This window comes from Nonomuraea sp. NPDC059007, from assembly GCF_042740555.1.
In the GTDB taxonomy this organism is placed as follows: Bacteria; Actinomycetota; Actinomycetes; order Streptosporangiales; family Streptosporangiaceae; genus Nonomuraea.
Genome location: NZ_JBHYJD010000063.1, coordinates 1 through 56837 on the forward strand (window position 1 = coordinate 1; position 56837 = coordinate 56837).

Sequence of the window (56837 nt, forward strand, 5' to 3'; positions counted from 1 at the left end):
GTGCGGCCACGTGAAGGGGGCGCCAGTCCGCGTACTCCCGCGCAGCTCCAGCACCTGGTGAGCGAGTCGCGGCGGCTGGGTCTCATCGAGGATGATGACCACGGCGTTCTCACCCGTGCCCTAGATGCGCCCACCGCATCCATCGAAGCGCTCGTCGTCGAGACCGACGACATCGTGGGCGTCCCCGCTGACGCCAGCCCACAGGACGTGATTGACGTGTCGGCTCATACCGGCCACACCCGCCTGCTCGTCTGGGATGAGGAGAATCCGCGCGGCGTCCTGCACGTTCGCGACGCCTACCTCGCCAGGTCGCGGGGCGCCGCCACCACCGCACGTCGCCTGGCTCATCCCGTGCCCACCGTCTCGCCAGACACGGTGATCTCCGAGGCGGTTACGGCGATGCGTACCGCACACAGCCAGATCGCCCTGGTCAGAAACAGCAACGGCGCCTTGCGCGGGCTGGTGACCCTGGATGACCTGCTCGCGAAACTTCTGGTGCAGGCGTAGCCGGTGCGGGGTCTCCGCCCTCCCTCTATGCGCGGAGACCCCGCCTCAGATCCCTACCTCATCACGCCGGTTCTCACCAGTCCTCGTCGCCTCCGCCTTCGTCGTCATCGAAGACCTCATCGACGATCTCGGCGGCGACGAAGCCACCGACCACGCCCGCGGCACCCGCCGCGACCACGGCGCCCATGCCCGGCCCTTCCCGGTGATGTTGGTGCTGATCGCCATGGCCGTGGCTGTAGCCACCATGCTCATACCCGCCGTGACCGTGTTCGCCGTGATGGTAGCCCTGGTGCCCGTATTGAGACAGGCTGTTCATCCAGCGGTCGATCTCGCTGGCCCAGTCGGTGTGCAGGGCCTGCTCGTGCGTGACGGTGAACCGCCCGACGGCATCCCCACCGCCGAACCGGCCGCTGCGCTTGTCGGCCTCGAGAATCACCTCCAGACCGCCCGGGTCGGCCACGAACGTCAGCTCGATCTCGCTGACCACGCCCGCGTGCTGTCCCGGCGGATAGAACTCGATCTCCTGATAGAACGGCAGCTCCTGCTGCACGCCGTGCAGGTGACCGACCTCCAGATCCGCCGACCGGAAGTGGAAACCGAGCTGCACGAGAGCCTGCAGAATCCGCGCCTGCGACGGCAGCGGCTCGACTGACACCGGGTCGAGGTCGCCCTTGTCCACTGCCTTGGCAATGGCCAGCTCAGTCCGCACACCGACCGCCATACCGGTCAGCCGTTGTCCGGCGATCTCGCTGATCGGTAGCTCCCACGGCAGGCTCACCTGAAAGCCGAGCGCCCGCTCTTCTCCCTGCCGCAGGGTGAAGGGCCCGGACACCGAAGTGCGGAAGAACTCACCCAGCCCCTCGCCCTCTCCCTCACTGTGCTCGAGCTCGACCCTGGCGACCAAGCCCAGGGTGATGTGCTCGATCTCGGCGTCAAAGTCGCCGCCCTTGAGCCGTACCTCACCGGTCAGCAGCCCACCCGGCTGCACCCTGGGCGTAGCCAGGACCGTATCCACGGTAGGGCCGCCGATGCCGAAGGCGCCGAGCATGCGTTTGAAGACCACGGTTTCCTCTCTCGGATCGTGTGACGGGGATGTCGTACCGCCCGTCAAACGATCGCCGACAGACCCCGGTTCCGCTCAGGTGACACGGCGCGGGAACTCCGGCGGCGTTTCATCCGTTGTCGCCCTGAACCTGAGCGATTCATGCGTTGGAGAACTGGAGCCGCGAGCCTCATGGAGGCCTGCAGTACCAAGCCGGGCCCGAGCCCGGCCATCTACTGCTTCGACTGCCGTCCCCGCACGGGCGGCCATCGCCACGCGCTGTCTCACGCTGCCGCAACCCGCTCGTCTCGTTCTCCTCAAGAAGACCCACTCCGTGGACGGCTATTGGTGGCAACTCGGCCTCGTCCTCGTCCTGATCGTGCTCAACGCCGCCTTCGCCGGTAGCGAGCTCGCCCTCATTTCTCTTCGCGAAGGCCAGCTACGCCGGCTGGAGCAGCAGAGCAACGGCGGACGCCTCCTCGCGCGGCTGGCACGCAACCCCAACCAGTTCCTGGCCACGATCCAGATCGGCATCACTCTGGCCGGATTCCTCGCCTCGGCCACCGCCGCGGTCGCTCTGGCCGAACCGCTGGTGCCGCTGCTCGGCTTCCTGGGCGGCGCCGCGGGACCAGTCTCGATCGTGCTGGTCACCCTGGTGCTGACCTTCCTGACCCTCGTCCTGGGGGAGCTGGCGCCCAAACGAGTCGCGATGCAACGAGCCGAGACCTGGGCCCTGCTCGTAGCCCGCCCCCTCAGCATCCTCGCCACTATCTCCCGGCCCGCGGTCTGGGCACTCGGCAAGTCAACCGATATGGTCGTCCGCCTTGCGGGCGCCGACCCCGACCTCCACCGCGAGGAGATGGGCCCCGAAGAGATCCGCGACCTCGTCACCAACCACCAGGGCTTCACACCGGAACAGCGGATGATCATCTCCGGCGCGGTCGAGATCACCGAACGCGTGCTCCGGGAGGTGATACTCCCCCGCCGCGAAGTCTTCACCCTCAAAGCCGACACCCCAGCCCGTGAGGCCAGCCGCCTGCTGGCGACCTCCGGCCACTCCCGCGCTCCGGTGATCAGAAACAACACGCTGGACGACACCGTGGGCATCGTCAACCACCGCGACCTCCTCGCCGACAACACCACCGCCGCCGACGTGGCACGCCCCGCCCTGCTGCTACCCGACAGCCTTCGCGTCTCCGACGCACTGCGCCGATTCAAGACCGAACGCGAGCAGTTCGCCCTCGTCATCGACGAGCACGGTGTCGCCGACGGCATCGTCACCCTGGAAGACCTCCTTGAAGAGATCGTGGGCGAGATCTACGACGAGACCGACCAAGACATCCAAGACGTCCGCCACGAGCCCGATGGCACCATGCTGCTACCGGGCAGCTTCCCCCTGCACGACCTCTCCGATCTCAACGTCCACTTGGAGCGACGTGCCGACGGCGACTTCACGACCGTTGCCGGCCTCCTCCTGGCAGAGCTCGGTCGCGTCCCCGAGGCGCCGGGCGCATCGGTGATGCTGGAAGGCTGGCACCTGGAGATCACCGCCATGGACCGCCACGCAATCACAGAAGTCCGCATCAGCGCAGGCCCCCACCTGTCGGTACCCGGCCTGACCCCGTAACCCCTCCTGTTGCTCCTTCAGGATCAGGTTCACCTGGAGCAAGACAGCGGCTGGCTCGGCTTTCAGTTCGACCAGGTGCTGCAACCTCGTCGCCGAGGCTGTCCACCACGATCAGATGCAGGTGCTCGCGGCTGACGCTGAGAGCAGCAAGAACGCCTGAGCGAAGCCCCGGCCACCACGACGCGCCGTCGCCTTCAACCGCTAGATATCCACGGCCGCCCTCGACAAATCCAGATAGTCGAGAGCGGCCGTATGCTTTTTGCCCTGTGACGAGCACGCGACGCGCCACGATCCTCCCCCAGGCTCACCGCGCGCACGTCTCAACATCGAGTGTGAGTGACGTCGGTGGTTGTCGCGGGCTGACCGCCATGAGTGCTGTCGCCCGGGGTCAACGACGGCCACGGCCCGAATCGCAGGCCGGGGCCGCAAGTACCGACTTTCAGCGCGGACGGGCGCTGCTCAGAATTTGCCGAATGACCAAGTCGCGGGACTGTAGGGCTTATGGTCGGCGAAGAACTCCAGCGCGGTGATCTGCGCCGCCTCGACAGGGATCGGGGCAGCCGGTCTCTGGTCGAGCTGGCGGAGCGCCTGCTTGTCGGCTCCGAGCGCCTGCAGGACGGTCCGGTACTCCTGGGCAGTGAGCTTGCCGTCGCCGTCCCTGTCGGCGGCGGAGACGAGCGCCCGTATCCAGGGCTGGGCCGCCCGCTGGAAGCAGGCGACGGCCTCGAAGAACTCTTCCTGACGGATCTCGCCGTCGCGGTCGCCGTCGGCGTCTGCGGCCACCTGGCTCCAGAACGTGCCAGCCGCGTCGCTGAGGGCCTTGCCCTGAGCTGAGGTCGCCGCCACCCCAAAGGCGCCCAGCGCACGGCCGGTCACCATGTCGACGTCGGCGCGGGTGATCACACCGTCTTTGTCGTGGTCGAAGCTGGCGAGTCGTGACTGTACCTTGCGCTGGAAGAATTCCTTGTCCATGACGGGCCTTTCTGAGCTGCTTGGATGTTGCGCTACCGGGCCTGCCCGCCGCGGGGTAAAGCAACGCCCCTACTCAGGAACAGGGCCTACTTGCGGAGATGAGCCCGTGCTTGAGGCCTTTCAGGGTGGTCAAGGAGGGGTGCAACCCGGGCGCATGGCGAGAGGAACATCGCAACACTCATCGGCAAGCACACGCCGAACCGGCAACCGCCATTCTCTGCTCGCCGAACGTGCGACCCGAGGTTCTCCTCAGCACCAGATCTGGGGCAGGCCGGATCTCAATCTGCCGTCGCCCGCCCGGCAGGCAGGCGAGCCCCCGGCCCCCGCGCCCGTCTCAAGCGTCACGCGTACGCACTACAGGCGACTTGGTGATGGCCAGCCGTTCAAGCAGGCCTACCGCGAGGGCGGGGCTGTCATGGCGGGCGAAGTCGGCCTGTACCCGGGCGGCGTTCGTCCGGTAGACCGGATCGGCGAGCACCGACGTCACCGCGCTCCGGAGCTGCGCAGGGTCCGGCGGTACGGTGTCCAGGACGATGCCCACCTTCGCCCAGGCGATCCGGGCACATACCTCCGGCTTGTCCTGGGTACGGCCGGAGGCCACCATCGGCACACCGTAGGCCAGCGCGGTGGACACGGCGCCGAAGCCGGCGTTGGTCACGAAGACATCCACTTCGGGCAGCAGCACCTCGTGCGGCAGCCATCGCGCCACGCGGACGTTGTCTGGCAGGGGCCCGAGCAGTGAGGGGTCGGGCGTGGTCACGACGAGCAGGACGTCGGTACCCCCGAGGGCGTGGATCGCCGGCTCGACGAGTTGCTCGGTATCGGTGGTGATCGTGCCTTGGCTGACGTGCACCACCCGGTCCGTCGCCGACAGCTCGGGCCACCACAACGGCGGCGTGAAGTCTTTGGGCGGGGGCGGTACCAGAGGACCGATCAGGTGAATCTGCGGTGGTAGCGACCGTCGCGGGTATTCGAAGGCGTGCGTGGTCCTGGCCAGCTGCAGGTAGGGCGAGATGGGAAGGTCGAGCACCGTCTTGCCGCGAGGTAGCGGCCGTAGCCCGAGCTGGGAACGGACCTGGTTGAAAGCCGCCGTCAGGGGGCGGAGCAGGAGGTGCTTGGCGAACCCGTTCAGGGAGCGGTCACGTAGCCGTCCGATCGTCGTCGTGGCCGGCGGTCGGCCCGCGCCCCAGGGAGGGTCGTCCGGACAGACCATGCTGAGCGGGGTGTGGCCGGTGCCGTTCGCCCAGACCGGACCGCCCAGTTCGTGCATGAGCAGGGCGCCGAGGCTGCACGCGTCCACGACCAGCACGTCCGCCGGGCACGTGTCGAGAATTGCCTGGTAGTCCCGGACCTGGCCCATGGCCCGATCCACCAGGAAGCGCCGTAGCTGGCCGTTGACCGCGGCCAGCCAGCGCTCGCCACCGGGCGGCTCGGGCGGTAGTTCCTCCAGGGTCGGGGTGTGGACGAACGGTGTGAAGCGCGCACCCGACGCCTCCACCAGATCCTTGCGCTCTTTGCTCGTGTGCCACCAGACCTCGTGCCCACGGTCGACGAGCCTGGCCGCGACCGGCAGCAGCGGACGAAGGTGCCCCATTGAGGGCATCGTGCTGAGCAGGAAACACGCCATGGGAACTCCTCGTTGCCCGGAAGGGATTCCAGTTGCTCCCCGGCTCTTCGAGGATCGGTGGTCGATCTATCAAGCGAGCCTTGACTTTGGGTTGATAGCTTCAGTTGCATCTTGGCTGATACGTCTGCGCAGTCACCATGTGACGGGCAGCTGCACCAGGCGACGCGCAGCCGGTCCGGTCTTCCAGGCGAGCTCCTTCCACGGAACGGCCAGCTCGAGACGGGGAAGCCGCCGGGCCAGGGAGCCGAGAGCAACCTGGAGTTCCACACGAGCGAGGGGTGCGCCGAGACAATGATGGGCGCCGTAGCCGAAGGCCATGTGCGGATTGGCCGCACGCGTGAGGACCACGTGGTGAGGCTGGTCGAACGTCGCGGGATCGTGGTTGGCGGCAGGGATCGCCGCGATGACGGCCTCTCCCTTGCGAATGGTGACGCCCGCGAGGGTCGTGTCCCCTACCGCGACACGCAGCTGGCTGCCGGTGAGGCCGAAAGGGTTGAAGCGGAGCAGTTCCTCGACGGCCGGCGTGATCGCGTCGGGCCGCGTGCTGAGGAAGCCGATCCCGTTCGGGTGACACAGGAGAACGAGGATCGCGCTGGCCAGCGATCCCGCCGTACTCTCATGACCCACTGCTATGAGGATGCAACCGAGGCTCAGGAGTTCTTCTTCCGAGAGCTTGTCCGCCTCGTCCCTCGCCGCTACGAGGGCGCTGAGCAGGTCGTCGTCCGGCTGGCGGCGCTTTCGCGCGATGAGCGCGGCCATGTAGGCGACCAGCTCGCTTCGCGCCAAGGCCACTTCGTCCCTGCTATGCGCGGTCAGGCTGAACATGACGTCGGTCCATCCGTGAACCATGTCGCCGTCCTCACGTGGCACGCCGAGAAGCTCGAAGATGACGCTGATCGGGAGCTGCAGCGTGAATCCCGAGATCAGATCGGCCGGAGGTCCGGCGTCGAGCAGCCGGGTAAGAAGGTCTTCGACGATCTCGTGGACCCGCGGACGCAGGCGCTCCACTTGACGGACCGTGAAGGCCTTGGACACCAGCCTGCGCAGCCGGGTGTGCCCGGGAGGATCCATGCCCAGGATCGTGTCGGCGCCAGGGGTGGTGTTGCCCATGCGCGGCGCGTCCGGCGTCTCGGCCGCCGCCCGGCTGAACCGCGGATCCCCAAGCACGGCGCGCACGTCGTCGTATCGCGTGACCAGCCACGCCTTGTCGCCGGTGGGCAGAGTCACCTGAGCCACCGGCTCCTCCTGCCTCAGGTGGCTGAATTCAGCGGGCAGCCCGAGTCCCTCCGAGGGCGTGGAGAAGGGGAAGTAGAGCTCCGTTCGCTGATCCGACATGGCACGCTCCTTGCCGCATTGGCGGACTAAACCGATGGATACCCTTCAACCATCCGATCGGTGATACATCGCGAAATTCTGGTCAACCTCTAGATTCTAGGGAGAATGATCAGACAACCATCGAAAAAGGGAAAACCGACGGTCAGGAGCATCCGCCCTTTTCAGTGCCCCACGAGGATGCGGGCTCGCGATCGGCGGCGGCGTTGGCCATGACCTGCTGCTTGGTCATGCCCATGAAGTGCATGATGGTCTCGTGGTTCGTGGAGCGCACCGCGCTGTCGGACCCGGTCCGGTAGTAGAGGTCGAGGAGCATGCCCTTCGGCTCCAGCTCCGGCTGCTCGCCGGCGCGGAGCCGGGCGATGATCTCCGGGACGTCGTACGCGAGGTACACGCCCTCCCTCACGTAGTACTCCTCGCCCCGTACCTCCACCACCGGCAGGTCGTCGGGCAGCGCGCCGTCCGGTCCGAGGCAGACGGGCTGGGTCAGCAGGTCGAAGCCGAAGACCTCGTCCAGCACGGGCGTGACCGGCTCGTCGAGTAAGGGCCGGACGGACTCCCGCCACCAGCGTCCCAGCATGCGCTTGGACTCGGGCTCGGCGTAGAAGTGGGTGATCGCGCCGACCAGGTCACCGGTACCGGCGATGGCGCTTTGCATCGCGGTGCGGAGCGGCTCGGCCGCGGGGTCGGCGGTGCGCTCGATCCAGACTCCGAGGTTGCGTAGCGCCTGGGATTGCGTGACACCGGCGAGTTCGCGGAGACCGGCCCAGGTGAAGCGCAGGACCGCCATTTCCGCCACCACACGGGCCCAGAACAGAAAGCGTTGCATCTGCTGGTTCTCCAGCAGGGTGACGGTGTTGTTGCTGAGGACGTACTCGAAGTCGTCGGTGTCGCCGCGGACGGAGATGATCCCGTAGTCGGCCCGTTTGTCGGTGTAGTCCGTGTTGGGAAGCAGCAGCATGGGGTAGCAGGCGATCCTTGACACTCGCCTGGCCAGCTTGTCGTAGCCGTCCATGAACGACTGGACCGTTTCTCCGGGCGCTCCCCAGATGAGCTCCGCGTAGCAGTCGAGGCCCTCCTTCGTGAGCCACTCGGAGAGGTCTTCCCACTCGTTTACCTTCATGTTCCGGCGATTCATCAATCCCAGGGTCTCGCCGTCCAGTGTCTGCAGGGCCAGGGTGAACGAGCTGCGCATCCCGACCTGCTTCATCTTCCTGACGATGCTGTAGAAGGTCTTTGACTTGTTCTTGGCCCACGAGGTCTCCAGCGCGCGGGGGAACCCGTACTGCTCACGCACCTCGATGAGGTCGTCGACGAAGTCGACGTCACCGGGAAGCAGTCCGAAGTTCGCATCGCACAGCACGATCGTGTGTACCTGGAGCTTGCCGAAGAACTCTAGTTCGGCCCGCAACCGGTCCCTGGAGAAGGCGCGGACCTTCTGCCCGACCGCGCCGCCCCAATAGCAGAAGGCGCACTTGTACGGGCACCCACGATTGGTTTCCATCAGGGCCACGTCATAGCGGAAGTTGCCCTGGTCATCGAGCATCTCGATGGCCCCGGTGAGGAAGGGCGAGGGAATCTCGTCCAGGTTCTCGATGCGGGGCCGGGCGGGGGTGGTGTGGACGATCCCGTCGTTTCCCCGGAAGGACAGGCCGGGGATGTGTCCGAGATCATGACGTGAGAAGCCGTCGAGGTGGGCGTGGAGGATGTCACGAAAGGTGAACTCCCCTTCCCCGTTGACGACCACGTCGACCTCCGGGTACAGGCGGAAGGCACGTTCGCTCTGCTCGGCGACGTGCGTCCCCCCGAAGACCACCCACCCATCGGGGTTGAGCTGCTTGAACGTCTCAGCGAGTGCGCCGAAGGCCCGATAGTTCCAGCCCAGGACAGAGAATCCCATGACATCCGGGATCAGCCCCTCGAAGAGCCGGTTGGCCATGGCGGACAGTCCAGTGCCGCCGCGGAAGTTGTGGATGTCGACCTGCGCCGCGCGGCGCACGCGTTCATCGGCCAGCGCGGTCGCCTTGATGTAGCCGGACGCCAGCGGCATCGACTCCAGAGGCATGTCCCAGATGCCCTGTTGCACGAGGTGCACCAGACACTTGTCGTCGCGCGCCATCGCCGCCCCCTCTCCATGAAGGCCGTGTTCGGGGAGCGTGTGGGGTGTGCCTTGAGTTCCGGTGGGACGTCGCTCGATTACGCGACGACGGTCGTCGATCGGGCTCGACCCGGCTTCCACTCCACGTTGAGACGGGATCGGCACCCCTTTAGAAGCCCGCCAACAATCTACTTTCCGGACAATTTGAGGAAAAAACATGACATAGAGCGGCTTTACGGTGCCTCCATTAACAACCTCCCCGGGTCATTTCTCCGGGCAATCTCCGGGACATCCCCGATATGAGGCGTGAGGACAACAAGCGAGGGTAGACGATGGCATTGACAACCTCGGGAAAGTGCAGAAATGAGCGACTTGACAGCACGGAAAGGAAACACCCCCTCCCGTGTGACGGGGAAACGATCCCGTCAGGTGCGGGGCCTGCTCATCTTCTACGCGGGATTCAGCGCCGCCGCCTTCGCCGCGCCGCCGATCTTCCCGCCAACCTTCCCTCAGTGGAAGGACCCGATGTGGGTCCTTACGGGCCTGCTGTGCCTCATCCTCCTGGCGGCGCAAACCCGGTGGTTCAGCCTGTCGCGCCCGATCACCATCGCGATCGGATGGGTCCTCACCTGCGTCGCCGTCATCCAGGCCTTCGTGATCGGCGACATCCTCGGCATGCTCGCGGCGATGATCGCGGTCGCCATACTCGCGCTCCTGACCGGGCAGGTGAAACCCCCGTCGCGCAAGGCTCTGCTGGTCACGCATGATGCCATCTCAGGAAGCTGGCTGGGGATCGGCCTGGTCATGCTGACGCTCGCGCTGATCGGCGCCAATACCAACGACGCCGCCGTCGCGATGGTCGTCTACGACCTTCTCAAGCTCTTCGACACCACGATCCTGCCCTGGGCCAGCATCGGGACGATCATCTCAGGGATCGGAGTCAGCCTGACCACGAAATGGGCGCTCTTCCAGTATCACTGGGTTGTGACGAAGCTAATCCTCGCCCTGGCCGTCCTCTTCGCCGCGTTCTCCTTCATCCACAACGCCGTGGTCTCCGCCGCCGAAGCTGCCGGGGCGGTCGTCAAGGCAGGAGGCGGCACCGTGGACGTTGGTGCCGCCAGCGGGATGATGATCGGCGGCTTCGGCTTCGGCGTCGTGTGCATCACCATCGCCACCGTGCTCTCGGTCTACAAGCCGTGGGGACGCAACAGATGGGGCGAGGCCGCGCGGCTGCGGTCACCAGAGGACCGGCAGGCGCGCCGGAGGACGCCCGTCGGCTGAGCCCAGCCACTCCGCGGGTACGGCAAGCCGGGGCGCACCTGGCAGCCCCTTCGACAGGGTCTCCAATGCCACCTCGACGTGCAGGCGGACCAGCGGCTCCGAGAAGGACTCGGCCAGCGAGACTATCGCCGCGGGGTCCGCGCCGAGCTCCGGCCAGCGCTCCGGCTGGCGTACCAGGGAGAACAGGACGCCGGCCAGCGCCGTGGCAATGCGGGACGTGGCGGTGACCAGGGTGATCGCCACGTCCCCCTGAGTCGGGACCAGTCCCGCGGCCTCCGCGGTGCGGCCGGTGACGGCCAGGGCATAGAGCCGGTCGGCGTCCTCCGGCGGCACGCCGAGCACCGCGAAGGCCGTGTGCACCGGTAACGGAAGCGCGAAGCAGGACACCAGGTCCACCGGTCTCGGCGCGACGCTCACCAGGTGCAACAGGTCCCCCGCCAGTTGTGTGACCCGGGGCCGCAGTTCCTCCGGGCGCAGCGCCGTCGAGATCGCGTTCATGAGTCCCCCTTCCTCATCCGGTCGAGCTGCTCCGCAGCGATCTGCAGCGCTTTCAGTTGGTCGCCGAGTGTGCGGGCGAACGCGGAGACGGCCAGGACGGTGGTACCCGCGCGGGCGAACGCCCGCATCCGCTCGGCGACGCGCCCGGGGCTCCCCAGCAGCGAGGTCTCGTCGACGAACTCCAGCGGGACAGCGGACGCGGCGCCCTCGTGATCCCCTGTTCGGTACCGGTCCTGGATCTTCTCGGCCGCCTCGCCGTACCCCATGCGCTCCAAGAGCGAGAAGTAGACGTTCACCTCCCGCTCGCCAAGGCTGACGAACCGGGCCACGTGAGCGGCGATCGGCCGGGCCGCCTCACGCGGATCGTGGTGTACCGACAGCGGCACCGACGGGATGACCTCGAACCGGCCCGACTCGCGGCTCGCCCGGCGCCGGCCAGCGTGCACGTGCGTGAGCGCCTTCGCGATCGCGTCGGGCGTGCAGAAGACGCCGATCCACCCGTCGGCGATCTCGCCCGCGAGTTCGAGATTGCGCGACCCCACCGCCGCCAGGTAGATCGGGATGGACTTGGAGAGTCCCGGCACGAGCAGACGGAACGGCTCGCCGCGTACCGGCCGCAGCGGCAGCCTGAAATGCTCACCGCGATAGGTGACCTGCTCCCGGCTCAGCGCGGCTCGGACGATCTCGACGTACTCCCGGGTTCTCCTCAGCGGCCGGTCGTACGGCAGGCCGTGCCAGCCCTCGGTTACGTAGGCGTTCGACACGCCTAGCCCCAGGTGGAAGCGTCCGTTGGAAAGGCGGTCCAGCGTCGCCGTCGTCATGGCGGTCATCACCGGCGTTCGAGCGGCGATCTGGAAGACACCGGACGCGAGCTTGATCGTCGTGGTTCGCGCGGCAAGATTCCCCAGCACGCTGGCGGCGTCGGAGTTGAAGCCCTCGGGCACCAGCGCCAGTTCATAGCCGAGTTCTTCGGCACGCCGGGCGAGATCGGCGGCGCCCGCCGGACCGAGATTGATGCCGAGTCTCATGTACGCAGGCTGCGGGGCGGCTTTCGAAGCGCACGCCAGTACCGCTGGAGAACCGCTGAACGAGGTGGGCATCGGTCATCCAGAGCCCCTCCAGTCCGGGCGCATACGTTGACGGCCGATATGCCCAGGCCTTCACGGAAAGGGGTTCGACAGTGACGGTGTACGACGAGGACACCCCCGTTCTGATCGTCGGCGGAGCCGTGGTCGGCCTGTCCGCCGCGCTCTTCCTGGCCCACCACGGGGTGTGCGCGCTCCTGGTCGACAAGCATCCGAGCACCCTGCGGCATCCTCGCTGCCGTGCCATCAACCCGCGTACGGTCGAGATCTACCGGCAGGCCGGGCTGGAGGAACGTATTTTCGCCGCTCGCTCCCTGACCTCGGACATGACAACGAAGCTGCTTCTGGCCGCCGAGACAGTGGCAGGCCCGGAGAAGCTGCTGGCCCCCATGACCGATCTCATGCCGGCGCTGCCCGAAAACCTCACGCCGTGCACGTGGTGCTCGATCGACCAGGACAAGCTCGAAGAGGTCATCCGCGCGCGTGCCGAGGAATTGGGCGCGGATCTGAGGTACTCCACCGAGCTCGTCTCGTTCGAGCAGGACCAGGACGGCGTCACAGCGCTTTGCCGTGGCCCGCAGGGCGAGTACCGGATTCGGTCGCGCTACCTGATCGCCGCCGACGGCCACCGCAGCCCGGTCCGCGAAGCGCTCACGGTTGGGCTGAACGGTCCCGGCACGCTCGGGAGCAGCGCCAGCTTCGTCTTCAAGGCGGACCTGGGCGGGCCATTGCGCGGGCGCGACGTGGGGCTGTGCTACCTGGACCGGCCCCGGCCAGGCACGTTCATAACCCCGCTGGATGATTCCCGCTGGGTCTTCTACACCCCGTACAGCCCGCAGGACGGTGAGCGGATCGAGGACTTCGACGACGAACGCTGCCGGGAGACGGTGCGTGAGGCGATCGGCGTTCCCCATCTCGATCTGGAGCTGGAGCCTCAGCTGGTCGACGGCACGAAGGTCCTGGGCTTCGAGGTAGCCGCGCAGGTGGTCGAGCAGATGTCCGTCGGCAGGGTCTTCCTGGCCGGGGACGCCGCGCACGCGATGCCACCGAGTGGCGCGCTGGGCGCCAGCACGGGTGTACAGGACGCGCACAACCTCGCGTGGAAGCTCGCCGCTGTGCTCGACGGCAGCGCGGGTCCGTCACTGCTTGGCACCTACGACCAAGAACGCCGGCCGGTGGCGCAGCTCACTGTCGAGCGTGCCATGGCCGAGTCCAGCCGTCGCAAGGGTCCCAGTTCCGACGACGGCGCGGAGTATTCCCGGGTCGTGATGGGCTATCGCTACGATTCCGCAGCGATCATCGCCGATGAACAGGTGTCCGGTCTCCGGGCGCCGCACGTGCCCCTTGGTGACGGTGGTTCCACCGTCGACCTGCTCGGCTCCCGGATCGTCCTCCTCACCGGCGACCAAGGCGAGTCCTGGACGGAGATCGCCCAGGACGTCGCCAAGCGCCTGGAGGTGAAGATCGAGGTTCAGCGGGTGTCCGGGGTGTCGTGGACCTCGTCCTATCAGGTCGGCCCGCAAGGGGCGGTCCTGGTCCGTCCCGACGGGTTCGTAGCCTGGCGGTGCGCCTCCATGCCCGAAGACGCGGATGGAGCTCTGGAAGGGATCCTTCGGCGGCTGCTCGGCAAAGACGCCGGCTGAAGATCTCAGTGCCCGCCCGAAACGGCCACGACGCTTCCGGTGACGTGGCCGTTGGCGGCGGAGGCGAGAAAGACGACCACGTTCGCGACCTCCTGCGGAGTGGAGTAGCGCTTGGGCGCGTGCGCTTCGTTGAGCACCCTCTTGGCCTCCTCCGGCGACACGCTCGCGACGAGCTTCCTGAGATCCGGCGGCAGTCTGGGCAGCAAGCCCTCTGTGACGGTCGCGCCGGGCGCGACGACGTTCACCAAGACGTGATCGCCGATCAGCTCGGTGGCCAGTGTGCGACCGAGGCCGTGCAGCGCGGCCTTGCTGGCGAGGTAGGCCTCCTCGCCCGGCATGCCCCGATCGACGAGGCGGGCGGACATGAGCACGATCCGACCCCAGTGCCGCCGCTTCATGCCGGGGATCACGGCCTGAGTCAGGTGGAAGGCCCCTTCGACCTCGGTCCGGAGCTGCGCCCGCCACTGCCCCGCCGGGATGTCCTCGAACGGAACGGTCTTCGGCCGCGGCCCGCCGGCGGGTGAGGCACTGGCGACCAGCACGTCCACTCCTCCCCACGTCTCCTCCACGGTACGGACCGCAGCGTGGACGGAGTCGGCTTCCGCGAGGTCGAGGGGCAGGGTGAAAGCCTCTCCCCCACGTCGGCCGATCTCCATCACGACCTTCTCCGCACCCGCCCGGTTACGGTGGAAGGTGAGCGCCACCCGGGCGCCCTCCTCGGCGAAGGTACGCGCCATCGTGCTTCCCAGCGCGCTGCTCCCGCCTGTCACCAGGACGGCCTTGCCGCTCAGCCCGAGTTCCATGAGGCCTCGATCAGGCGAAGCGGCGTGGTGGTCTTCGTGATTCCGCGCAATCGCCAGCCCGCGCGCTCGAACAGCTCGCGGAAATCACCTTCTCCGCGCTCGCGGCCCTCCATGACCAGCAGCATGTGAACGTCCATGAGCCCGTCATAGGGGAATTCGGGTGGATCGGAGATGAGCTGTTCGATCACGATCAGGCGGCTGCCGGGTCCGGCCGCGTCCGCGCAGTTCCGCAGTGCCCGTACGCAGGTGTCGTCGTCCCACATGTGCAGGACCTGGCGGATGAGGTACAGATCCGCGGCGGGCACCGAGCGCATGATGTCACCGGGCACCAGGCGGCAGCGCTCGGCCAGCGGACCGGTCTTCAAGGGCTGGTCGGCTGACTTCAACGTGAGTTCGGTGTCGAAGAGGATTCCGTGCAGCGACGCGTGCCGTTCGAGAAGAGAGCGCATGAGGGTCCCGTGGCCACCGCCGATGTCGGCGACCAGGTCGACGCCGGCGACGTCGATCGCGTCGACGAGAGCGGGGTTCATCGCCTCCACCTGAGCCGCGTATCCGTGCATCAGGTGATATCCGGCCTGCTGATCGTCCTGCGCGCAGTACTCCATCAGGTTCTTGCCGAACTGCGTGCGGAAAGCGGACTGCCCGGTCCTTACGGTCTCGGCGAGCTTGGACCAGACGACCGGCCCCCAGTCGGCGGCGATGAGGATGATGTCCCGAATCTGGATGGGGGCGTCGGAGCGGAGCGCTCTCGATGCCTCGGTGTGCTCGAAGCTCCTCGGGCCGGCGTAACGGAAGATGCCGTAGCCGGCCAGCGCCCGCATCATCCGGAACAGCGCGTCAGGATCGGCGCTGAGGCGCTTGGCGAGTTCGCCGATCTCGACCGGTTCGTCGCCAACGGCCTCGGCCACGTCGAGCCTGGCGGCGGCCTGGACCAGGCTGCTGCCCCACATTCCCCAGGCGAGCTCCATGACCGACTGGGCGGGGGGCGCGCCGAGCACGGGGAAGCCCTGGTTGTTCATGGTCGCACCGCCTCGATCACGCGGGCGGGTACGCGTTCGAATCCCTGCAGCGGTCGCTCGGCGATCCGCGTGTAGCCGGCGTCGGCAAGCAGGGCGATGAGCTCGTCGGTGGTCCGGACGCGGCCACCGCTGAGCACCATGCATTCCACGTCCATGGCGTGGACGAAGGACGGCTCGGAGGTCATGACCCAGTCGACGACCAGCAGGGAACTGCCCGGGGCCGCGGCCTTGTAGCAGTTTTCCAGCAGCCTGGCGGCCCGGTCGTCGTCAAGGTCGAGCAGGATGTGCTTGAGCAGGTAGAGGTCGCAGTCGGCGGGAACCGTGTCCAGGAAGTCCCCGGAGACGAACTCGACTCGCTCTGTGGACTCCATCAGCTCCCGAGCGTGGATGATCGCACCCGGCAGGTCGAGCAGGATTCCCCGTGCCTTCGGGGCCGCACGCAGCGCGCGGGCGAGCAGGGTGCCCGGGCTGCCGCCGATGTCGGCGATGGTGACGAATCTGGAGAAGTCATACGAGGCCGCGATCCCATCGGCCATCTCCACGCTCATCATGTGCAGGCCTTCCGCGTGCGACCTGGCCTCCTCCGGATGCTCCTCGTAGTACTGCCAGTGCTCCAGGCCCCACTTCTCCCGCGAGGTCGGCTCACCGGTCCTGAGCACCGCGGGGACGTCTTCCCAGCAACGGGTCATGCCGGGGCCGTTGACCGCGATCACGAATCCGCGCAGCGAAGGGACATCCGAGCGGAGCAGGTGTCCCACCTCGGTGAGTGCGTAACCGCCGTTGTCCGTCTTCGTGACCAGCCCGTGCATCGCACATAGGCGCAGATAGCGGGCAAGGCTGGACTCGTGGGCGCCGGTGGCCCGAGCCACCTCCGCCACCGTCCGCGGCCCGTCGGCCAGATGGTCTGTGATCTTCATTTCCGCGAGGCCACGCATGATCAGCCCCAGAGACCATTGGTGGGGTCCGAGGCGTGTGAGAGCCTGAAGCGGCGAGAAACCCGACGACATGCCAGTGCACTCCCTCCGGTCGATGCTCAGGGTGAACCACACCTGGCCGGCCTGGAGGTCTGATCGAGGCTCGCTGATCACGTCTCACCAGGCGGACTCCACTGGCGCGTGACAGCGTCGCCCCACAGGCTCATGGGCGCTAGGGAGCAGCCATGAACGATGTCACCAGGGCACAGGCGGCCATCAAGGCCGATGACCTTCACAAACGCTACGGGGACGTGCTCGCGCTCGACGGGCTCAGCCTCGAGGTACCCGCCGGCACCTTGTTCGGCCTCGTGGGACCCAATGGGGCGGGCAAGTCCAGCACGGTCAACATTCTCACCACGCTTTCCCGTCCCGACAGGGGGTCGGCCAGCGTCGCGGGGATCGACGTGCTGCGCCGCCCCGACCAGGTACGCAGGGCGATCGGGTGTGTGACCCAGAAGGTGAGCGTGGATCCGCAGGCCACCGGCAGGGAGAATCTTCGCCTTCACGGCGGCCTGTACGGCATGCCGCGCCGGGACGCGGCCGCCAGAGCGAACGCCCTGCTTGAGCGCTTCGGGCTGGCCGAAGCCGCCGACCGGGTCACCCGCACCTATTCGGGCGGTATGCAGCGCAAGCTGGATGTCGCCATGGGCCTCATGCACCGGCCCCAGGTGCTGTTCCTCGACGAACCGACGACCGGCCTCGATCCGCAGGCGCGCGCAGAGCTGTGGAAGGAGATCTCCCGGCTGGCCGCCGAGGAGGGGATGAGCATCCTGCTGACCACGCACTACCTGGAAGAGGCCGACAAGCTGGCCGCCAGCCTGGCGATCGTCGATCGGGGCAGAGTGATCGCTCAGGGCAGCCCCGACAAGCTCAAGAGCGAGCTGAACGGCGATGCCGTCCAGGTGGAGCTGACCGACCCGTCGCTGGCCGCGCAGGCCGCCGAGGCGGTCAGGCGCGTGGAGGGCACGAGCGAGATCACTCCGGTGGGCCGCAGTCTGCGAGCACGCGTCGAGGACGGGGCGGCCGCCGTTCCACGGATCTTGGCCGCGCTGGAGGCCGAGAGGTTGGAGGCGCTCTCGGTGACGATCTCGCGCCCGTCGCTGGACGACGTCTATCTCAAGCACACGGGCCGGATGTTCGCGCAGGCCGAGGAGGAGGGCACGTCATGACCACGCTCGCCGTCCATTCCGGATATCTCACGATGAGGTCGATCCGCTGGCTGCTGCGCCAACCGTTCTACATCGCCGTCACGCTCGTGCAGCCGCTGGTCTGGCTCCTGCTGTTCGGCCAGCTCTTCGGCCGGGTGGTCGAGCTGCCCGGCTTCACCGGTGGAAACTACGCCGACTTTCTCGTCCCCGGCGTCGTCATCATGACCGCGCTCTTCGCCAGCGGATGGACCGGGGTTCACTTCATCGAGGACATGGAGCGCGGAATCCTCAACCGGATGCTGACCACCCCGGTCCGGCGCGGCGCCATGATCATCGGAACGCTGTCCTACCAGGCCGTGATCACGGTCGTGCAGTCCATCATCATCGTGGGCATCGGGTGGCTGATCGGAGCGCGCTACCCCAACGGCCCGGCGAGCATCCTCGTCACCATCCTCGCCGCACTGATCATGGCCGCCGCGTTCGGCTCCATGTCCATCGCCCTGGCTCTGGTCATACGCACGGTAGAAGCGGTGATCGGAGTCGCCCAGTTCCTGGTGCTCCCCCTGACGTTCCTGTCCTCGGCGATCATCGCGACCGAAGTCGCGCCCGTATGGATCCAGCGCGTGGCCGCGGTCAACCCCGTGGACTGGTCGGTCAGCGCTGCCCGTGAGGCCATGTCGGCCGCCATCCCCGACTGGGGGTACGCCTTCAGCCGCCTGGGATTCCTCTGCCTCGTGGCGCTGGCGCTCGGAGTGCTGGCCACCCTGGCCTTCCGCAGCTATCAGCGCACCGTCTAGCGACCGGCTCCACGCTGACTCGTCCGGTTCGTTCAGCGATCCTCCACCACCGGATGCCAGCGTGCGCCCCATGACCACCAAACCGTCCGCGTGGAGAGTGCCGACCATGACCCCGGACCAGCGCGAGGACCGCGCAGTCCCCTGCGATCCGGCGAGGTGAGACGAGATGTGCGGCATCACCGGCTGGGTGGACTTCGGCCGCGACCTTGCCCAGGAAAACGGGGCACTGACGAAAATGACCGAGACGCTGGCCTGCCGAGGACCGGACGACGCGGGGTACTGGGTATCCCGCCACGCGATCCTGGGTCACCGCAGGCTTGCCGTTATCGACATCGAGGGCGGCACACAACCCATGACCGTGGAGATGAACGGCCGGACGGTGGCCGTGATCATCTACAGCGGGGAGGTCTACAACTTCCGCGAGCTTCGGTCGGAACTGTCAAGCCGGGGACACCACTTCCGCACGCGCAGCGACACCGAGGTGGTCGTGCGGGCGTACGTGGAGTGGGGCCCGGCCTTCGCGGAGCGGCTGAACGGCATGTACGCCCTGGCCATCTGGGACGTCGAACGCGAGGAGCTCCTCCTTCTCCGCGACCGGATGGGCGTCAAGCCGCTCTACTACTACCCGCTCCCCGACGGGATCGTGTTCGGGTCGGAGCCGAAGGCCATACTCGCCCACCCCCAGGCCGATCGCACGGTGGACGCCAGCGGGCTGCGCGAGATCTTCGCCGGGGTGAAGGCGCCCGGCGCCGCCGTCCTGCGCGGCATGCCCGAACTCCGTCCCGGCCACATGCTGCGCGTCAGCAGGCGCGGACGGACCGACCATGCCTACTGGCGGCTGGAGTCCGCCGAACACGGTGACGACCTGCCCACCACGATCCGGACGATCTCCGAGCTGCTCCACGACATCGTCTCCCGCCAACTTGTCGCCGACGTCCCCCTGTGCATGCTCCTATCCGGCGGCCTGGACTCCTCCACCCTCACCACGCTGGCGGCCAGAGCAATCGGCGCCGGCGGACCGGTCCGCACATCGTCTGTGGACTTCGCCGACAACATCGACGACTTCCAGCCAGACCTGGTGCGTCCCACCCACGACACGCCCTACATCCACGAGGTAGTTGACCTGGTCGGCGCCGATCACCGTCACGTCGTACTCAACGCTGACGACATGACGCAGCGCGAGGTACGGCAGGCCGTCGTGCGCGCCATGGACTGGCCGGTGCTGATCGCCGGCCCCGGCAGCATGGACATCTCGCTGTATCTGCTGTTCAAGGCCATCCGGGAGCACGCCACCGTCGCCATCACCGGCGAGTCGGCCGACGAGTTGTTCGGTGGCTATCCGTGGTTCCACCACCCGGAGTACACCCGCCCCGGAACGCTGCCATGGAGCCTTGCCCACAACCTGGGCACACCCACCCTCTTCTCTCCCCTGCTGGAGCGCCTCGACGTCGCCTCCTACCAGGCCGAGCAGTACCTCGCCGCAGCTGCGGAGGTGCCGCGGCTACCGGGTGAGCAGGGCCGGGACAAGCACATGAGGGACTACACCCACTTCTTCCTGACTCGCTTCATGCGCACGCTCCTCGACCGCAAGGACCGGCTGAGCATGGCGGTCGGCCTGGAGGTACGCGTCCCCTTCTGCGACCACCGGCTCATGGAGTACGTGTTCAACGTGCCCTGGTCGATGAAGATCTCCGATGGACGCGAGAAGAGCCTGCTACGCGCGGTGGCACGGGACCTGGTCCCGCCGTCCGTCCTCGACCGGCCGAAGACCGGCTATCCGGTCACCAAGGACGCCGCCTACCTGCGCTTCGTCAGGGAAGAGTTCGGCAAGCTCCTGATCCGCGAGAGTGCCCCAGTGTTGCCGCTGCTCAACCCGGCGGTGGTCAAGACCGTGCGGCGCAATGCCGAAGCCGTTGACCGGCTCACCCCGATCGAGCTCGATCTGGCCCTTCATCTCAACGAATGGCTGGAGATGTACGACCTCAAGCTGGAGTTCTGAGTCACCAGGAAAGGATCGTGCCCCGATGCGTATTCTCTTCGTCACCTGGAACGTCGCGTCGCACTACTACCACCTGGTCCCGCTCGCGTGGGCCCTGCGGGCCTCCGGGCACGAGGTGTGCGTGGCGAGTGAGCCCTCCTTCGCCGAGGCCATCACCCAATCCGGGATGATCGCCGTGCCGGTGGGCTCGGGAGTTCCCGTCGAGGAGCTGATCGCCCGCAGCCGGCAGCGGGCCGCCGGACGGAACGAAGAGGACGCTGTCTCCGGGCAGGGCTGGAGCGACGACTGGAAGGCGGCGGCGGCGAGGGCGTTCGGCATGTTCACCGAATGGGCGGACACCGTGCTCGATGACCTGATCGAGTTCGCCCGCTCCTGGCGCCCGGATCTCGTCGTCTACGAGCCCGCCTGTTTCGCGGGACCGCTCGTGGCCGAGGCGATCGGAGTACCGTCCGCGCGTCACCTGTTGGGGGTGGACACCACCGGGATGGCGGCGCCCATCATGCCGGACCTGCTCGCTCCGCTTGCCGAGCGCCTCGGCGTCCAGACGTCAGCGGGGCTCGGGACCGTCACGATCGACAACTGCCCGCCGAGCATGCAGATACCGGCCGACGTAAAGCGCCTCGTGACGAGGTACATCCCGTACAACGGCTCCGGGATCATCCCGGACTGGTCGCGTGATCGTGACGCCCTTCCCCGGTTCCTGGTGACATGGGGCTTCTCCGCCTCCTCGCGCGGTCGCTCATTCCTGCTGCCGAGCATCCTGGAGGCGCTGCGTGACCTGCCCGTGGAGGTCATGGTGACCGTCTCGGCCGACGACCGCGACCGGCTGGCCACCGTGCCGGACAACGTACGCGTCGTCGAGGCCCTTCCTCTGCACCTCATCCTGCCTACCTGTGATGCCCTCATCCACCAGGGCGGCATGGGCGGGATCCTGACCGCTCTGCGGCACGGTGTCCCGCAGATCATCTTCCCCGAGATGGCCGACGAGATGATCGAGGCCCGCCAGCTGGAGCCCACCGGAGCCGCGATCGTCGTCCCTCGCCAGGACGCCGACGCCGCCAAGCTGGGCGAACTGGCGCGGAGCCTGCTGGAGGACGCGGCCTACCGCGAGGCGGCGGGCCGGATCCGGGACGAAATGCTGGCGCAGACGCCGCCGGCGCAGCTGGTCCCTGCGCTGGAGCGGCTGGCGAGCCCGTCATGATCCCCCTGTTCAAGGTGGCGATGTCCGAGTCCGCGCAGGCTGCGGTCTCGGACGTCCTGGCCAGCGGATTCATCGGTCAGGGCGCGAAGGTCGAGGCGTTCGAGAAGGCGCTGCGGGCCCGGCTTGGCACCCCGTTCGTGTCCACCGTCAACAGCGCGACGTCCGGGCTGACACTGGCTTTGCGACTGGCACTCGGCGACTCGCGCCCGGGGGACGGGGAGGTGCTGAGCACGCCGCTGACGTTCGTGGCGTCCAACTGGGCGATCCTCGCCAATGGGCTGCGGATCCGGTGGGTGGACGTCGACCCGGCCACCCTCAACATCGACCTGGACGACCTGGCTCGCAAGATCTCCCCCGCGACCAGAGCGGTCGTGGTGGTCCACTGGGCGGGATATCCCGTCGATCTGAACAAGCTGCGGGCCGTACTCGATCGCGCCGAGAAGATCCACGGCCACCGGCCGGCGGTCATTGAGGACTGCGCGCAAGCATGGGGCGCCACCTTCGACGGCAAGCCGTTGGGCAACCACGGCAACACGGCGGTCTACAGCTTTCAGGCCGTCAAACACCTGACCTGCGGGGATGGCGGTCTGATCGTCATGCCCGACCAGGCCGAGCACCGCCGGGCCCGGCTGCTGCGATGGTTCGGCTACGACCGCGACGAAGGCGCCGCGCCCCGCGGCGACCAGGACATCGCCGTATGGGGCTACAAGTTCCACATGAACGACATCAGCGCCGCCATCGGCCTGGCCAACTTGGACCTCGCCGAGGAGATCGTCCGCAAGCACCGGGAGAACGCCCGCCGGCTCGACATGGAGCTGGCCGGGGTTCCGGGGCTGGAGCTGACGGAGCGGGCGGCCGATCGCAAGCCGTCCTTCTGGGTGTACCCGGTCAAGGTCGAGGACCGCTCGTCCTTCATCGGCCTCATGAAGGACGCCGGGATCACGGCGAGCTCGATCGACGTCCGCAACGACGCGCACACGTGCGTGCGCGAGTACACAGCCTTGCTTCCCGGCATGGACGAGATCGCCCAGCGCATGGTGTGCCTGCCGGTCGGCTGGTGGCTGACGGACGACAACATCGATCACATCGTGTCCACGGTCAGAAAGGGCTGGTGAGAACCGATGATGCAGGTGGATCCGCTGGGGTTGCGCGGTGTCTACAGGTTGCGGCCGAAGCTGTTCCCTGACTCAAGGGGGTACTTCACCGAGATCTTCCAGCAGTCCGCCTTCCAGGAGAATGTGGGACACCGCCTGGAGGTCGAGCAGGTCAACTGCTCGGTGTCCAGACGAGGCACCATCCGCGGTATCCATGCCACCACGGTGCCCCCGGGACAGGCCAGGTACGTCACCTGCTCCGGCGGCACCGTGCTCGACATCGTGGTCGACGTCCGCGCGGGGTCGCCGACGTTCGGACAGCATGTCTCAGTGGAGTTGAGCGAGGAGGAGCGGACCATCGTGTATCTCGCGGAAGGGCTGGGCCACGCCTTCGCCCCGCTGACCGACAAGGCTACGGTGATCTACCTCTGTTCGAGTGGCTACGATCCGACGCGCGAGGTGTGCGTCAATCCGCTCGATCCCGCGCTGGGCCTGCCGTGGCCGACGCGGCCGGAGCCGCTCCTGTCGGACAAGGATCGTGCCGCGCCCACCCTCCAGGAGGCTCTCGAACGCGGCCTGCTGCCCTCCTACGACAGTTGCGTGGCACGCCACGAGTCCTTGCGCGAGCTCAGTCGATCGCGTACCGCTGCCCCGTGACCCGGCTCGGGCTCACGAACAGGACGCTTCCGTCGGGCGCGTAGCTTGTGCCCGTCCCGGTTGAGGTGAACGCGCTCGGGGAGCTGAACGTGGCTTCGTGCTTGATGCGCAGTTCGAAGATGAATCCCGAATCGTCGAAGGCCTGGGAGCGGAAGCCGTACACGAAGCCGTTGGGCGGCTGCGGCCGCCAGCTGCCGACGCCGCAGAACCTGCTGCCGGTGTTGGTCTGGATGAGCATGCCATCCACCGAGAACCCGAACAGTCCTCTCTCCGTGGTCCCGTCGTCCAGCGTGATCGTCACTGCCCACGTTCCGACGGGAAGAAGCAGCTTCGCGGACGCGGAGTTCGCCTCGGCGCCGCGAGCGCTCAGGCTCAGGAGGCCGAATCCGCCCAGCAGTCCCAGACCGGCGATTAAGCCGCGGCGATTGAAGGGATTGATCATGGGATTTCCTTTCACCAGGAGATGAGCTGACAGCCTCGGAAGAACGCACCAGTCGGGCCGGTGTCTGGCAGCGTGGCGGCCCAGACGACGTCATCGGCGGCTGCCTCGGGGGACCGTGCGGCGTCGGGACGCATGCGCGTCCGGACCAGGCCGGGATTCACGGCGTTCACCAGCACGCCGCGGTCGCGCGTCTCGGTCGCGAGCAGCAGGGTGATGGCGTTCAGCGCGGTCTTGGAAACCGCGTATCCGGGGGCTCCGGTGAACAGGCCGTTGCTGAAGGAGCCCGTTCCGCTGGAGACCATGACGATCCGGCCCCAGCCGCGCCGCAGCATCCCAGGCAAGCAGGCCTGCGACATGCGCCAGGCCCCGATGGCGTTGATCGCGAGTTCGCGGCCGACCAGATCCAGCGGGACAACGGAGGGTCTGGTGTCCTCCGCCAGCAGAACGCCCGCATTGTTAATCAGGATGTCCACACGACCCAGTACGTCCACCGCACGGTCCACATCGGCCGGCTCGGTGACGTCGATCTGCAGTCCGAAGGAGCGGCCGCCCAGCTCGGCCGCCGCGCGGCGAGCCTGTGTGCCGTTCCGGGCCGCCACGGCGACGTCGTAGCCGAGATCGAGCAGGCGGGCGCTGACCGCTCTGCCCAGTCCGCGGTTGGCGCCGGTGACGAGCGCGAGCCTCGGCGTGTCACCGCTTGGAATCGGCCTGGGTGTTGAAGGCACCGCGTAACCTCCTCGCACAGAACATGGCAACGCCGCCGGCGACCGCGACCAGCCCCAGGGCGGCGTAGTACGTCTGATGTGGCAGCACGTCGGCCAGCTTGACCACCTGGCTGCCCAGCCCGGCGCCGAGCGCGCTGAACAACCAGATCAGGCCGATGACCCGCCCGGTGTAGGCCGGGGGGACCACGTCCACGGACGCCGACATGCCCACCGGCCCGATGACTACTTCACCCGCCGCCACCAGGAAGAACACTCCCAGCAGCCACAGCGGGGAGACCGACCGGCCGGCCGTGGCCTGTGCCGCGGCGGCGCCCATGATGAGGAAGCTCATCCCCACCAGGCTCAGGGCGAGCCCGAACTTCGGTGGTGCGCTCACCCTGTCGCCGAGCCGCGTCCACAACCAGGCGAAGAACGGTGCGGTGATGAGGATGAAGAACGGGATGGCCGCCTGGAACCAGCTGGCGGGCAACGACCACCCCCAGAACTGCCGGTCGACGGAGTGCAGGGCGAACAGGTTGAGCATGGAGCCCGCCTGACCGGCCAGCATCCAGAACAGTGAGAAGGACACCAGCAGCCAGAAGAAGGCGCGCAGCCGGGTCTTGCCGGAGGCGTCCAACGGCGTGGCGCGCAGCAGAAGAAGGTAGTAGACGAAAGGGACCGACAGCGAGACGAGGGCAAGGGCGATGACGACATGGGTGACGGAGAACGCTCCCGTGGCGAGGTCCACGGCGACAAGCAGTCCGATGACGCCGATCAGTGCGGCCACGCGGCGCGCCACCGCCTGCAGCTGATCACGCTCGATCGGGTGACCGGGCCGCTCGCCCATGTCGCCGAAGTGGCGCCGTCCCATGGCGAACTGGGCGACTCCGAAGGTCATGCCGACGCCCGCGGCACCGAACCCGAGGTGCCACCCCACGGTCTCGCCGAGGAAGCCGGTGATGATGGGCGCGAGCAGCGCGCTGAGCTGAATGCTGATGTAGAAGATGGAGAACGCGGCTTCACGCCCCGCGCTCTCCCCTGGTCCGTAGAACCGGCTCAGCAGGACGGACATGTTGGGTTTCAGCAGGCCGGTGCCGAGCGCGATGAGGGAGAGCCCGGCGAAGGCGAAGCCACGCGGTGGGAGCATCATCGTGTAGTGCCCCAAGGCGATGAGAACGCCTCCCCAGAGCACCGCACGCCGCGCCCCGATGATCCGGTCGCCGATCCAACCGCCCGGCAGAGCCAGGACGAAGACGAATCCCAGGTAGGCGCCGAAAAGCGCGGCCGCGTCCGTCGGCCGCAAGCCCAGCCCGCCCGCTGTTACCGGCCCAGCGCTGTACAGGACCAAAATGGCCATCATTCCGTAGAAGCTGAATCGTTCCCACATGTCGGTTAGGAAGAGCGTCGCGAACCAGCGCGGATATCCGAAGGGACGCCGGCTCTCCTGGGTCGATCGTGCATAGCCCATACGGACACGTTGGCGATAAGCACTCGACGCTGACTGAAGGCTCAGTAGCCAAGGCATATCTGATGCGAGTGCGTGCCGCATCAGGCATTGACGAATCAACGTCTCAATGTTTTAGATAAATGCTCCAGGCTTGGTGGACAACCTGACGGAAAAAGGTGAGTTTCCCTCAAAATTTCGGACAGCTAGGCAGCAAGACCCAATTTCCAAGTTTATTCGATCTTGAAAACTCAGTAATTTCGCAATTACCGACCACGCCGGTCAGTCGGATTCCAGCGATCCCTCAGCCATCCTCGAGCAGGTCCACTAGAACGTAAGAATCACGGGCGGAGACGATCACGCATGTGCGGCACCCTCGACGAGCCGAAGGGGCGACGTCGCTCGAAGCGGCGTCGGCTTGGCTTGCTGCGCACGCAACAAAGGAGGCAGGTCGCTTAGATAGCTCACTACGGGGTGATTTAATGAAGTACCTGGTCCTAGGACCGCTGGGTGTATTCGACGAGAAGTTCGACCTAACACCCTCCGCACCAAAGGTACGTGAGGTTCTCGCACTACTGCTATTGCGCCACAACCAGCTCGTCCAAACTCGCACGATCATTGATGAACTCTGGCCAGAGAACCCACCGGCGAGCGCCTTGTCGACGCTCCAGACCTATGTTTACAAGATCCGAAAAAACCTGGTACGCAATCGCCTTGGCGGCGACAACGGACCGCTGATCACCAGGCCACAGGGCTACCTCATCCAGATCCCACCGGAGAGTCTGGACCTCCACCGCTTCGAGCAACTCGCGGCCAAGGGGAGCGCCGCGCTCAACGCCGACGAGCCGGGCAAAGCCGCGGCCACGCTCGCCGAGGCCCTTGCGCTCTGGCGTGGACCCGCACTCGCGGACATTCGCATGGGCGAACTGCTCTCCGCGTACGTCACCGCACTGGAAGAGAGCAGGTTGCGGGCGCTGGAACTAAGGTTGGATGCCGACCTGCGGCTGGGCCGTCACCGTGACGTTATTCGCGAGCTGAAGGAGTTGGTCACCGCGCACCGCCTGCATGAGGGATTTCACACCAAACTCATGCTCGCGCTCCACAGATCAGGCCGTCGGTCCGAGGCTTTGGAGGTCTACAACGCCTTGCGGCGCTTTTTGGTGGACGAGCTCGGCATCGAACCCGCGGCGGAGTCGCGCCGGCTCCACCAATCACTGCTGGCTTCGGACCCCATACTCGAGCCGGCTCCTCAACCAACGGTGATCACGCGACTGACGGAGCTCCCGCCCGAGCCCGGTACCGCCGCCGACTGGACCTCTCCCATGGCGCCCGCACAACTTCCCCCTGATGTCGTCTCCGCTGTGGACGAAGCCGTTCTCGATCGCGCGCTGCAGTATCTCAAGGGAGCGGGAAAGACGGACACGGCGGCTCGCATCCTGTCCATCAGCGGCATGCCGGGGGTCGGAAAGAGCGCGCTCGCGGTTCACATCGCGCACCGCCTGCGGCTTGTCTTCCCGCACGGGCAGTTCTACGTGAACCTGCGCGGCACCACGCACGCACCGGCCGACCCAGCCGACGTGCTCCAGGAATTCCTGCGCGCGGCGCATATACCCAGTGACCGCATCGCAACCGGTGTCGACGAACGCAGCAAGATGTTCCGCACGTGGACCGCCACCCGGCGGGTGCTGGTGGTGCTTGACGAGGCGGACTCAGTACCTCAGATCATGCCCTTGCTTCCTGCCTCTGCCCGGTGCGCGGCGATCCTCACCGCCCGTTCCGGCCTGCACGGCCTACCCGGAGCCGAGGTCATCAACCTCGACCTGCCGTCCGTTACCAACGGCATCGGGCTGCTCAAGCACATCCTCGGGCGGGAACTGTCGGAAGGCGAACATCACGCCGCGGAGACCATCGTGCAACTGTGCGGGCGACTACCCCTGGCGATCAGGGTGGTGGGGGCGCGACTCGCCGCGGCGCGCGGCTGGACACTCAGCAAGCTCGCCCTGCGCCTGGTACGGGCTGAACGTCGCCTGGACGAACTGCATTTCGCCGACCTCGACGTTCGCTCCAGGTTCGATTTCACCTACGACCGCCTGGACGAGCGAGAGCGCAGCGTGCTGAGACTGCTGAGTTTGCTACATGGCGCACGATTCACCGCTCAAGGGGTGGCGAAGATGCTCGGCGACGACGACGTCGATCAGGTCGACCTGATCCTGGCGCGGCTGGTGGAAAACCACTTCCTCAAGGTACTCATCCAGGACGCGGGCGAACTCTGCTACTCCTTCTATGAACTCGCCCGCCTTTACGCCACAGAGCGTCTGGAGCGGGAACTGCAGAACATCAGCGAACGCACCGGTGGATCCTCGGCGGAACTCGACATCGCCAACGCCCTGCGCCGGCTTGAGCCGCCCCGCCCTGACTGACGCCTCGTGCTCCACCTACGCTCCAGCGGCCTGCCAGCAGGTCCGCGCACTCTGCTGGTCGATCTAACCTGCCGCTGGAAAGGCCGACCATGAAGGCTCTCGTTCTCGCTGGCGGACTCGGAACCCGCCTGCGGCCCCTCACACACACGATGCCCAAACAGCTCATCCCGGTAGCCAACAAGCCGGTTCTGCACTATGGCCTGCGGGCCATCAAGGACGCCGACATCACGGATGTGGGGATCGTGGTCGACGGTCACGACGACCACGTACGCCGCGCGATCGGCAACGGCTCGGCCTTCGGGCTGAACGTGTCCTATATCCCGCAGGACGCCCCCTCAGGCCTGGCGCACTGCGTCCTGATCGCGCGGGAGTTTCTAGGCGACGCCGATTTCGTCATGTACCTGGGAGACAACATCGTCATGGACGGGATCGTCGCCCTCCGAGACGACTTCCTCACGCGGCGGCCCGCGGCGATGGTGATGACCGGCAAGGTACTCAACCCCACCGATTTCGGAATCGCGGAGGTCGACACCGCCGACCGGATCGTCCGCCTGGAGGAGAAGCCCAAGGTCCCGCGCAGTGATCTCGCCGTGATCGGAGCTTACGCCTTCTCTCCCGCGATCCATCAGGCGGTTCGCAGCGTCACCCCGAACTGGCGGCACGAACGGGAGATCACCGACGCGCTGACCTGGCTGATCGACCACGGCTTCGACGTCAACGCGCACCCCGTCAGCGGCTACTGGAAGGACGCGGGCCGGATAGACGATCTCCTGGACTGCAATCGAGAGGTCCTGGGGACGATCCAGCGGGCGGTCCACGGCAACGTCGGGGAAGGCAGCGAACTCATCGGCCCAGTCGTGGTGGAGACCGGCGCCAGCGTGCTCGCCTCGCGCATCGTCGGACCCGCCATCATCGGCGCGGACGCGTCCGTCGTGCGCAGCACCGTCGGACCGTGCACGTCGATCGGGCCCGACTGCGAGGTCATGGACACCACGATCGAGAACTCGATCCTGCTCACCGGTGCTTCCCTGCGCGGGGTTCGGGGCATCAGCGCGTCGGTGATCGGAAGGTCCGCCCGGGTGCACGCCCGGTCCGCACCGGAGCGCCGGCTGATCCTCGGCGACGACAGCAAGATGCTGATCGAACCATGAAAGTCCTGGTCACCGGCGGTGCCGGGTTCATCGGTTCGAACTACGTGCGCAGCCTGCTGGGCGGGGCTTACGTGGGATACGAGGACGTGCACGTCACCGTAGTGGACAAACTGACATACGCCGGCAACACGGCCAACCTGCCGATGGACCACCCGCGGCTCTCGTTCGTCAAGGCCGACATCTGCGACGCCGCCACACTGTACGACGTGGTCAGGGGGCACGACGCCGTCGTCCATCTGGCGGCGGAATCACATGTCGACCGGTCGCTGCTCAGCGCCGGCGAGTTCGTGATCAGCAACGTGCTCGGCACCCAAGCGGTCCTGGAGTGCAGCCTGCGAGCGGGCGTGGAGCGCGTCGTGCACGTCTCCACGGACGAGGTCTACGGGTCGATCGGCGAGGGCTCCTGGACCGAGAAGCAGAGACTTCAGCCCAACTCCCCCTACGCCGCCGCGAAGGCCGGGGCCGACCTCCTGGCCTGGAGCTACTACCAGAGCCACCGGCTCCCGGTCTGCGTCACCCGATGCTCGAACAATTACGGCCCGCACCAGTTCATCGAGAAGATCATCCCGCTGTTCGTCACCAACCTCCTCGACGGCCGGCCCGTCCCGCTATATGGCGACGGCCTGCACGTACGGGAGTGGCTGCACGTCGACGACCATTGCCGCGGGCTCCAGCTCGTCCTGGAGCGTGGGCGGCCGGGTGAGATCTACCATCTCGGCGGCGGGACCGAGCTCACCAACCTCGACCTCGTCCGGCAGCTTCTCACCTTGTGCGGCGCTGACTGGGATCGGGTTCAGTTCGTCGACGACCGCAAGGGCCACGACAGGCGCTACTCGCTGGACGGCGAGAAGGCCCGGCACGAACTGGGGTACGAGGCTCGTGTCCCGTTCGATCGCGGCCTCGCCGACGTCGTCGACTGGTACCGCGACAATCGATGGTGGTGGGCGCCGCTGCGTGAGACCGCGGAGTTCTTCAAGTACGGCCTCCCGCGCGGCTGGTGAGACGTCTACCGAGCATCCAGCAGTCCTAGAGCGCCGCGGCGAGCCTTGACTCTATGGCGACGCTTCATGCGCATAGGCCGGCTGGAACCGGCTGGCTGATCTGTCCTGGTTGTGAGGAGCTGGTCTATGGAAAGCGCTTCGACCGTGGCGGCGGAGTGTGCCCCGGCTGTGGGCTCCATACCTGGCTGACGGCGCACGAGCGTCTGGGACAACTCCTTGATCCGGGGTCTATCACGCCTGTGGAGGTGGCGGCCACGAAGGAGGACCCACTCACGTTCACCGACAGCCGGCCGTACACCCAGCGGCTGCGCCTCGCGCGCTCGCAGACCGGGCTGGAGTCGGCAGCCGTGGCCGCCGCCGGGACGATCGGCGGAAGACGCCTGATCACGGTCGTGCTGGACTTTCGCTTCCTCGGCGGCAGTCTCGCCGCCGCGGAAGGCGAATGCCTTGTCACGGCGGCGGATCAAGCCCTGCGCGAACGGGTCCCGCTCCTCATCGTGACCGCCTCAGGCGGGGCGCGCATGCAGGAAGGCGCCCTGTCCCTGATGCAGATGGTCAAGTGCAGCCAGGCCTTGGCCAAGCTGGACGAGGCGGGCATATTAACGATTTCCGTGCTCACCGACCCCACGTACGGCGGCGTCGCGGCCTCGTTCGCCACGCTGCCCGATGTCATCCTGGCCGAGCCCGGCGCGCACATTGGCTTCGCCGGTCCCCGAGTGATCGAGCAGACGATCGGGCAGCGGCTGCCCGAGGGCTTCCAGACGGCGGAGTTCCTGTTCGCCCGCGGCCTCATCGACGCGGTGCAGTCCCGGCGGACGCTCCGGCCGACGCTGGCGCGCCTGCTCGCCACGGGCGACCGCGTCCCGCACGCCGGTACGGCAGACGCCACCCTGATCCTGGACCCAGAAGCACTGGCCCCGTGTGATCCCTGGCAGGTCGTGCAACTGGCCCGCCACCCGGACCGGCCCACCACGCTCGAGTACGCGGGTTCACTCCTTGAGGACTTCCAGGAGCTGCACGGCGACCGGGTGAGCGGCGACTGCCCGGCCATCGTGGGCGGGGTCGGCCGCTTGGACGGCCACCCGATCATGCTCATCGGGCATCAGAAGGGGCACACGACCGCCGAGCGGGTCGAGCGACGTTTCGGGATGCCGTCCCCAGCCGGATATCGCAAGGCGGGGAGGTTGATGCGCCTGGCCGCGAAGCTCGGGATGCCGATCGTGACTCTCATCGACACCCCGGGCGCACACCCGGGTATCGAGGCGGAAGAGAAGGGTCAGGCGTGGGCGATCGCCCGCAACCTGCACCTGATGTCCGGCCTTCCTGTTCCCATCGTCGCGGTCGTCACCGGCGAGGGCGGCAGTGGTGGAGCCCTGGCCGTGGCCGTGGCCAACCGGGTCTTCGCACTGTCCAACGCCGTGTACTCGGTCATCAGCCCGGAGGGATGCGCGGCGATCCTGTGGAAGACGGCCGAAGCCGCTCCGGCCGCGGCCACCGCCCTTCAACTCGACGCGCGCCAATTGCTGCGGCACGCGATCGTCGACGCGGTCATCCCTGAGCCAGAGGGGGGCGCTCACACCGCCCCCGGCAAGATGGCGGATCTGGTCAAGGCGGCTGTCGCCGACGCTCTCCGCCAGATGGCCGCACAACGCCCGGAGGAGCTCATCCGGCGCCGGCGCCTCCGGTTCGCGCAATTCGGCTCCCTACCATCCGCGAAGGGACACCAGGATGACCGAGTCTTCGAAGAACCAGCCACGTGAATCGCTGGAGGAGTTGTGCCGCCAGGCGGCCATGCTCCGCCAAACCAGCCACGAGCCCATCAGGCGCATCCGCGTCCAGAACGGCGACATGAGCGTGGAGCTGGAATGGCCGGAGCTCGGGAATCAGATCGCCCAGTCGACACAGCCGCACACTCCCGAACCTCCTGAGGCACACTCGGTCTGCTCTCCCATGGTCGGCACGTTCTATCTGGCTCCACAGCCCGGAGCCGAGCCGTTCGTCCGCGAAGGAGACACCGTCGTCGCAGGGCAACAGGTCGGAATCGTCGAGGCGATGAAGCTCATGAACGCGGTCGCGGCCGACCGCTCCGGCACGGTAGCGAAGATCCTTGTCCACGACGCCGCGCCTGTGGAGCACGGGCAACCCCTCGTCGCCCTTTCACTCGCCTGACCTGCTTGGAGGCCTGATGTTCACCACGGTCCTCATCGCCAACCGCGGCGAGATCGCTCTGAGGATCGCGCGCACGTGCCGTGAGATCGGCATACGGACGGTTGTCGCGCATTCCTCCGCGGACAAGGACGGCGCCGCCGCCCGTTTCGCCGACGAGACCGTCCAAATCGGGCCTGCGCCGGCCAGGCGAAGCTATCTCAACGCCGCCGCCGTCCTTCAGGCCGCGCTGAACACCGGCGCCGAGGCGATCCATCCCGGCTACGGATTCCTGGCCGAAGATCCGGACTTCGCGGAGATGTGCGAGGACGCCGGCCTGGTGTTCATCGGGCCACCCGCGCCTGTGCTCGCCTGCCTGGGCGACAAAGCCAGGGCATTGGGCACTGTGGAATCAGCAGGTCTGCCCACACTGCCCTGGAGCAGAGGAACGGTGGGCAGCGCGGCCGAGGCCAGGAGTATCGCCGCCGAGATCGGCTACCCGGTCATCATCAAGGCGGTGGCCGGCGGTGGCGGCCTCGGGATGGGGGTCGTGCGCACTCCCCACGAGCTTCCACGCGTTTACACCCAGGTCCACCAGGCCGCCACAGCCGTGTTCGGCGATGGCCGTGTCTATCTGGAGAAGTTCGTGGAGGCCGCGCGGCACGTCGAGGTGCAGGTGCTGGCCGACCGACACGGCCACGTGGTTCATCTCGGCGCCCGTGACTGCTCGGTGCAGCGCCGCCATCAAAAGCTCATCGAGGAGTCTCCCCTGCCGGGGACGTGGACCGGCATGAGCGAGCGGATCTGTGAGGCGGCCGTGCGGGGCGCCCGAGCGGCCGGGTACGTCGGGGCGGGAACCTTCGAGTTCCTCCTCGACGAGAACGGCGTCTTCTCCTTCATCGAGGCCAACTGCCGCATCCAGGTGGAGCATCCGGTGACCGAGATGGTGACCGGCCTCGACCTGGTCAGGGAACAACTCAACGTCGCCGCCGGGCATCCGCTGCCGCTCAGTCAGGACGAGATCGTCATCCGCGGTGCGGCACTCGAATGCCGGGTGAACGCCGAGGATCCCACCCAGGGGTTCCGGCCCTGCCCCGGACGGGTCGAGTCGGCCGCTCTGCCGGGCGGGCCCTTCGTCCGGGTGGATGGCTATCTCGATCGCGGCATGAACATCCCGGCCGAGTATGACTCCCTGCTGGCCAAGATCATCGTCTGGGCGCCGGACCGTGAGCAGGCCATCGCCAGGATGGAGAGAGCGCTGGCAGAGGTCGCCATCGACGGTCCGGGAGTCCGGACCACCGCCGCCTTCCTTCAGGACGTGCTCGCACACCCGCTGTTTCGCGACGCGAAGCACAGCACGGCACTGGTGGAGAGCATGATCGGGGCAGGGTGAGGTCCGATGATCGCCCAGTTCCTGGTTATTGGGTCCCTGGTGGGCAGCGGAGCCGTCGCCGGCGTGCTCTTCGCCGTCGCGCTCAGTACGGTTCCCGCGCTCATGGCGATGCCACCTGGCCGCTACATCTATGCGCACAAGCTGCTGGGACGCAACTGGGATCCGACGATGCCGGTGATCGTGCTCGCCTCCACCGCGGCGGACCTCGGTTTGCTCGGTGCCGCACCACCGAACACGCGCGTGCTGTTCGGGGCAGCCGCAGCCTGCCTGGTCGGCGTGTCGGTCGTCTCCCATCTGTGCAACGTCCCCATCAACCGCCAGATGCGGCTGCTTGATCCCGAGGCCATACCCGAGGACTGGGTGGACCCCCGGCCCGTCTGGCGCAGGTGGCATCTGCTTCGTACCGCGATGGCCATGGCCGCGCTCGTGCTCAACAGCGTCGCGGTCACGCTCATGTGATCGACAAAGAGAGGAAACGCCGTGAGCAGCTCAGCGACTCAGGACGGCAAGCTTGGCTTCGACCCCTTCGACCCTGCTCATCGGGCCGATCCGTATCCCCTCTATTCACGGCTTCGCGACGAGGCGCCCATCCATTTCAGTTCCCGCGGCTACTGGGTCTTCAGCCGCCACCGCGACTGCCTCGCCGTGCTGCGTGATCATCGCTTCGGTCACGGAACGGGGCAGATCCTGGAGAAGAACACCTTCCGGCGTCCGGTGCAGGGGCGCAGCAAGCCCTTCATCCTGCTGGATCCTCCCGAGCACACCCGGCTGCGCTCTCTGGTCAGCAAGGCCTTCACCCGCCGGATGGTGGAACGGCTGGCGCCCCGCATCGAGGAGATCGTGGCGGACATGATCGGAACCGCCGTCGAGCAAGGCGAGGTCGATCTCATGGAGGCGCTCGCCTATCCCCTTCCCGTCACCGTGATCAGCGAGCTGCTCGGCGTGCCCAAGGCGGATCTCGATGCGGTCAAGGAGCTGTCCAGTGTCGTGGCACGCGGCGTCGATCCGGACCATCACCACACGCCGGAGGAGATGCGCCGCAGAGGTGAGGCGTTCGCCGCGTTCGACGCCTACTTCCGCGTCCTCCTCGGTGAGCGACGGGCCCACCCGACCGGAGATCTGCTCAGCGAGCTCGCCGCGGCCGGGGACAGCGATTCGGCGCTCACCGACGGCGAACTGCTCACCACGTGCATCCTGCTCTATGTCGCCGGCCACGAAACCACGATGAGCCTGCTCGGCAACGGGGTGCTAGCCCTGATCCGGCATCCGGAGCAGTTCGCGGCGCTGCGCGCGCGGCCGGAACTCGCCGAGACGGCCGTCGAGGAGTTCCTCCGCTACGACCCGCCGACGCAGCTTTCGCGGCGAACCACGCTGGAGGAGGTCGAGTGGGACGGGCACTCCATCAAGCGCGGCGACCAGGTCGTCGTCCTGCGGGCGGCGGCCAACCGCGATCCCGAAGTGTTCGCCGGCCCCGATCGACTCGACCTGGCCAGGCAGGACAACCGGCACCTGGCGTTCGAGGGCGGCATCCACTTCTGTCTGGGAGCGTCCCTCGCCCGTCTGGAAGGCCGGATCGCCTTCCGCGCGCTGGCCGGCCGGGCGCGCGTCCTCGAACTCGCCACCGGCCGGCTTCGCTACCGCGACAACCTGGTCATCCGCAGTCTGGTCGACCTCCCCGTACGGCTGCGCTGATCAGGCTGGCTTGGTGCCTGTCACCAGGGTGTCACTCGGTCCGAGAGGCCGGTGCGACACGGCGGTGAACCCCGCTTCCTCCAGCCAGCTCCCGCACGCGCCGGGCGTGTATTCCGCTCCGCCCGGCGTTGTCAGGAGCATGTCGAGGCTGATCACGAGATTGTCCGGATCCGTCGGCTCTTCCTCGACCATGCGGTCGTAGACCAGCAGGGCACCACCTGGCGACACGGCCTCGAACGCCTTGCCGACGAGCATCCTGCGCTCCTGTTCGCTCCAGTCATGCAGGACGTGCCCGATGATCAGGGCGTCTGCCTCCGGCAGAGGGTCGGCGAAGAAGTCTCCCGCCACGAAGCTCACCTGGCCATCGACGCCGAGGGCGGCCATGTGGTCGTCGAAGGCGGGCTCCATCTGCGGCAGGTCGAACACCAAACCCTTCAGATGAGGCCGGCGCTTGACCAGGTTCCCTACGAGGTTGCCGCGCGCGCCACCGATGTCGGCCACGCTCGCGCACGCGTCCCACGGGAAGGCTCCGGCCAGCTCGGGGGCCAGGAGCCCGTTGAGCGAGTCCATCATCCCCAGGAAACCCGCGAGCTTGGCCGGGTCGCGGGTCATCGCCTGGAAGTCGCTGCCGACCTGCGGCTCACCGGACAGGAGCGCTTCGGTGAAGTGGCCCCATGCCGGGTAGAGCATGCGGTCGGCCCGCTCCAGGAAGCCGCCGATGTACGACGGCTTGCCGCGTACGAGATGCCGGCCAGCCGTTGGGCCGTTGGCGTACCGTCCGTCTTGCCGGGTGAGCACGCCCAGGGCGACCAGGGCGTCCAGGAAGGCCTTCGACGCCCGGGGATGCAGGCCATGCGACTCGCGCAGCTGCTGTTCCGTGGCCGGCCCCGCGTCCAGGCCGGTGAACAGGCCGAGTTCGATCGCCGTCAGCAGGATTTTCGACGTGCAGAACGCCGTGCCCAGCCGGAAGATGTCCTGAGGGCTCGCCGGTCGCGTGATCTCGGAGTCCGTCGTCATGGCTGCGAGCGTCACCCGGCCGGGTAGCGAACGGCTGGACGCTTCTTCGCGCCGTGCACGGCTTGCTTCGATCGCTCCTTCACCGCCTCGCGAGCGCGCTGTTGGACGCTCGATGCCGACGAGGAGGTGCACTCATGTCAGGTGGGAATGGGCCACGCCCCTTTCCGTTCCCCGCGCCGGACCCGCTGGAACCCCCGGCCGACTACGCCGAACTCCTGCGCGATGAGCCCGTCTCGCGGGTGGTCCTGCCGTCCGGTGACCACGCATGGCTGGTGACCCGTCACGAGCATGTCCGGAAGGTCCTTTCCGATCAGCGTTTCAGCCGCGAGGCGATCACCCTGCCGGGAGCTCCCCGTCTGCTTCCCATCGCACGCGACTCCAAGTCGATCTTCGTGATGGATCCGCCCGAACACACGCGCTTGCGCCGGTTGGTCTCGAAGGCGTTCGCGCCGCGACGCATCGACGCGCTGCGTCCCCGGCTCGAACGGCTCGCGACCGAATTGCTGGATGCGATGGAGTCGGCGGGGCCTCCGGCCGATCTGATGACGCATCTGGCAGGGCCGCTACCGATCACCGTGATCTGCGAGCTGCTCGGCGTGCCGTACGAGGACGTGGCGCAGTTCCGCGCATGGACCGACATCATGCTGAGCTTCGACGCCGGTCGGCGCGAGGAGGTGCTGGCCGCTCGCGACAGCCTCACCGACTACCTCACCGGGCTGATCTCGGAGAAGCGCAGTCGCCCCACGCAAGACCTCCTCATGGATCTCATCGAGGCAAGCGAGCAGGGCGACCGCCTGAGCGAGGAAGAGTTACTGGCCTTCGGCTACACCCTCCTGGGCGCCGGCTACCACGCCACCACGGCCGAGATCGCGCATGCCGTGATCCATCTGACGCGAACCCCCGACCTCTTCGGCCGTCTCGGCAAGGACCACGCCCTTCTCACGGGAGCCGCCACAGAGATGCTGCGCTACTCACAGGCCGGCGGCGGGCTCGGCGCGCTTCGCATCGCGATGGAGGACACCGAGATCGGTGGCGTGGCGATCAAGTCGGGGGAAGCCGTGCTTCCCATGGTCAACGCCGCCAACCGGGACCCCGCGGTCTTCGCCGACCCCGGCACGATCAACGCCCATCGCGACCCCAACCCGCACCTGGCCTTCGGCCACGGCATCCATCACTGCCTCGGCGCGCAGCTGGGCCGCATCGAACTCGAGGTCGCGCTCGGCGCTCTCAGCCGGCGCTTCCCCGGCCTACGCGTCGCCACTGCGGAGGCAGACCTCGTGTGGAGCTCGGGTGTCGCGTTCCGCCGCCCGGCCGAGCTGCCCCTGACCTGGTGAGGGGAGATACGCCATGCGCGCACGCCTCGCGGACGTGCTCAGCGACATCCTGTGGGACATCGGCCTGGTGATGTCTCCCTACCTCAACGCCGACCTGCTGGACGAGTATCGGGACCGCGTGCGGGCCAGGCAAGAGAACGACAACACGCGCTGACCGCACGCTGGAACCTCGCTCGATTCGCGCTCGATTCGCGCTCGACCCGGGCTCGAGCAAGCCCGGAATTAGGAGAGGTGCCTGCCATGCGCGTGTTGTTCTCCACCTGGTCCTGGCCCACGCACCTGTATCCGATGGTGCCGCTCGCCTGGGCGCTGCGGGCCTCGGGACACGAGGTGCTCGTCGCGTGCCGGCCCGTCCTGGTGCCCGTGGCCGCCGCCGCCGGGCTGCCCGCCGTACCGGTCGGCGCCGACGTCGATGTCATCGAGACCCTGCACGGCTATCTCGATCAGCCCACCGGCGGCGCGCCCGCACGTCCGCGCGCGGTCGAGTTGTTCGCCCGCCTTGCGCAGACCTCGTGCGATGACCTGGTCGCCGCGATCCGCTCGTGGCTTCCGGATCTCGTCGTCTTCGACCCCACCGACTGGGCGGCTCCCGTGGCCGCCGCCAAGACGCAGGTCCCCGCGGTCCGGCAGCTCTACGGGCTGGATCTGGTCTCTTCCACGCGCGAGGTCGTGAAACAGGCACTGCACCCCCTGTGCGAGCACGTCGGTCTCGACGAGGTGGACCCGCTCGGCGCGCTGACCCTCGATCCCAGTCCCACCGGGCTGCGTCTGCCCGTGGCAGGGCCACGGCTGCCGCTTCGCTACATCCCTTACAACGGACCGCGTCAGGCCCCGCCCTCGTGGGTGCACACCCGGCGAAACCGCGCCCGCGTCTGCGTCACCTGGGGCACCACCATGGCGCGCCTGTCCGACCGCTACTTCCTGGCCGGGCGGATCGCCGAAAGGCTCTCCGCCCTCGACGCCGAGATTGTCCTGGCGATCACCCCGGAACAGCGCGCCGCCATCTCCAGCCCGCAGGCGACGGTGGCCGAGTCTGTGTCGCTGGATCACCTTCTCCCCACGTGTGACGCGGTCGTTCACCACGGTGGCGCGGGCACGATGCTGACCGCGCTGGCCCACGGAGTGCCACAACTCGCCGTGCCCCGGCTACCCGATCACAAGGCGCATGCCAGGGCGCTGGTCAAGAGCGGCGCCGGCAAGCTCATCGAAGCCGACCGCGCCGATCTCGACCAGATCGCCCACGCCGTCGCCGACCTTCTCTCCTCGATCCCGCACCGTCGCGCCGCGGCCGGACTGCGGGCCGAGATCCTCGCCCACCCGACCCCCGTTCAGGTGGTCGCGACGCTGAAGGCGGTCGCCGAACGCGGAGAGACCGGGCGTCTACCGAGCTTCGAGGCCGCCAGCACATCGTGACCGGGCAAAAGCCGCACTCAGAGAAAGGAGGGGGCGTGAACCGGACACTGATCGTCGCCCGGATGCAGGCCACGAGCGCCGACGCCGTGGCCAAGATCTTCACCGAGTCCGACGCCACACAGCTGCCCCACATGATCGGCGTTTCCCGGCGGACCCTCTTCCGCTTCCACGACCTCTACTTCCATCTGGTGGAGGCCGGTGACGGCGTCACCGAGCGCCTTTACCAAGCACGCAGCCACCCGCTGTACGAGGACATCAACACGAAGCTCGCCGAGCACATGCGGCCGTACGACCCCAACTGGCGCGAGCCCAAGGATGCCATGGCCATCCCCTTCTACGAGTGGGAAGCGGGGGGAAGTTCCGGTGACGCGTGAGTCGAACCCGGCGGAAGCCGTACAGAAGATCGCCCTTCAGGACGTGACGCCCAACCGCCGCCGCGGCGGGGACATTCGCGTGCTGCTCAGCCCGAAGACCGTCGGGTCGTCGACCGGATTCATGGGCATCCTCACCCTGGCTCCGGGCGAGTATGTCTCCGAGCACTACCACCCCTACTCGGAGGAGTTCCTGTACGCCGTCCGCGGCACCGTAGAGGCCAGGGTGGAGGACAAGAAGCTGGCGGTCGGAGCCGGGGAGGGCATCATGATCCCCAAAGGGCTGCGGCATCGGGTGACCAACACCGGCGTCGACACTGCCGTCCTGGTCTTCCACCTCTGCCCGCTGGCGCCCCGGCCTGAGCTCGGGCACGTGGACACCGAGGCGCTGCCCCACCCTGACGCGGTTGGGCCGGAGGTCGGGGGCCGATGATGGGACAGCGCCGGGTTGCCATCACCGGGATCGGCGTCGTCGCTCCCGGCGGCATCGGCCGCAAGGAGTTCTGGGGGCTTCTGACCGCAGGCCGGACGGCGACGCGCACGATCTCCTTCTTCGATCCGTCCGGATTCCGCTCCAGGATGGCCGCGGAGTGCGACTTTGACGCGGCGGCCGAAGGGCTCACGCCTCAGGAGATCCGGCGCATGGATCGGGCCGCCCAACTGGCCGTCGTGTCGGCCAGAGAGGCCTGGGCCGACAGCGGCCTGACGGCGGACGACCTCCCACCGGAGCGCATCAGCACCTCCCTCGGCAGCGCGGTCGGGTGCACGATGGGCCTGGAGCAGGAGTACGTCGTCCTCAGCAACGGCGGCAGGCGCTGGCTCGTCGACCCCGCCTACCGCGTGCCACAGCTCTACAGCTACATGGCGCCGAGCACGCTGGCCTGCGAGGTCGCCTGGGCTGTCGGAGCGGAAGGGCCGAACGCGCTGATCTCCACCGGATGCACCTCCGGGCTGGACGCCGTCGGCCACGCCTGCCAGCTCATCCAGGAGGGAACCGCGGACGTGGTGGTGGCGGGCGCCACCGACGCTCCCATCTCGCCCATCACCGTGGCCTGCTTCGACGCCATCAGGGCGACTTCCCCGAACAACGCCGATCCCGAGCACGCCTCCCGCCCCTTTGACCGCCGCCGCGACGGATTCGTGCTCGGAGAGGGCGCGGCCATCATGATTATTGAAGATCTGGAAACCGCACGACGGCGCGGCGCATCCGTTTACTGCGAGATCGTCGGTTTCGCCAGCAGGAGCAACGCCTTCCATATGACCGGACTGAAGCCGGACGGCCGAGAGATGGCGGAGGCGATCCGCGTCGCGATGACGCAAGCGCGGTTGAACCCAGACGATGTCGACTACATCAACGCCCACGGGTCGGGAACCAAGCAGAACGACCGGCATGAGACCGCCGCCTTCAAGCGAAGTCTCGGAGATCACGCCCGGCGGGTGCCGGTGAGCTCGATCAAGTCCATGGTAGGCCATTCGCTCGGCGCCATCGGCTCGATCGAGGTCGCCGCCTGCGCGCTGGCGATCCAGCACGACGTGGTACCGCCGACGGCGAACCTGCTGGAGTCCGACCCCGAATGCGACCTTGACTATGTGCCGGTGACGGCCCGCCAGCACCCGGTAGACGTCGTGCTCAGCGTGGGCAGCGGCTTCGGCGGTTTCCAGACCGCCATGCTGCTCGCCGATCCGCAGAGGGCTCCTGCATGACGATCGCGGCCCTGGTCACCGGCATAGGCGTCGTCGCGCCCAACGGGCTCGGCGCGGACGCCTACTGGCCCGCCGTGCTCGACGGCAAGAGCGGCATCGGCCGGATCACCCGTTTTGACCCCGATGGCTATCCCGTACAGCTGGCTGGCGAGGTCCGCGACTTCGTGGCCAGGCAACACCTGTCCGGGCGCATTCTCGTGGAGACCGATCACTGGACTCACATGGCGCTGGCCGCCGCGTCCATGGCCTTGGACGACGCGGCCGCCGATCCGGCGAGCCTTCCCGAGTACGGCATGGCGGTGGCGACGGCGAGTTCCTCCGGCGGCACCGAGTTCGGCCAACGCGAGATCGAACGCCTGTGGAGCAAGGGCCCTCGACATGTAGGCGCCTACCAGTCCATCGCCTGGTTCTACGCCGCAACGACGGGCCAGATCTCGATCCGGCACAAGATGCGCGGGCCCTGCGGCGTCATCTCGGCAGAGCAGGCGGGCGGGATCGACGCGATCGCCCAGGCCCGCCGGCTCATTCGTACGGGAACCAGCCTCGTGGTCAGCGGCGGGACCGACGCGTCCCTGTGCCCCTACGGGCTGACGGCCCAGCTGACGACCGGGCTGCTGAGCACGAGCGGCGACCCGGCTCGCGCCTACCTCCCCTTCGATGCCGCGGCCTGCGGATACGTACCAGGGGAAGGCGGCGCGATCCTCATCGTGGAGGACGGATCACGAGAGGGCGGCGACCCGTACGGCGAGATCGCCGGATACGCCGCCACCTTCGACCCGCGGCCCGGTTCGGGGCGGCCTCCCGGGCTGCGGCGGGCGATCGAGGGCGCCCTGGCCGACGCGTCGCTGTCGCCCGGCGAAGTTGACGTCGTCTTCGCCGACGCGGCAGCCGTACCTGAGCTGGACAGGGTCGAGGCCGCGGCGATCGCCGCGGTGTTCGGCGCGTCCGGCGTCGCGGTCACCGCCCCCAAGACCATGACCGGCCGGCTTTACGGCGGCGGTGCCGCGCTCGATGTGGCCACGGCCCTTCTCGCGCTCCGGCACCAGGTAATCCCGCCGACCGTGGGTGTGCGTGAGGTGAGCGGCCACCACGAGATGGACCTGGTGCTCGGCCGCCCCCGGCCGGGCCCCCTACGCAATGCGCTGATCATCGCCCGGGGGTACGGAGGGTTCAACTCCGCCCTGGTCGTCAGGACAGTCAGTTCATCGGACCGCACTAGGAGGACGTGATGGCGGAACTCACCCTCGATGCCCTGAGAAAGCTCATGCGGGAAGGCGGCGGTGTCGAGGACGGCGTCGATCTCGACGGCGAAATTCTGCACTCTTCCTTCGCCGACCTCGGGTACGACTCGTTGGCTGTCCTGGAGATCGGCGCGCTCATCGAGCGCGAGTATGGCACCGAGGTCCCCGACTCGGCGATCGGCGAGATCACGACGCCACACGAGATGATCGAGTTCGTCCGCCGTGGCACGGTGACCGCCGGGCACACCGACAACTCCATCGTCATCGACGCCCCCATGGAACTGGTCTGGGAGATGACGAACGACGTGGAGTCGTGGCCGGAGTTGTTCAGCGAGTACGCCTCGGCGGAGATCCTGGAGCGGCAGGACGAGACGGTCCGCTTCCGCCTGACCATGCATCCGGACGACGAGGGCAAGGTGTGGAGCTGGGTCTCCGAGCGCACCCCGGACCCCCGGACCAGGACGGTCAACGCCAAACGAGTAGAGACCGGGCCATTCGAGCACATGATCATCTTCTGGGAGTACCTGCAGGAGCAGGAGGGCGTGCGGATGCGCTGGGTCCAGGACTTCCACATGAAGCCGTCGGCTCCCGTCGACGACGCCGGCATGACCGACCACCTCAACCGCAACACCCTCGTCCAGATGGAGCGGATCAAGGGCATCGTGGAAGCGGCGGCGGCGAAGTGACACCGGTCCTGGCCCCACTGGTGCTGCTGGCGAACGGGCTCACCGCCGGGGTCATGTTCTCCACGGTCATCGGCTTGGTGCCGTGGACGATGACGTTGCCGTACGAGCGGTACGTCCAGGCGATCCAGTTCCTCTGGCCGCGCTACGACCCCTTCATGCCGATCGTCAACGTGCTCACCGTGATCGCGGACATCCTTCTGGCGGTCACCGCACCGGAGGCCGCCTCCCGCTTCCTGTACGGCACGGCCGCCACCCTGCTCACTGTGGTCATGGCCATCTCGGTGATCAAGAACGTGCCCATCAACAAATACGTCATCTCGCTGGACCCGGCCGCGCGTCCGGACGACTGGGGCGAGCGCGACCCCCGGCGATCCTGGCGTGCCTGGAACCTCGCCCGAACCCTCATCGCCCTGCTGGCCTTGGGGACGAATGCTGTAGCCACCGCCACCCTCATCTGAGCCCGATGGAGAGATCGTGGACATCCGACTGACAGGCAACAAGGCCCTCGTCACGGGCGGGACCCGCGGGATCGGCAAGGCGATCGTGCTTGGGCTCGCCCGAGCCGGCGCCGATGTCCTGACCTGCTACCGGCAGGACAGCGAAGCGGCAGAGAGTCTGGCGAGGGAGCTGAAGGAGCTCGGCGGCGCCCATCACGTCGTCAAGGCGGACGTGAGCCGGCAGGAGGACATCGACCACCTGATCGAGGAGTGCCGCTCCCGGTACGGTCATCTCACCACCATCGTGAACAACGCGGGCGTCATCACCCACGTGCCTTTCGGCGAGCTGAAACCCGAGGTCTGGCAGGCGACGCTCGACACCAACCTCACCGCCGCCATGTTCGTCGTGCGGCAAGCCCTTCCCCTCCTGATCGAGCGGGCCTCGATCGTGAACGTGGGATCGCGGGTGGCCACCATCGGCATCCCGTTGAGATCTCACTACACGGCCGCCAAAGCCGGCTTGATCGGCCTGACCCGATCGCTGGCCAAGGAACTGGGGCCGCAAGGCGTCCGGGTCAACGTGGTGGCGCCGGGGCCGGTGCAGACCGAGGCCGAGGTCGCCCCGGAGGTGCTCGAAAGGTACCGGCGGCTCGTCGCCCTCGGCCGGCTCGGTCTGCCTGAGGAGATCGCGAACGTCGTCGTGTTCCTGGCCAGCGATCGGTCCAGCTTCGTCACCGGCGAGACGATCCACGTGGATGGAGGTGTCTGACATGGCGTTCAGGGTGATGCTGCGCATGCAGATCCACGCCGGCATGGAGCATGACTTCGAGCAGGCGTGGCGCGGTGTCGGGGACGCGGTGACCGAGCATCCCGCCAACCTCGGCCAGTGGCTGTCCAAGAGCGCCGAGGAACCGGGCATCTACTACGTGGTCAGCGACTGGGTTGACGAACCCGGGTTCCGCGAGTTCGAACACAGCGAACGCCATGTGGATCACCGGACCAAGCTGCACCCCTACCGCTCCGCCGGCTCGATGACCACGATGCACGTCGTCTTCGCGATGGCCGGCGCCGGGGCCGGGCTGTCATGAGCGGGCGCGTCCGCGTCATGGTCCACGTCCGCCTGCCGGACGACGATCCGGACGCCGTCTCGCGGGTCTATCACCGCATCAGTGGCGAGTTGGCGGGCACTGAGGGGCTGCTCAGCAACGAATTGCTCCGCTCGACCCAGGACCCGCGCCGTTGCGCGGTGCTGAGTGAGTGGGAGAGCCTGCACGCCTTCCGGTCCTGGGAGCAGGGTGCTCAACACCGGGACACGACCGCTCCGCTGCGGCCCTACCAGGACGACGCTCACGGCCCCAGCTTCGCGATCTACGCCGTGGAGGCGGCCTATCGATCGGAGGTGCACCAACCGTGAACATCAGCGGCAGACGAGTCCTCCTCACCGGCGGAACGCACGGCATCGGCCAGGCGAGCGCGCTGGCACTGGCCCGGGCCGGCGCCAGGGTCGTCACCTGCTATCGCGCCGACACAGTGGCCGCGAAGTCACTGGCGGAGACGCTCGACTCGATCGGCGCCGGCCACCAGGTCGTCCAAGCGGACATCACCGACGAGGGCGACGTGGCCCGCTTGATCAAGTTGTGCCGCGACACCATGTCCGGGCTCGATGTCCTGGTCAACAATGCGGGCGTCGATGGTAGCGCCGCCCTGCCCGAGCTGACCGTGACCGAATGGCGCCGGGTGATCGATCTCGATCTCACCGCGGTCTACGCGGTCACCCAGGCCGCTCTCCCGCTGCTCTCCGCCGAGGCGTCCGTGATCAACCTTGGTGCGTCCGTGGCCGTACGCGGGCGCGCCGCCAGCGCCCACTACACGGCGGCGAAAGCGGCGCTGATCGGGCTCACCAGATCACTGGCCAAGGAACTGGGGCCGGGCGGCGTCCGCGTGAACGTCATCGCGCCCGGCGTCGTCGACGACGCTCTCCCCGGCCACGTCCGCCAGCGACTACAGGCCATGACGGCACTTGGCCGGCTCTGCACACCGCAAGACGTCGCCGGGGCGGTGCTCTTCCTCGCCGGCGACCTGTCCAAGTACATCACCGGGATCACTCTGAACGTGGATGGAGGCATGTGATGCCATACGCAGCGATCACCTACAAGGTCAAGCCGGGGCATGAGGACGAAATCGCCGAGATCTTCGCGGGGTTTCAGCGGGTCGACTCACCGGTCCTGCGCGACGACACCGGCCGGGAGTCCGGTCGCCTGCTGGGGACCGCGGTGTTCATCAAGGGCGAGTTCATGGTGCGCTTCATCCACTACGAGGGCGAACTGGCCGACGTCGCGCGGAAGATGGCCACGCACCCGGGCGTCCACCACCTGGAGGGCAGGCTCGCGCCGTACCTGGCCGAGCAGCGCGACACCGCCACTCCGGAGGGGTTCGGCACGTACTTCAAGGACGCCATGATGCGCTGCATCTCCCAGCTGAGCCCCGACACGATGAAGGCGGGGAGCTGAGCGGGATGCGCGGGCCGGAACTGGCCCTCATCGGGTTGGGCGGCATGGGCAAGGGCATCGGCCTGTGCCTGCTCGACGAGGGGTTCTCACTGCGCGTCCACAACCGGACGCCTGAACGGGCCAAGCCGCTCGTCGACGCGGGCGCCACGCTCGCGGAGAGCGCCGCGGACGCGGTCGCCGGTGTCGGCGTTGTGATCCTTTGCCTTAGCGACGAGGCCGCCGTGGAGGAGGTGCTGTTCGGGCCGCGCGCGCCCGGCTTCGACGCGGGAACGCTGCTGGTCGACACCTCCACCGTCTCGCCGACGTACGCCCGCGACGCCACGCGACGGTTGGCGGAGAGGGGGATCGGCCGCCTTGAGGCCTGCATGGTCGGCAATCCTCAGATGGCCAGGGTGGGCTGGCTGCGCGTGTTCACCGCGGGAAACCCGCGGGACGCCGAGCGGGTCGCCGACATTCTGGACGTGCTCGGCCAAGAGGTCCGCCATATCGGCGCGGATGGTATGGCGTGCGTGCTGAAACTGGCCTTCAACATGCTGCTCGCGGCCCAGACGGCCGGCCTGGCCGAGGCCGTGGCCTACGGCACGGGCGCGGGCATCGATCGTGAGGTGCTGCTGCACACGCTGGTGGGCGACGGCAGCGGCCTGAGCTCGCCGCTCCTGGCGTTCCGGGCCGACTTCATGATTCGCGGACACTACGAGCCTGCCGCGTTCCGTTCGAGCCTGATGGCCAAAGACCTGCACCTGGCGATGCGGGAGGGCGCCGAGCTCGGCCTCGCGCTTCCACTGACCGGGTCCGCGGCGGAGCAGTTCGACTCCGTCATCAAAGCGGGCGACGGCGACAAGGACGCCGCCGCCATCTTGGAGCTCCGGCAGCGTCGATGAAGGGAGAACCTGTTCATGGACGTGGGAGTGGGCCTACCGGCCGCGATTCCCGGAACCAGCGGCAGCAGGCTGCTCGAATGGGCGCTGCTGGCCGACGAGCTCGGCTTCTCCTCGGTGGGCGTGCTCGATCGACTCATCTACGGGAACTTCGAGCCGGTCACAACCCTCGCGGCCGCGGCCGCCGTCACCCAACGGGTACGGCTGGCCGCGACCGTCCTGGTGGCGGCATACCGAGGGAACGCCGCCCTGCTCGCCAAGCAGCTGGCGACAGTCCAGGAGATCGCCGCCGGCCGACTGGTCGTGGGAGTGGCATGCGGCGGACGCGCCGATGATTTCCTGGGCTCGGCGGTCCCCTTCTCCGGCCGTGGCCACCGCCTCGACGCGACGATCGCCACGCTGCGGGAGACCTGGGACGGGCAGGGATCGGCGATCGGGCCGCGGCCGGCGCACGGGATCCCGGTTCTCGTCGGCGGGCACTCACCGGCCGCCATGAGGCGCGCGGCCAGGGCCGGCGACGGCTGGATCGCGGGTGGCACCTCGGCCACGCCGTACGAGGGACTCGCACGTCAGGCCCGGCGGGCGTGGACGGCCGAGGGCCGGACGGATCAGCCCCGCATGGCGGCGATCGCGTTCTTCGCCCTGGGCCCTGATGCCATCTCCCATACCACGCGATTTCATCGCGATTACTATGGCGGCGCATACGCCGACAAGGCGATCAAAGCGACGCTGGTCGGTAGCGTGAATCTCGCGGCCGCCGTGAAAAGGTACGCGATGGCCGGCTGCGAGGAGCTCATCCTTTTTCCCTGTCACGCCGACACAGAGCAGCTCACCCTCCTCGCCAAGACCGTGCTGGGTTGACGAGCCGGGGGTGACTCCGGAGGCAGTCATGACTGAGGTCGCGGCACGAGCGGTTCAGCTAACCAAGATCTACGGTGAAGGCGAAACCCGGGTCACCGCACTCGACAAGATAGACGTGGAGATACCGGCGCACGAACTGACCGCTGTCATGGGCCCATCGGGCTCAGGCAAGTCGACCCTGCTCCACTGCCTGGCCGGGCTGGACACGCCGACCTCCGGCGAGGTGTGGGTAGAGGACCGCTCGCTGCAGGGCATGAACGACGACCAGCTCACCCAGTTACGACGGGACCACATCGGCTTCGTCTTCCAGACCTTCAACCTGATACCCACGCTCAACACCCTCGAGAACATCGCCCTGCCCGCCCGCATCGCCAGCCGGCGTCCAGACGTGGACCTGCTCAACACGCTCATGACCACCCTCGCCCTCACCGGCCGGGCCGGCCACCTGCCCCACCAGATGTCCATCGGTCAGCAGCAGCGGGTTGCGCTGGCCCGTGCCCTCATCACCAAGCCCAGCGTCGTCTTCGCCGACGAACCCACCGGCAACCTGGACACCAACAACAGCGCCGAGTTGATGATCTTCCTTCGTCGCTCCGTCGACGACCTCGGGCAGACAATCGCCATGGTCACTCACGATCCCGCGGCCGCCAGCTACGCCGACCAGGTGCTGTTCCTCACGGACGGCAAGCTCGTGGACACGCTCCAGGCACCCACCCCCGAACGGGTGCTCATGTCGATGGCCCGTATCGACGGGAAAGGACGCTGACCGTGTGGCTGGTCGCGCTGCGAAACCTGACAAGACACTGGTCACGGGTGGCCCTGAGCTTCGTCGCCGTGCTACTCGGATCCACGTTCGTGTTCGGCACGCTCCTGTACACCGACAGCATCGCCCCCGGTGAGGAGATCGTGCGACGGGATGTCTCCGTGCTGGTCGCCCCCCGGCCGCCTTCGGGCGCCGGGGAACAGGGCGGCTCCCCTGGAGTGCGCGGCGAATACCTCACCACGGACCAGTTGCGGACGATCTCCACCCTGCCCGGTGTGGCGCAGGCCGACGGCGTCGTCGTGGGATACGCGGCAGTCGTGGGCGCGGACGGCAAGGTCGCCCAGGGCAGCGGCTTCGGCTCGCGCCTCACCGGCACGAACTGGTCCGGCACGCCGCGTGTGCGCCTGCTTAGTGGCCGCGCCCCGGCGGCCGCGGACGAGGTCGCCGTTGAAACGGTGGCGGCGAGAAGCGGGCGCCTCCAGGTGGGCGACGACACCCGCGTGCTCAGCTCGGCGGGAGAACAGCGGGCGAAGGTGGTGGGGATCTTCTCCCATCATCCGCTTACTCCCGATCCCTCAGGCAGCGGCCCGTCCGTAGCCTTTGACACCGCTACCGCGCAGCGGCTGCTCCTGAGGCCCGGCGCCTTCTCGGAGGCCGAAGTGGCGGCGCAGAGCGGCGTCGATCCGGAGAAACTGACCGCTTCGATCTCCGGTCTCCTCCCGGCCGACTTCCAAGCTGCGAACGGGGCGAGGCTGGCCGAAGAGGCACAGCAGAACCTGGCCGGAGACGCGGAGACCATCCAGCGCGTGCTGCTCGGCTTCACGATGGTCGCCCTGCTGATCGGTGCACTCCTGATCGCCAACACCTACTCCGTGCTGATCGAGAGGCGCAATCGGGAGTTGGCACTGCTGCGGGCGGTCGGGGCGAGTCGCACCCAGGTCAGGCGCGTGCTGCTGCTGGAGGCCGCCGCCGTGGGCGTCGCCGGCACAATCTGCGGGATCGCCGCCGGAACCGGCTTGGCAGCGCTGATGGTCGCATACACCGCGTCCCGGGATCCGTCCGTGGACCAGGGGCTCGTCGTGACACCGCGCGCCCTGGCCACCACTGTCCTGGCAGGGGTGGTCGTCACCATCCTGGCGGCGTGGGTGCCCGCCCGCCGAGGGACTCGCATACCGCCCGTGGCCGCGCTCCGCACGGAGGCCATCGCCACACCCTCCACGCTGCACCGTCGTAACCGCGCAGGGCAGATTCTGGCACTGATCGCCGGACTCGCCTGCGTGTTCGGCCTGACCGGCAGCGCGACCGTCAACCTGATCGCGGGCGTGGTCGGCGCATTCCTGCTGCTCATGGCCTCGGTGGTGCTATCACCATGGCTGGCCGCCATTCTGGTACGGCTGTGCCGTCGAGTCCTGCCCTCCTCGACCGCGAGCACTCATCTAGCCGTCGAGAACACCCTGCGCAGCCCCAGGAGAACCGCCGCCACCGTTTCCGCCCTGCTGATCGGAGTCGCCCTGGCCACCGGCATCTCCATCTTCACGGCGAGCATCACCGAGGTCGACAGGGCGTCGATGCTGCGCCATCTGACTGCCACCTATGTGGCGGCCAACATCGGTGACGGGCCCGTCGACGCGGAAACTCAGGCGAAGGCGCGATCCGTCCCGGGGGTGACACGGGCTGACGCCATCCGCACGGACACCCTCCAGATCAACGGCCGCTCGATTGAAGTCGTCGCCGCGATCGACCCAGCCGCGATAGGCAAAACCGTTCGTGTCCTTCACACGGGCCGGCTGGACGATCTCGGCAAGGGCGTGTTCGTCAACGCCGGTCTCGCCGAAGACCGGGGATGGTCCATGGGCTCCACCATCACGGTACGCTCGGCCGCCGGCGAAGCCGTGAAACTGCCTGTGACCGGGCTGTTCGAGGACGCCCCTCTCACCGGCAACACTCTCCTGTTCTCCAACGGCTTCGCGGACCGGCACTTCCGCCCCAGCGGAGCGGACGTGCTCCTCATCGCGGGGCCCGCGGGTGACGGGCTGCGTCAGGGCCTGGAATCGGCGCTGGCCGACAGGCCGGATGTGCGCCTGTTCACCAAGGACGAGTACGTGGTCGACGTCACCAGCGACCTGTCCGCGTTCGTATGGATCTCCACGGTGATGCTGGGGCTGTCCTTCCTGATCGCCCTTCTGGGTATCGTCAACACGCTGGCGCTGGCCGTACTGGAGCGGACGCGGGAGATCGGCCTGCTGCGCGCCATCGGGATGCGCCGGCGGCAGATCCGCGCCATGATCCGCCGAGAATCCGTGCTCATCTCGCTCGCCGGTGCCCTGCTCGGCCTGGCCGCGGGCCTGGTTATCGGCGTCACGCTGCAGCACCTGGTCCTGGGACAGTCGTTCGCCACGATCGCCATCCCCGTACCCACCATCGGCGGCGTGCTCCTGGCCATGATCGTGGGAGGTGTGCTCGCGGCAACCTGGCCAGCCCGCCGTGCCGCCCGCGTCGACGTTCTCCAGGCCCTGCACGCCGAATGACTGTCACGCATCCGAACCGGCGCGGACTGAACCAATCGTGGTTCTGGAGAACAACCCTCTGCCCAGGCAATGGGAGCACCCGCGTAGAGATCACCGGTATCGGGACTGTCTAGTTCATCACGGACCGAGATTCGGAGAATGACAAACACTGGCCGGATCTTCCCCTGGCTCCCGACGGCACCCGACCGAAGCCGACGACCAGCCAGCTCTTCGGAGTGAACCACTGCAAGTACTACTTCTGGGATGAGTACAAGACGGCGACGAAATGGGACTACGGGGTTCCGCGGGCGGGCTGGCTTCAGTGCGCGCTTTTCATCCTGAGTGGCGGCCATCTTCGACGTCCTGAAGGACAAGGATCGCCTGAGCGATCGGCCGTGCCCAGGGAGGTGGTGTTTGAGAAGGCCACCCGTAATCGGTGACTATTAGGAAGCAATCGCCTCAATAGTCACTTTAGCATCGTTTGTCTCGTTTTTGGAGTCGGGCGAATCGGTGGTCTTGCGACACTCGGCGAGGACTTCCAGCCCCATGTAGCGGCGCTGCTCGGTCCACTCGTCGTTCTGCTCGGCCAGCACTGCGCCGACGAGCCGGATGATCGAGTCGCGGTTGGGGAAGATGCCGACCACGTCGGTCCGCCTCCTGATCTCCTTGTTCAGGACGCTCTTGGGGGTTGTTGCTCCACGTCTGACGCCAGACGGCCTTGGGGAAGGCGGCGAAGGCCAAGATGTCCTCGCGGGCCTCGTCCAGATGCTCGGCCGCCTTCGGGTATTTGACCTCCAGCGTCTGCACGACGTGACGGTGCTGGGCATAGACCGACTCGGCGTCAGGCTGCTCGAAGACGGTGCGCAGCATGGTGGCCACCCACGGCTGGGCCGACTTCGGAACGCGCATGATCAAGTTTCGCGCGTAGTGGGTTCGACACCTCTGCCAGGACGCGCCCGGCAAGGTGGAGGCGATCGCGTCGCGCAGCCCGGCGTGGCAGTCGGAGGTCACCATCAGCACACCGGACAGACCGCGGGCGACCAGGCCGCGCAGGAACGCCAGCCAACCCGCGCCGTCCTCGCTGGACACGACGTCCAGGCCAAGGATCTCGCGCTGGCCGTCAGCGTTGACGCCGGTGGCGACCAGGGCGTGCACGCTCACCGTCCGGCCGCCCTCGCGCACCTTCTGGGTCAGCGCGTCGATCCAGACGAAGGTGTACGGACCGGCATCCAGCGGCCGGGACCGGAACTGCTCGACCATCGCGTCGAGTTCGGCGGCCATCGCCGAGACCTGCGATTTGGACAACGAGGTGATGCCCATCGCCTCGGCCGGCTTCTCCACCCGCCGCGTCGACACCCCGAGCAGGTAGCTGGTAGCCACCACGCTGGTCAGCGCCCGTTCGGCCCGGCGTCGCTTGTCCAGCAGGAAGTCCGGGAAGTAGGAGCCGGTCCGTAGCCGGGGCACGGCCAGATCGATGCTCCCGGCGCGGGTGTCCCATGGGCGGGTGCGGTAGCCGTTGCGGGTGTTGACCCGCTCGCTGCTCGACCTCGGCGTCCATCATCCGCTGGGCGAACTCGCGGATCATTGTCCGGAGCAGGTCCGGGCTCGCCGCGGCGAGCGTGTCTTCCAAGTACTCCCCAGCAGCGGGCACAATGTCATTGACGGCCACTTCGTCCCCTTCATGTTGATATGAGCGAATCGAAGGATTACGGAGTGGCCGTCTCTTGTCACATGGATCTCACCCGTACCAGTCCAGGGCTTGATTACCCGCACACCATCTCCCTGGACGTGAACTCGTCATGGCGAGATAGGCCAGGCGAAGGAGCGCGATCGATCATCAATCCGTATCCCTCTCCCCTACTGAGAGCCGGAGCTCACGCACCCCAGGCAAGGCCAACGTGGCCACGAGCTGGGTGGACTTAATTTTCGGCAGGCGCAGGATCAGAACCGCATTCCATGGCCGCGGTCACCCGAACAATGCGTCGGGCCCACTGGAGCCTTCCAGAAGAGCTACTCACGGGTACTGCCAACGGGCTGTCATCAGCAGCAGATCTCAAACGGTTCTGAAATTGATGAAGGCGCGATGGAGGTGTGCTGAAGGCGCGTTAAAGGCAGCGCCTGTGAAGATGGCGTCGTCTCACACCATCAATTTAGGAGGCGGCACACGAATGCCCATTAAGAGATTACGTCTGTTAACGCTTGGCCTGGCGGCCACGGTAGTCGTTCTCCCCCTCACCATAGCCTTGCCGGTAGCCGCCGATCAGGCTGGCGCTGTCCAGCCGATCGGTCCGGGCCAGTTCCTGCCCGAGGGTCAGAGCTTCGAATTTTCAGAATCCGACGTCTCTGCGGGGGCAATCGGACGCAGGCACACAGTGACAGCTGTGGACGGGACTCTGGCGAAACCGGAGTCTGTGCCGTTCACACGGACTGACCTGGCGGTCTTCGGACCTGGCTGGGCGGCGGAGTTCCTCGGCGGCACGACCAGCCGCTCGCTCAGCGTCCACGGCGACTTCATTGTTGTCAGCGAGGTTGGCCTGCCCGGCTCCACTCGGTACGACCTCAAGAGCAGTGCCGCCTTGCCAATGGGGGGCGGCGTCCGCGAATTCGAAGCCGTCGATGGTGCCAAGCTCAGCGAGGACACGCGCTGGGACGACGCGCTCGGAGCCTTGCGCACCACGATCATCGAGACACCCGCGATGGAGCTCGGCGCGCGCGCACACGGGGATGACTCCTTCGCCAAGCCCGACGGTACCGTGGCCGATGCTGCCGACCTCAATCTTACCTTTACTTGGGCTCAGGTGACGTCGGACGCCGCCTCCTGGCGGGTGACCGGAGTGGGCAACAAGACACACGGCACCGCCACCGTCGGTTACGACGGCCATGGCCGTGTCGCCACCGTGACGGAACCGGCAGCCGGGCAAACACCGAAAAGTGTGCTGACCTTTAGCTACGCCGCCGCGACCACCGCCACGGCGGCGGGCTTCGGCGACTACGCCGGACGCGTCAAGCAGATCTCGCTCGCGACCGGCCCCGGCGCAACGCAGGTGGTCGCGAAGTACACCTTCGACACCGCCGGATACCTCCGCACCGTCACCGACCCCGGCGTCAGCGCCCAGGCCACTTACGCCTACGACGCCATGGGCCGCGTGTCCACGCTTTCGTCCGTCAGCAAGGGGGCCTGGGACCTGCGCTACGTCGGCGGCTCGGCTGCTCCGACCGCCACCTCTACCGGCGATGGCGGCCTTCCTAACGTCCCTGACTCGCCCGACAGCCCGCCCGCCGGTGCGCCGAGCCTCGCCGATCCCGACGCCACGGCTCCACCCGCAGCCGAGTTCCGGCCTGCGGACGACGTCTCGGTCCTGGCCTACCCCAGCTACTGCTCGACCGCCACGACCTGGCTCTACTACACTAAAGGTGGCTGTTCGGCGTGGGCGGCGCACTACGGCTGGCGCAAGCCGTACTGGCGGGAGTTGCCCACCCGCCGGTGGGTCGTGGGCGTGGTGTACGACCACTGCACCAGGGCGCCCGACCGGCCTTCCGGGTTCAACTTCGTAGCGGCTTGTGACATGCACGACTACGGTTACGGCCTGATCGGTAACAGATACAAGCTCTACCGCTACTACCTCGACAGCTGGCACAAGAGGAGCGTGGACGACGTGTTCCATGTGACCTTGCGCGACTGGACCTGTCCCGCGTACGGACAGCGCAGGGCCTACTGCGGGAGGGTCGCCTGGGTCTATCGCGCGGCTGTGCGCTTCGGCAATCCGAAGAACGGCGCGGACGCGACCCGTTGAGCCAACCAGTGGCAGGCCCTTCGAGGGCCTGCCACTGCCCGAAGGGGAGAACTATGAGCAGGGCACCTATCATCTCCGGTGCCTATGTTGGGGTCGTGCTGATCACGGCTGGCGTAACCCACTACGTCTCCGTCATGCACGGCGCGCCGATCGGTCCAGGTATTGCGCTCTTCGTGGCTACGCTGCCGTCTTCTCTCGTCGTGTTTGTGCCTCCACTCGATGCGCTGGAGGCAGGAGCGCTGACGGCCTTTCTGATCGGCTGCGGCGCGATCCAGGCAGGCACCCTGTGGTTTTTGCTTAAATGACCGCTCTTAGGTCGGGTCGCCCGAGGGAATCGCACCCTCGAGCTCCCACAGAACGGAGCGTGTCAGTGAGCCTTTTTCATCCTCTCGTGAGCTGGTGATTCTGAAGGACCGCAATCGCCTTACACAGATGGCCGGCCTTGCTGGGGCTGCAGCGGAGCTTGCGGAGGATGCGCCAAGCTTTGAGCTGGGCATTGGCTCGTTCGCCGGGGCCGCGGAGGCGGGCGTGTGAGCGGTTGGCCTGCTTTGGGACTCGGGCTTGTTCCTGCCCTTGTACGGGGTGCGGACTGGGCCTTCGGCGCCCTGGTAGCCCTTGTCGGCCAGGACGATGATCCCGGCCCGCTCGAGCTCGCGCAGGATGCCCCAGATGCGGGCGGCGCTCAGGTCGTGGGTCGTGCCCGGCAGCGCGCCCGATGTCCACAGGACGGTTCCGTCTGGGGAGTCGATGACCTGGACGTTCATCCCGTGTACGCGGTGCTTGCCGGAGAAGTACGGCCAGTCGGCCTTGATCCGGTCGATGCGGATCAGCGTTCCATCGAGTACCAGGTAATGCAGGCCGTCTCTTCGGGCCTTGCGCAGCGCTTGGCGGAGCTTCGGCGAGCGTGCCGACAGCAGCATCACCGTTTCTTCCACATACCGCCAGGCCGTCGCCGCAGAAACCCCGAATCCCGCTCCGAGCTCGTGAAACGTCTCACCCTTGCGCAGGTAGACCAGCACCAGCAGCGCCTGCTGCCCGGCGTTGAGCAGCCGCCAGGCCGAGCCGATCGCCTTGCGGCGCCGGCGGATCAGCCCAGCCACATAGGTCAAGGTTGAGCGCGACAAATCGACGGCAGCGCGGTAGAACAGCACCCAGAGCTCCTGGTTGTGACGGGCGTGGTTGTGGTGATCAACCCGTCTAACAGGGGCTCTGCTACGTCATGAGGCAAACGCCGGATACGCGATCATGCCGTGACCCCGCCCCTCTGCCGCAAGAGGATGAAAGGGCTCAGTGCGCGCTTACGCCGGGCATCAGCCTCCGATGTCACCAAGGCGGCGCGCCCCTCGGTCTCGTCCTATTGAGACGCGACCGAGAGGCGGCAGTAACTTCTGAGAGGGCGTTTGGTTTGCCCGTGTTTGGGTTAGTACGTCCCGCGCCAGGTTGGTGTTGCCTCGTCCGTTATGCGCTTGCTGACGTTGTCGATCATCGCGATGTGGATCATGGCTTCGGAGCTAGTCGGCAAGGT

General features: G+C 67.4%; 53 protein-coding genes and 2 pseudogenes (1 of these 55 running past the window's edge). 38 read left to right on the forward strand and 17 right to left on the reverse strand.

Annotated elements, in window-relative coordinates:
* Positions 1 to 507 (forward strand): CBS domain-containing protein (locus tag ACFWY5_RS51165; RefSeq protein WP_379639358.1); only part of this gene is annotated, 507 nt, incomplete at its 5' end.
* A 73-nt stretch (positions 508 to 580) separates the two neighbouring features.
* Here the strand turns inward: ACFWY5_RS51165 and ACFWY5_RS51170 are convergent.
* Positions 581 to 1570 (reverse strand): sporulation protein, encoded by a 990-nt coding sequence (locus ACFWY5_RS51170; RefSeq protein WP_379639359.1) that lies wholly within the window; start codon positions 1568 to 1570, stop codon positions 581 to 583.
* Between the two features lie 313 nt (positions 1571 to 1883).
* Between ACFWY5_RS51170 and ACFWY5_RS51175 the strand changes: the two genes are divergently transcribed.
* Positions 1884 to 3176 (forward strand): hemolysin family protein, encoded by a 1293-nt coding sequence (locus ACFWY5_RS51175; protein ID WP_379639360.1) that lies wholly within the window; start codon positions 1884 to 1886, stop codon positions 3174 to 3176.
* Between the two features lie 459 nt (positions 3177 to 3635).
* On the opposite strand, the gene ACFWY5_RS51180 is transcribed toward ACFWY5_RS51175, so the two are convergent.
* From ACFWY5_RS51180 to ACFWY5_RS51195, 4 genes are all read right to left on the reverse strand, one after another.
* Positions 3636 to 4148, reverse strand: a complete 513-nt coding sequence (locus ACFWY5_RS51180) for an EF-hand domain-containing protein (protein WP_379639361.1) — start codon at positions 4146 to 4148, stop codon at positions 3636 to 3638.
* Between the two features lie 334 nt (positions 4149 to 4482).
* Positions 4483 to 5742 carry a nucleotide disphospho-sugar-binding domain-containing protein gene (locus ACFWY5_RS51185; RefSeq protein WP_379639363.1) on the reverse strand — a complete coding sequence of 420 codons (1260 nt, stop codon included), beginning with the start codon at positions 5740 to 5742 and terminating at the stop codon, positions 4483 to 4485.
* A 165-nt stretch (positions 5743 to 5907) separates the two neighbouring features.
* A complete protein-coding gene (locus tag ACFWY5_RS51190) occupies positions 5908 to 7110 on the reverse strand; it encodes a cytochrome P450 (RefSeq protein WP_379639364.1) in 1203 nt (400 codons plus the stop codon).
* 142 nt (positions 7111 to 7252) lie between these two features.
* Positions 7253 to 9226, reverse strand: a complete 1974-nt coding sequence (locus ACFWY5_RS51195; protein ID WP_379639365.1) for a KedN5 family methylcobalamin-dependent radical SAM C-methyltransferase — start codon at positions 9224 to 9226, stop codon at positions 7253 to 7255.
* A 408-nt stretch (positions 9227 to 9634) separates the two neighbouring features.
* Here ACFWY5_RS51195 and ACFWY5_RS51200 point away from each other — a divergent pair, with 408 nt between their 5' ends.
* The gene (locus ACFWY5_RS51200; protein ID WP_379639366.1) at positions 9635 to 10486 is read left to right on the forward strand and encodes a hypothetical protein; all 852 of its coding nucleotides are present in this window, start codon (positions 9635 to 9637) and stop codon (positions 10484 to 10486) included.
* Here ACFWY5_RS51200 and ACFWY5_RS51205 read toward each other — a convergent pair.
* Positions 10442 to 10984, reverse strand: coding sequence for a hypothetical protein (locus tag ACFWY5_RS51205; protein WP_379639367.1), 543 nt, complete (start codon positions 10982 to 10984; stop codon positions 10442 to 10444). The genes ACFWY5_RS51200 and ACFWY5_RS51205 overlap by 45 nt on opposite strands.
* Positions 10981 to 12012: an LLM class flavin-dependent oxidoreductase gene (locus ACFWY5_RS51210; protein ID WP_379639368.1), complete on the reverse strand. Its 1032-nt coding sequence runs from the start codon at positions 12010 to 12012 to the stop codon at positions 10981 to 10983. Before ACFWY5_RS51210 ends, ACFWY5_RS51205 begins: the two co-directional genes overlap by 4 nt.
* A 158-nt stretch (positions 12013 to 12170) precedes the next feature.
* On the opposite strand from ACFWY5_RS51210, the gene ACFWY5_RS51215 reads away from it, so the two are divergent.
* On the forward strand, positions 12171 to 13712 hold the full coding sequence (locus tag ACFWY5_RS51215) for an FAD-dependent monooxygenase (RefSeq protein ID WP_379639419.1): 1542 nt from the start codon (positions 12171 to 12173) through the stop codon (positions 13710 to 13712).
* Positions 13713 to 13717: 5 nt separating this feature from the next.
* Here the strand turns inward: ACFWY5_RS51215 and ACFWY5_RS51220 are convergent, their stop codons facing one another.
* Genes ACFWY5_RS51220 through ACFWY5_RS51230 form a run of 3 tightly spaced genes read right to left on the reverse strand, consistent with a single transcriptional unit; the run spans position 13718 to position 16451 of the window.
* Entirely contained in the window at positions 13718 to 14515 is a 798-nt protein-coding gene (locus tag ACFWY5_RS51220; protein ID WP_379639370.1) for an SDR family NAD(P)-dependent oxidoreductase, read from the reverse strand.
* Complete coding sequence (locus tag ACFWY5_RS51225; RefSeq protein WP_379639371.1) at positions 14500 to 15534, reverse strand: methyltransferase; 1035 nt, start codon at positions 15532 to 15534, stop codon at positions 14500 to 14502. Before ACFWY5_RS51225 ends, ACFWY5_RS51220 begins: the two co-directional genes overlap by 16 nt.
* Positions 15531 to 16451, reverse strand: a complete 921-nt coding sequence (locus ACFWY5_RS51230) for a methyltransferase (protein WP_379639372.1) — start codon at positions 16449 to 16451, stop codon at positions 15531 to 15533. The genes ACFWY5_RS51225 and ACFWY5_RS51230 overlap by 4 nt, the downstream gene beginning before the upstream one ends.
* A gap of 242 nt (positions 16452 to 16693) precedes the next feature.
* Here ACFWY5_RS51230 and ACFWY5_RS51235 point away from each other — a divergent pair, with 242 nt between their 5' ends.
* The 6 genes from ACFWY5_RS51235 (at position 16694) to ACFWY5_RS51260 (ending at position 23404) form a co-directional block, all read left to right on the forward strand.
* A complete protein-coding gene (locus ACFWY5_RS51235) occupies positions 16694 to 17677 on the forward strand; it encodes an ATP-binding cassette domain-containing protein (protein ID WP_379639373.1) in 984 nt (327 codons plus the stop codon).
* Complete coding sequence (locus tag ACFWY5_RS51240; protein WP_379639374.1) at positions 17674 to 18453, forward strand: ABC transporter permease; 780 nt, start codon at positions 17674 to 17676, stop codon at positions 18451 to 18453. Before ACFWY5_RS51235 ends, ACFWY5_RS51240 begins: the two co-directional genes overlap by 4 nt.
* A gap of 166 nt (positions 18454 to 18619) precedes the next feature.
* Entirely contained in the window at positions 18620 to 20452 is a 1833-nt protein-coding gene (asnB, locus tag ACFWY5_RS51245) for an asparagine synthase (glutamine-hydrolyzing) (protein WP_379639375.1), read from the forward strand.
* Positions 20453 to 20477: 25 nt separating this feature from the next.
* Positions 20478 to 21653 (forward strand): nucleotide disphospho-sugar-binding domain-containing protein, encoded by a 1176-nt coding sequence (locus tag ACFWY5_RS51250; RefSeq protein ID WP_379639376.1) that lies wholly within the window; start codon positions 20478 to 20480, stop codon positions 21651 to 21653.
* A complete protein-coding gene (locus tag ACFWY5_RS51255; RefSeq protein WP_379639377.1) occupies positions 21650 to 22768 on the forward strand; it encodes a DegT/DnrJ/EryC1/StrS family aminotransferase in 1119 nt (372 codons plus the stop codon). The genes ACFWY5_RS51250 and ACFWY5_RS51255 overlap by 4 nt, the downstream gene beginning before the upstream one ends.
* A 6-nt stretch (positions 22769 to 22774) precedes the next feature.
* Positions 22775 to 23404: a dTDP-4-dehydrorhamnose 3,5-epimerase family protein gene (locus ACFWY5_RS51260; protein WP_379639378.1), complete on the forward strand. Its 630-nt coding sequence runs from the start codon at positions 22775 to 22777 to the stop codon at positions 23402 to 23404.
* On the opposite strand, the gene ACFWY5_RS51265 is transcribed toward ACFWY5_RS51260, so the two are convergent.
* Genes ACFWY5_RS51265 through ACFWY5_RS51275 form a run of 3 tightly spaced genes read right to left on the reverse strand, consistent with a single transcriptional unit; the run spans position 23376 to position 26018 of the window.
* Positions 23376 to 23846: a hypothetical protein gene (locus ACFWY5_RS51265; RefSeq protein WP_379639380.1), complete on the reverse strand. Its 471-nt coding sequence runs from the start codon at positions 23844 to 23846 to the stop codon at positions 23376 to 23378. The two genes, ACFWY5_RS51260 and ACFWY5_RS51265, sit on opposite strands and share 29 nt — an antisense overlap.
* A gap of 11 nt (positions 23847 to 23857) precedes the next feature.
* Positions 23858 to 24571, reverse strand: a complete 714-nt coding sequence (locus ACFWY5_RS51270; protein ID WP_379639381.1) for an SDR family NAD(P)-dependent oxidoreductase — start codon at positions 24569 to 24571, stop codon at positions 23858 to 23860.
* Positions 24537 to 26018: a peptide MFS transporter gene (locus ACFWY5_RS51275; RefSeq protein ID WP_379639382.1), complete on the reverse strand. Its 1482-nt coding sequence runs from the start codon at positions 26016 to 26018 to the stop codon at positions 24537 to 24539. Before ACFWY5_RS51275 ends, ACFWY5_RS51270 begins: the two co-directional genes overlap by 35 nt.
* 458 nt (positions 26019 to 26476) lie before the next feature.
* Between ACFWY5_RS51275 and ACFWY5_RS51280 the strand changes: the two genes are divergently transcribed.
* The 8 genes from ACFWY5_RS51280 to ACFWY5_RS51315 all read left to right on the forward strand — a co-directional run bounded on the left by ACFWY5_RS51280 (position 26477) and on the right by ACFWY5_RS51315 (position 35796).
* Positions 26477 to 28414 (forward strand): BTAD domain-containing putative transcriptional regulator, encoded by a 1938-nt coding sequence (locus ACFWY5_RS51280; protein WP_379639384.1) that lies wholly within the window; start codon positions 26477 to 26479, stop codon positions 28412 to 28414.
* 89 nt (positions 28415 to 28503) lie between these two features.
* Positions 28504 to 29565: a glucose-1-phosphate thymidylyltransferase gene (locus tag ACFWY5_RS51285; RefSeq protein WP_379639385.1), complete on the forward strand. Its 1062-nt coding sequence runs from the start codon at positions 28504 to 28506 to the stop codon at positions 29563 to 29565.
* On the forward strand, positions 29562 to 30566 hold the full coding sequence (gene rfbB / locus ACFWY5_RS51290) for a dTDP-glucose 4,6-dehydratase (RefSeq protein WP_379639386.1): 1005 nt from the start codon (positions 29562 to 29564) through the stop codon (positions 30564 to 30566). The genes ACFWY5_RS51285 and rfbB overlap by 4 nt, the downstream gene beginning before the upstream one ends.
* Before the next feature lie 245 nt (positions 30567 to 30811).
* A complete protein-coding gene (locus tag ACFWY5_RS51295; protein WP_379639388.1) occupies positions 30812 to 32326 on the forward strand; it encodes an acetyl-CoA carboxylase carboxyltransferase subunit alpha in 1515 nt (504 codons plus the stop codon).
* A complete protein-coding gene (locus tag ACFWY5_RS51300; protein ID WP_379639389.1) occupies positions 32295 to 32735 on the forward strand; it encodes an acetyl-CoA carboxylase biotin carboxyl carrier protein in 441 nt (146 codons plus the stop codon). Before ACFWY5_RS51295 ends, ACFWY5_RS51300 begins: the two co-directional genes overlap by 32 nt.
* A 16-nt stretch (positions 32736 to 32751) precedes the next feature.
* Positions 32752 to 34104 (forward strand): acetyl/propionyl/methylcrotonyl-CoA carboxylase subunit alpha, encoded by a 1353-nt coding sequence (locus ACFWY5_RS51305; RefSeq protein WP_379639390.1) that lies wholly within the window; start codon positions 32752 to 32754, stop codon positions 34102 to 34104.
* A 6-nt stretch (positions 34105 to 34110) separates the two neighbouring features.
* Positions 34111 to 34563: a DUF1772 domain-containing protein gene (locus ACFWY5_RS51310; RefSeq protein ID WP_379639391.1), complete on the forward strand. Its 453-nt coding sequence runs from the start codon at positions 34111 to 34113 to the stop codon at positions 34561 to 34563.
* 21 nt (positions 34564 to 34584) lie between these two features.
* Complete coding sequence (locus ACFWY5_RS51315; RefSeq protein ID WP_379639393.1) at positions 34585 to 35796, forward strand: cytochrome P450; 1212 nt, start codon at positions 34585 to 34587, stop codon at positions 35794 to 35796.
* Here the strand turns inward: ACFWY5_RS51315 and ACFWY5_RS51320 are convergent, their stop codons facing one another.
* Positions 35797 to 36813 (reverse strand): methyltransferase, encoded by a 1017-nt coding sequence (locus ACFWY5_RS51320; RefSeq protein WP_379639394.1) that lies wholly within the window; start codon positions 36811 to 36813, stop codon positions 35797 to 35799.
* A gap of 272 nt (positions 36814 to 37085) precedes the next feature.
* Between ACFWY5_RS51320 and ACFWY5_RS51325 the strand changes: the two genes are divergently transcribed.
* From ACFWY5_RS51325 to ACFWY5_RS51410, 18 genes are all read left to right on the forward strand, one after another.
* A complete protein-coding gene (locus tag ACFWY5_RS51325; RefSeq protein WP_379639395.1) occupies positions 37086 to 38147 on the forward strand; it encodes a cytochrome P450 in 1062 nt (353 codons plus the stop codon).
* A 13-nt stretch (positions 38148 to 38160) separates the two neighbouring features.
* Complete coding sequence (locus ACFWY5_RS51330) at positions 38161 to 38301, forward strand: hypothetical protein (RefSeq protein ID WP_379639396.1); 141 nt, start codon at positions 38161 to 38163, stop codon at positions 38299 to 38301.
* A gap of 86 nt (positions 38302 to 38387) precedes the next feature.
* A complete protein-coding gene (locus tag ACFWY5_RS51335; RefSeq protein WP_379639398.1) occupies positions 38388 to 39560 on the forward strand; it encodes a nucleotide disphospho-sugar-binding domain-containing protein in 1173 nt (390 codons plus the stop codon).
* Positions 39561 to 39595: 35 nt separating this feature from the next.
* Entirely contained in the window at positions 39596 to 39934 is a 339-nt protein-coding gene (locus tag ACFWY5_RS51340) for a TcmI family type II polyketide cyclase (RefSeq protein ID WP_379639399.1), read from the forward strand.
* Positions 39924 to 40364 carry a cupin domain-containing protein gene (locus ACFWY5_RS51345; RefSeq protein ID WP_379639400.1) on the forward strand — a complete coding sequence of 147 codons (441 nt, stop codon included), beginning with the start codon at positions 39924 to 39926 and terminating at the stop codon, positions 40362 to 40364. The genes ACFWY5_RS51340 and ACFWY5_RS51345 overlap by 11 nt, the downstream gene beginning before the upstream one ends.
* Positions 40361 to 41635 (forward strand): beta-ketoacyl-[acyl-carrier-protein] synthase family protein, encoded by a 1275-nt coding sequence (locus ACFWY5_RS51350; RefSeq protein WP_379639401.1) that lies wholly within the window; start codon positions 40361 to 40363, stop codon positions 41633 to 41635. The genes ACFWY5_RS51345 and ACFWY5_RS51350 overlap by 4 nt, the downstream gene beginning before the upstream one ends.
* Entirely contained in the window at positions 41632 to 42864 is a 1233-nt protein-coding gene (locus tag ACFWY5_RS51355; RefSeq protein WP_379639403.1) for a ketosynthase chain-length factor, read from the forward strand. Before ACFWY5_RS51350 ends, ACFWY5_RS51355 begins: the two co-directional genes overlap by 4 nt.
* Positions 42864 to 43562: an SRPBCC family protein gene (locus ACFWY5_RS51360; RefSeq protein ID WP_379639404.1), complete on the forward strand. Its 699-nt coding sequence runs from the start codon at positions 42864 to 42866 to the stop codon at positions 43560 to 43562. Before ACFWY5_RS51355 ends, ACFWY5_RS51360 begins: the two co-directional genes overlap by 1 nt.
* Positions 43559 to 44020, forward strand: a complete 462-nt coding sequence (locus ACFWY5_RS51365; protein WP_379639406.1) for an anthrone oxygenase family protein — start codon at positions 43559 to 43561, stop codon at positions 44018 to 44020. The genes ACFWY5_RS51360 and ACFWY5_RS51365 overlap by 4 nt, the downstream gene beginning before the upstream one ends.
* Positions 44021 to 44036: 16 nt before the next feature.
* Positions 44037 to 44768 carry an SDR family NAD(P)-dependent oxidoreductase gene (locus ACFWY5_RS51370; RefSeq protein ID WP_379639407.1) on the forward strand — a complete coding sequence of 244 codons (732 nt, stop codon included), beginning with the start codon at positions 44037 to 44039 and terminating at the stop codon, positions 44766 to 44768.
* A gap of 1 nt (position 44769) precedes the next feature.
* Complete coding sequence (locus tag ACFWY5_RS51375) at positions 44770 to 45087, forward strand: antibiotic biosynthesis monooxygenase family protein (RefSeq protein ID WP_379639408.1); 318 nt, start codon at positions 44770 to 44772, stop codon at positions 45085 to 45087.
* Positions 45084 to 45413, forward strand: coding sequence for an antibiotic biosynthesis monooxygenase family protein (locus ACFWY5_RS51380; protein ID WP_379639409.1), 330 nt, complete (start codon positions 45084 to 45086; stop codon positions 45411 to 45413). Before ACFWY5_RS51375 ends, ACFWY5_RS51380 begins: the two co-directional genes overlap by 4 nt.
* Complete coding sequence (locus ACFWY5_RS51385) at positions 45410 to 46129, forward strand: SDR family NAD(P)-dependent oxidoreductase (RefSeq protein WP_379639410.1); 720 nt, start codon at positions 45410 to 45412, stop codon at positions 46127 to 46129. Before ACFWY5_RS51380 ends, ACFWY5_RS51385 begins: the two co-directional genes overlap by 4 nt.
* A complete protein-coding gene (locus ACFWY5_RS51390; RefSeq protein ID WP_379639411.1) occupies positions 46129 to 46509 on the forward strand; it encodes a SchA/CurD-like domain-containing protein in 381 nt (126 codons plus the stop codon). The genes ACFWY5_RS51385 and ACFWY5_RS51390 overlap by 1 nt, the downstream gene beginning before the upstream one ends.
* Before the next feature lie 5 nt (positions 46510 to 46514).
* A complete protein-coding gene (locus tag ACFWY5_RS51395; RefSeq protein ID WP_379639412.1) occupies positions 46515 to 47390 on the forward strand; it encodes an NAD(P)-dependent oxidoreductase in 876 nt (291 codons plus the stop codon).
* Positions 47391 to 47405: 15 nt separating this feature from the next.
* Positions 47406 to 48248 carry an LLM class flavin-dependent oxidoreductase gene (locus ACFWY5_RS51400; RefSeq protein ID WP_379639413.1) on the forward strand — a complete coding sequence of 281 codons (843 nt, stop codon included), beginning with the start codon at positions 47406 to 47408 and terminating at the stop codon, positions 48246 to 48248.
* A 28-nt stretch (positions 48249 to 48276) separates the two neighbouring features.
* Entirely contained in the window at positions 48277 to 49014 is a 738-nt protein-coding gene (locus tag ACFWY5_RS51405; protein ID WP_379639414.1) for an ABC transporter ATP-binding protein, read from the forward strand.
* Positions 49015 to 49061: 47 nt separating this feature from the next.
* Complete coding sequence (locus ACFWY5_RS51410; RefSeq protein WP_379639415.1) at positions 49062 to 51539, forward strand: ABC transporter permease; 2478 nt, start codon at positions 49062 to 49064, stop codon at positions 51537 to 51539.
* Positions 51540 to 51961: 422 nt separating this feature from the next.
* On the opposite strand, the pseudogene ACFWY5_RS51415 reads toward ACFWY5_RS51410, so the two are convergent.
* Positions 51962 to 53187: pseudogene (locus ACFWY5_RS51415) on the reverse strand (IS256 family transposase).
* 712 nt (positions 53188 to 53899) lie between these two features.
* Between ACFWY5_RS51415 and ACFWY5_RS51420 the strand changes: the two are divergent.
* Positions 53900 to 55312, forward strand: coding sequence for a phospholipase A2 (locus tag ACFWY5_RS51420; protein ID WP_379639417.1), 1413 nt, complete (start codon positions 53900 to 53902; stop codon positions 55310 to 55312).
* A 53-nt stretch (positions 55313 to 55365) separates the two neighbouring features.
* A complete protein-coding gene (locus tag ACFWY5_RS51425; protein WP_379626822.1) occupies positions 55366 to 55617 on the forward strand; it encodes an SCO4225 family membrane protein in 252 nt (83 codons plus the stop codon).
* A 76-nt stretch (positions 55618 to 55693) separates the two neighbouring features.
* On the opposite strand, the pseudogene ACFWY5_RS51430 reads toward ACFWY5_RS51425, so the two are convergent.
* Positions 55694 to 56463, reverse strand: a pseudogene (locus ACFWY5_RS51430) (transposase family protein).
* Between the two features lie 269 nt (positions 56464 to 56732).
* A protein-coding gene (locus ACFWY5_RS51435; protein ID WP_379639418.1) for an IS5 family transposase crosses the window boundary here: on the reverse strand, positions 56733 to 56837 show its end. 735 nt of this gene lie beyond the right edge of the window; 105 of the gene's 840 nt are visible here — the last part of the coding sequence; the start codon falls outside the window, past its right edge; it ends in the stop codon at positions 56733 to 56735.

Coding starts and splice junctions, on each gene's coding strand:
- ACFWY5_RS51180 (WP_379639361.1), bottom strand. CDS start 4,148: ATGGACAAGGAATTCTTCCAGCGCAAGGTACAGTCACGACTCGCCAGC.
- ACFWY5_RS51185 (WP_379639363.1), bottom strand. CDS start 5,742: ATGGGGCACCTTCGTCCGCTGCTGCCGGTCGCGGCCAGGCTCGTCGAC.
- ACFWY5_RS51190 (WP_379639364.1), bottom strand. CDS start 7,110: ATGTCGGATCAGCGAACGGAGCTCTACTTCCCCTTCTCCACGCCCTCG.
- ACFWY5_RS51195 (WP_379639365.1), bottom strand. CDS start 9,226: ATGGCGCGCGACGACAAGTGTCTGGTGCACCTCGTGCAACAGGGCATC.
- ACFWY5_RS51205 (WP_379639367.1), bottom strand. CDS start 10,984: ATGAACGCGATCTCGACGGCGCTGCGCCCGGAGGAACTGCGGCCCCGG.
- ACFWY5_RS51210 (WP_379639368.1), bottom strand. CDS start 12,012: ATGAGACTCGGCATCAATCTCGGTCCGGCGGGCGCCGCCGATCTCGCC.
- ACFWY5_RS51220 (WP_379639370.1), bottom strand. CDS start 14,515: ATGGAACTCGGGCTGAGCGGCAAGGCCGTCCTGGTGACAGGCGGGAGC.
- ACFWY5_RS51225 (WP_379639371.1), bottom strand. CDS start 15,534: ATGAACAACCAGGGCTTCCCCGTGCTCGGCGCGCCCCCCGCCCAGTCG.
- ACFWY5_RS51230 (WP_379639372.1), bottom strand. CDS start 16,451: ATGAAGATCACAGACCATCTGGCCGACGGGCCGCGGACGGTGGCGGAG.
- ACFWY5_RS51235 (WP_379639373.1), top strand. CDS start 16,694: ATGAACGATGTCACCAGGGCACAGGCGGCCATCAAGGCCGATGACCTT.
- ACFWY5_RS51240 (WP_379639374.1), top strand. CDS start 17,674: ATGACCACGCTCGCCGTCCATTCCGGATATCTCACGATGAGGTCGATC.
- asnB (WP_379639375.1), top strand. CDS start 18,620: ATGTGCGGCATCACCGGCTGGGTGGACTTCGGCCGCGACCTTGCCCAG.
- ACFWY5_RS51250 (WP_379639376.1), top strand. CDS start 20,478: ATGCGTATTCTCTTCGTCACCTGGAACGTCGCGTCGCACTACTACCAC.
- ACFWY5_RS51255 (WP_379639377.1), top strand. CDS start 21,650: ATGATCCCCCTGTTCAAGGTGGCGATGTCCGAGTCCGCGCAGGCTGCG.
- ACFWY5_RS51260 (WP_379639378.1), top strand. CDS start 22,775: ATGATGCAGGTGGATCCGCTGGGGTTGCGCGGTGTCTACAGGTTGCGG.
- ACFWY5_RS51265 (WP_379639380.1), bottom strand. CDS start 23,846: ATGATCAATCCCTTCAATCGCCGCGGCTTAATCGCCGGTCTGGGACTG.
- ACFWY5_RS51275 (WP_379639382.1), bottom strand. CDS start 26,018: ATGGGCTATGCACGATCGACCCAGGAGAGCCGGCGTCCCTTCGGATAT.
- ACFWY5_RS51280 (WP_379639384.1), top strand. CDS start 26,477: ATGAAGTACCTGGTCCTAGGACCGCTGGGTGTATTCGACGAGAAGTTC.
- ACFWY5_RS51285 (WP_379639385.1), top strand. CDS start 28,504: ATGAAGGCTCTCGTTCTCGCTGGCGGACTCGGAACCCGCCTGCGGCCC.
- rfbB (WP_379639386.1), top strand. CDS start 29,562: ATGAAAGTCCTGGTCACCGGCGGTGCCGGGTTCATCGGTTCGAACTAC.
- ACFWY5_RS51300 (WP_379639389.1), top strand. CDS start 32,295: ATGACCGAGTCTTCGAAGAACCAGCCACGTGAATCGCTGGAGGAGTTG.
- ACFWY5_RS51305 (WP_379639390.1), top strand. CDS start 32,752: ATGTTCACCACGGTCCTCATCGCCAACCGCGGCGAGATCGCTCTGAGG.
- ACFWY5_RS51310 (WP_379639391.1), top strand. CDS start 34,111: ATGATCGCCCAGTTCCTGGTTATTGGGTCCCTGGTGGGCAGCGGAGCC.
- ACFWY5_RS51320 (WP_379639394.1), bottom strand. CDS start 36,813: ATGACGACGGACTCCGAGATCACGCGACCGGCGAGCCCTCAGGACATC.
- ACFWY5_RS51330 (WP_379639396.1), top strand. CDS start 38,161: ATGCGCGCACGCCTCGCGGACGTGCTCAGCGACATCCTGTGGGACATC.
- ACFWY5_RS51335 (WP_379639398.1), top strand. CDS start 38,388: ATGCGCGTGTTGTTCTCCACCTGGTCCTGGCCCACGCACCTGTATCCG.
- ACFWY5_RS51350 (WP_379639401.1), top strand. CDS start 40,361: ATGATGGGACAGCGCCGGGTTGCCATCACCGGGATCGGCGTCGTCGCT.
- ACFWY5_RS51355 (WP_379639403.1), top strand. CDS start 41,632: ATGACGATCGCGGCCCTGGTCACCGGCATAGGCGTCGTCGCGCCCAAC.
- ACFWY5_RS51360 (WP_379639404.1), top strand. CDS start 42,864: ATGGCGGAACTCACCCTCGATGCCCTGAGAAAGCTCATGCGGGAAGGC.
- ACFWY5_RS51375 (WP_379639408.1), top strand. CDS start 44,770: ATGGCGTTCAGGGTGATGCTGCGCATGCAGATCCACGCCGGCATGGAG.
- ACFWY5_RS51380 (WP_379639409.1), top strand. CDS start 45,084: ATGAGCGGGCGCGTCCGCGTCATGGTCCACGTCCGCCTGCCGGACGAC.
- ACFWY5_RS51390 (WP_379639411.1), top strand. CDS start 46,129: ATGCCATACGCAGCGATCACCTACAAGGTCAAGCCGGGGCATGAGGAC.
- ACFWY5_RS51395 (WP_379639412.1), top strand. CDS start 46,515: ATGCGCGGGCCGGAACTGGCCCTCATCGGGTTGGGCGGCATGGGCAAG.
- ACFWY5_RS51400 (WP_379639413.1), top strand. CDS start 47,406: ATGGACGTGGGAGTGGGCCTACCGGCCGCGATTCCCGGAACCAGCGGC.
- ACFWY5_RS51405 (WP_379639414.1), top strand. CDS start 48,277: ATGACTGAGGTCGCGGCACGAGCGGTTCAGCTAACCAAGATCTACGGT.
- ACFWY5_RS51425 (WP_379626822.1), top strand. CDS start 55,366: ATGAGCAGGGCACCTATCATCTCCGGTGCCTATGTTGGGGTCGTGCTG.